Below are 40,639 nucleotides of genomic sequence, written 5' to 3' on the forward strand. Positions count from 1 at the left end.
GAAAAAGATCTCGAAGGCCATGCTCGACGGCCAGATCTGGCTGCCCGAGGTCGGCAAGTCCACGCACTACCACGCCTATTGGGTGCGCCCGTCCTGGGTCGCCGAGATGAAGAAGATGTACAAGACCGGCGTCCACACCTTCTATCGCCCGCGCGCCTGGGGCGACGGCAGCGAGGAACCGAGCTGGGGCACCCCCGCGCAGACCGCCGCGCTCTCCGCCGAGCTCACCCAGGAAGCCAAGAGCTCCGCCGAGATGGGCGCGACCGAGCGAAGGTAGGCGTTCTTTACCTCGCCCCGCTTGCGGGGAGAGGTCAGATTGCATCGAAGATGCAATCTGGGTGAGGGGGACTCTCCACGAGTCCAACTCTCACCTTCCCTGTGGAGGCTCCCCCTCACCCCAACCCTCTCCCCGCAAGCGGGGCGAGGGAGAAGACCCGCCTCACGCCTCGATATCCAGCGCGCAGTCGAAATTCGGCGCCGAATGCGTCAGCGCGCCGGCTGAAGCGTAGTCGACGCCGGTCGCCGCGATGGCTGCGATCGAGTCCAGGGTGACGCCGCCGGATGCCTCCAGCTTGAGGCGTCCCTCGTTGATCCCAACGGCCTCGCGCAGCGTCGCAATGTCCATGTTGTCGAGCAGCACGGCGTCGGCAAGGCCGGTGTCGAGCACCTCGCGCAACTGCGGAAGCGTGTCGACCTCGATCTCGATCTTGACGAGATGGCCGGCATGGGCGCGGGCGCGCTCCAGCACGGGACGGATGCCGCCGGCGACCGCGATGTGGTTATCCTTGATCAGGATCGCGTCGTCGAGACCAAAGCGGTGATTGAAGCCGCCGCCGCAGCGTACCGCGTATTTCTCCAACGCGCGCAGCCCGGGCGTGGTTTTTCGCGTGCAGCAGATCCGCATCCGGGTGCCCTCGGTGCGCGCAACATAGTCCGCCGTGAGCGTCGCAACGCCTGACAGGCGGCCGACGAAATTCAGCGCGGTCCGCTCCGCCGTGAGGATGGCGCGTGCCGGCCCCGAGATCGTCAGCACCTGCTGCCCGCGGGCGACGCGCGCGGCGTCGCGAACATGTGCGCGTACCTCGATGTCGGGCGAAAGCCTTTGCAGGGTGGCGAGCGCCAGCGGCAAGCCGGCGATCACGCCGGATTGCCGTGCGACCAGGATCGCTTGCGCCTTCGTTGCCTCGGGGATCGTCGCAAGCGAGGTGATGTCGCCGGCGCGGCCGAGATCCTCATCGAGCGCGCGGTGCACAGCCTCGTCGATCGCGAGCGGGGAGAGGAAGGCGTCGGGATAGAGCAGAGAGGTTGGGGTGATCATGGCAGACTCCGTCAGGCGATCATGGGTTGCGCGGTGCCCGGTGTCGGGCGTTCGGTCAGGCCATCTGCGATCTCGCGCACTGCTGCGAGCGTCGTCATCGTGCGTTGCGCGAGTGCGGGAAAGTCCGCGGAATGGTCGGAGCGGAAATGCGCGCCGCGGCTCTCGCACCGGTTCCAGGCCGACGCCGCCACGAGCAGGGCTGCCGTGGCCATGTTGCGCACCGCAATGCTCGTGGCTTCGCGTTCGAGCGCGGCGAAGCAGCGAACCGCGTCCGCAAGCCCGTCACCGTCGCGGATCACGCCGACATGCGTGCTCATCAGCAGCCGCAGCCGCTTCACGACCGCAGCATCCGGCGCCCCGCCCCGCAGCGTCGCCTCGTTCGCAAGGCGGGCGGGCGAGGGAATGGTGCGGCCGGCGATGTCGTCGGCGATGCGCGCGGCGTAGACCACGGCCTCCAGCAGCGAATTCGACGCAAGCCGGTTCGCGCCGTGCGCGCCGGTGGACGACACTTCGCCGCCGGCCCAGAGCCCTTCGATCGAGCTGCGGCCGCGATCGTCCACCGCGATGCCGCCCATGTGATAGTGCGACGCCGGTGCGATCGGGATGACCTGCGTGGCGGGATCGATGCCCGCGGCGATGCAGCTTGCATGGACGGTCGGGAATCTGTCGGCAAAACGTGCGCCGAGCGCCTGCCGCGCATCGAGGAAGGCGCCGCGCCCGGCCGAGATCTCCGCGAACACGCCGCGGGCCACGATGTCGCGCGGTGCAAGCTCGGCGAGCGGATGACGCGCCGCCATGAAACGCTCGCCGCGGCCGTTGATCAGTGTCGCGCCTTCGCCGCGCAAGGCTTCCGTGGCGAGCGGCGCGGGATCGCGGCCGACCATGATGGCGGTCGGGTGAAATTGCACGAACTCGGGATCTGCGATGGTCGCGCCGGCGCGTGCGGCGATCGCAAGGCCGGATCCGCCCGCCTCGCGCGGATTGGTGGTGACGGCATAGAGATGGCCGATGCCACCCGTGGCGAGCACCACGGTGCGCGCGGCGATGAGGACCGGGCGTGCTGCCGCGTCGCCAGCTTCGCGCAATTGAAGACCGGTGACGGCACCGTCCTCGGTCAACAGCGTCTCGGCGACGAAACCTTCGATCAGTCGGATCGAGGGCGTGCGCCGCACGGCATCGCTCAGCGCGGCGATGATGGCAGCGCCCGCGCCGTCGCCACGCACATGCACGATACGCCGCGCCGAGTGTGCGGCTTCGCGCCCGACTGCGAGCCTGCCTTCGAGATCGCGGTCGAACGGCACGCCATAGGCGAGAAGATCGTGAATCCGCGGTGCTGCCTCGCGCGCGATTTCCAATGCGACAGCCTGGTCGACTATGCCGCCGCCGACCGCGATCGTATCTGCGGCGTGCGCTTCCGGCGTATCGCCTTCACCCACGGCCGCGGCGATGCCGCCTTGCGCCCATGCGGACGACGCGCCCTGTCCGAGCGGCGCAGCCGAGATCAATGTCACGGGCCGCGGCGCGAGCTTGAGCGCGCAGAACAATCCGGCAAGGCCGCCGCCGACGATGACGACGTCGTCGGAGCGGGTGAGCGTGTTGATGTTGTTTGTCATGGCTTTATCTCAATTCTTTAAATTGATCATCCGCTCGACCGAGCGCCTTGCGCGGTCCGCAAGTGCGGGATCGATCGTCACTTCCTCGCGAAGCGTCAGCAGGCTCTCCAGAATGTTGGCGAGTGTGATGCGCTTCATGTGCGGGCAGATGTTGCAGGGACGCAGCATCTCGACATCGGGCAGCTCGGCGCGGACATTGTCGGCCATCGAGCATTCCGTGATCATCACCAGCCGACGCGGCCGCCGCTCACGCACCCAGTTGATCATGTGCGCGGTCGAGCCGGTGAAGTCGGCCTCGGCCAGCACGTCCGGCGGGCATTCGGGATGGGCGATGATCTGTACGGAGGGATCGGCCTCGCGGTAGCTGCGCAGCTCGGCGCCAGTGAAACGCTCGTGCACCTCGCAGGCGCCCTTCCAGGCAATGATCTTCACGTCGGTCTTCGAGGCCACGTAAGTGGCGAGATAGCGGTCGGGCAGGAAGATCACGCTGGGCGCTCTGAGGCTCTCGACCACCTGCACCGCGTTCGACGAGGTGCAGCAGATATCGACCTCGGCCTTCACCTCCGCGGAGGTGTTGACATAGGCAACGACAGGCACGCCGGGAAATCTGTCGCGGAGCAGGCGAACGTCAGCGCCAGTGATGCTGGCGGCGAGCGAGCAGCCGGCGCGTGTATCAGGGATCAGCACCGTCTTGTCCGGATTGAGCAGTTTCGAGGTCTCCGCCATGAAGTGCACGCCGCACTGGACGATGATGCCGGCCTTCACCCTGGTGGCTTCGACCGCGAGCTGGAGCGAATCACCGCCGATGTCGGCGACGCAGTGGAAGATCTCCGGCGCCTGGTAATTGTGCGCGAGGATCACCGCGCCCCGCGCTTGCTTCAGCTCGTTGATCGCCTTGATCGTCGGGGCCATCAGCGGCCATTCGATCGGCGGGATGACGTGTTTCACGCGCTCGTAAAGCGGCGCGGTGGCTCGCTCGACCTCGGGCGTCCATTCCAGCGAAGGCATCGGCAGGGCAGGTCCGGTTCGCGCCTGCCCGGGCCGTACCGGGGTGATGAGCTGGCCTGGGGGCCGGCTGGCAAAGTCGTCGGGGCCGTAAATTCCAGTTAGCGGCATCGAAGCCTCCCGTGCATGTTATACTCATTGTGAGCATATAAAGGGCCTGAGAAATCCGGCCGACAGGCCGGGGATCCATTCGATATGCTCGATATGAGCAAATAATAAATAGCACGTCGTGTTTGGAGCCGCCAGATCTCGCCGCACACATTTCCGTCAAGTCGGGCACTCGGCGCGTCGTCCGAGGCCGCGAGGAAATGCAATGCTCTGGCGCCAGCTCTTCGCGAAACGCAATCGTTTTTGGCTTGGGGTTTTCATGCAGATGCATTAAACGAGGCTCCCTCGCGGCTGCCATTTGCGAATCCGCGACGACGCACGAGGAACAGCATGTCGACACAGATGGGCGAGCTCGGTTCGGTCTCCCGTTCCTCCTCCTGGCGCACGCCGGCGATCATCATTCTCTGCGGCTGCGCGATCGGGATGCTCGGCTTCGGCCCGCGCTCGGCGCTGGGCTTCTTCGTGCAGCCGATGAGCCATGAATATGCCTGGGGCCGCGACGTGTTCGGCCTCGCGATCGCGTTTCAAAATTTGCTGTGGGGACTGGGCCAGCCGGTCGCCGGTGCGGTCGCCGATCGCTTCGGCTTGTTCCGGGTGATGTGCGTCGGCGCTCTGCTCTATGCCGGCGGCTTGCTCCTGATGCGCTATTCCTCGACGCCGCTGTCGCTCAACATCGGCGCTGGCGTCATGGTCGGCTTCGGTCTCGCCGGCTGCTCGTTCAATCTGGTGCTGTCGGCCTTTACCAAGCTCTTGCCGGCCGAGAAGCGCGGCCTTGCGCTCGGCGCCGGCACTGCGGCGGGATCGTTCGGGCAATTCCTGTTCGCACCGATTGGAGTGGCCCTGATCGACAATTTCGGCTGGCAGCAGGCGCTCACCGTGTTCGGCTTCCTGATGTTGTTGATCATCCCGCTGGCGCTGGCGCTCTCGACGCCGCCGGTCGCAAGCACCGCAAACGCGGCGCCTGCGGACCAGCAGACCTTCACCAAAGCGCTCGCGGAAGCCTTTGGCCATCGCTCCTACGTGCTGCTTGTGCTCGGCTTCTTCACCTGCGGCTTCCAGCTTGCCTTCATCACGGTGCATCTGCCGGCCTTCCTGGTCGATAACGGCATCTCCACGCAAATCGGTGGCTGGGTGATCGCGGCGATCGGACTGTTCAACATCATGGGATCGCTCAGCGTCGGTTATCTCCAGAACTCACTGCCCAAGCGCTACATCCTCTCGACCATCTATTTCACCCGCGCGCTTGCGACGCTTGCCTTCATCTCGTTCCCGATCACGCCGTTCTCGGCGATTGCGTTCGGCGCGGTCTCCGGCCTGACCTGGCTGTCGACCGTGCCGCCGACCTCGGCGCTGGTCGCGATCATGTTCGGCACGCGCTGGTTCGCCACCCTCTATGGCTTCGCCTTCGTCAGCCATCAGGTCGGCGGCTTCCTCGGCGTCTGGCTCGGCGGCATCGTATTCGAGCGGTTCGGTTCCTACACGCCGATCTGGTGGCTCTCGATCCTGTTCGGCGTGCTCTCGGCGATGATCAATCTTCCGATCGTGGAGAAACCGGTCCAGCGGGCGGTTGCGCAGCCTGCCTGATCGGCTAAACATCGCCTGAAACAAGTCAGGGAGTTTAGCTGTGGCCACTTTCAAGGCGATCCGGATCGACAAGGCGGACAAGGGCACCACCGCGCAGCTCACGCAGTTCGACGAAGCCGAGCTGATGGAGGGCGACGTCACCGTGCGCGTGGAATGGTCGACGTTGAACTACAAGGACGGCCTTGCGCTCACCGGCAAGGCGCCGGTGGTGCGCCGCTTCCCGATGATTGCCGGTATCGATTTCGCCGGCACGGTTGAGCAGTCCTCGCATCCGCAATGGAAGGCGGGCGACAAGGTCGTCTGCACCGGCTGGGGCATGGGCGAGACCCATCTCGGCGCCTATGCCGAGAAGGCGCGGGTGAAAGGCGAGTGGCTGGTCGCGCTTCCGCAGGGCCTGTCGGCGCGCGACGCCATGGCGATCGGCACCGCCGGCTTCACCGCGATGCTGTCCGTGCTGGCGCTGGAGAAGCACGGAGTGTCGCCGAACAGCGGTCCGGTCGTGGTGACGGGCGCGGCGGGCGGCGTCGGCTCGGTTGCGACCGCCGTGCTCTCGAAGCTCGGCTATCACGTCATCGCCTCCACGGGACGTGCGTCCGAAGCGGACTATCTGAAAGAGATCGGCGCGACTGAGGTGATCGACCGCAACGAACTGTCGGCGGCCGCCAAGCCCATCGCCAAGGAGCGCTGGGCGGGCGGCGTCGACAGCGTCGGCTCGACCACGCTCGCAAATCTGCTGTCGATGACGAAGTATGGCGGCGCGATCGCGGCCTGCGGCTTGGCCGCCGGCATGGACCTGCCGTCTTCCGTCGCACCCTTCATTTTGCGCGGGGTGTGCCTTCTCGGCATCGATTCCGTGATGTGCCCGATCGAGCCGCGGAAAGCCGCCTGGCAGCGCCTGGCATCCGATCTGGACCGGACGAAACTAGCTGAAATCACTCACGAAATTTCGCTTTCCGACGTTCCGGAGTGGGGCGCGAAAATCCTGGCCGGCCAGGTCCGCGGTCGCACCGTTGTAAAAATTGTCTAACGGCGTTCAGACTTTACCAACCATGCTGCTTCAATGTCGCCATGGTTAGTATGGTAAGCAGCGGGTAAAGAGATAAGGCATAGCCCGCTGCGGGGTTGGTTCGGAGTTGAGCATGCTTGCGCGTATTGTGTTGGGGGCGGTCACGGCGGTAGCGACGCTTGCGCCGGCCATTGCTGGAAGCATGAACGCCGATGAGGCGCGCCGCTTCGTCGCCGGGAAGGTGTTTGCTTTCACCTGTTTTGACGGCACCCGCGGCGCTGGCCGCATCATGGACGACCTCGGCGCCGCCGGGGCCGTGCAGTTCTCGGGTGCAGGTCCGGTGAAACATCTCCGCCTGCCGGGCAACACGCTTCAGATCCGCGGCCAGAACGTCTGCGCCTCCATCAAGGGCATTCCGTTCGAGCCCTGTTTCAACCTTGAAAAGACCGACGATCGCAGTTTCCGCGGCTCGGTATCGGGGATGGGCTTCGCCTATTGCGACTTCCATCACCAGGGCGGCAACCAGATGCTGATGGCGCGCGCCGTGGCGCGGCCACGCTCGCTGCGCACTTCGGAACACACGGGTTCGGTCGGCACGCCCAACACCGAAGTCGCCGCGCGTGTCGAGACCCCGCGTGTCGAGAGTAGCCGGCTCGAGCCGGTGAAGCCGCAAGCCAAATCGGAGCCCGCCAAGGACGACGCTCCACTGGAGCTTCGTCGCTCCACCCAGTGAGTTGGGTCGCGGGACAGCCCGCGCACTTTGTCGTTGAGAGCTGCCGTCAAACACGAAGCCGCCGCGCCGTAGTCATACGGACGGCGGCTTTCATGCGTTGGTAGCTGTTCGCACCCCAGTTTGCGTACGGCCGGGGGCGCGGCCCGATAAAAGGGTTCAACGATGTCGCTGTACTTCTTCCGTATCAGCACGGGCCGCTATTCCGGTGCTGCCGACCAGCCGTATGAGTTCGAGGATCGCGCTGCGGCCTGGACCGAGATGACCGAAGTCTGTGCCAATTTGCTCGGCGGCATCTCGCGCGGCCTGAAACAGGACGCCGAATGGCGCATGGAGCTGCTCGACGAGAACAAGGAGCCGGTGTTTCGGATCAGCCTGATCGGCGAGAGCCAGAAGGCCCTTGGTCGTACTGGTTAGAAATCGGGCATCCTACCGCCGCGTGTGGTTAACCTGTTAAGCGCGCGGACCGTGCCATTTTTCAAGGGATTTTCCGGTGAGTCCGGTATTTGTCCGGGGACGGTTGTTAACCGGATAACCACACCTGAAGCTCAGTTTTTAGGCAAGGGCGATCAACGCCGAGGGCGGCCGACAATGACTTGGCCGCGCAATCCCGGGAAACGCCCTCATGTCGAGACTCATCCAGAATCTGCAAATCGGTACCAAGCTCGCGCTCGCTTCGGTGTTCGGCGTTGTTCTCGTCGGCGCCATGATCGCGAGCCAGGTCATCGGCAACAACACCGTGCGTCATTCCAACCAAGGCGCGCTTGCGCAGCAGGAATTGGTGCGCGAGGCCACCGAAGCCAAGCTTGGGATACGCGGCATGCAGCTCGCTGTACGGGACATGCGTCTCGCCAACAATCAGGGTGACTTGCAAAAGGCGAGCGAGACTCTGCTGGAGCGGTCGAAAGCGCTGAACGGCGTCGTCGATTCCATGCTCAGATTGGCGCACTCACCGGAAAATCGCGCGCGGATGGAGAAGCTCAAGTTGACGTCCGCCGATTACCTGAAGGGCGCGCAGCAGAACGCCTCTGTTCGCAGCGAGGCCATTGCCGTTGCGGCCACGGACCCGGTCCGCGCCGCCAAGATTTCCGAGGAAGGCGCGCGCCACATCCGTGAGGTGACGCTGCCGCTCGCTACGCAGCTGGATAATTTGACCAGCGAGATTGCCGATTTCGCCAAGCACAAAGGCGACGAAGAAATCGCGGCCGCGGCACAGGAGATGGCCGCGAGCGAGCGTCTCGGCATGGTGGTCGGCGCGTGCGCCGTGCTCGTTCTCATTGGTTCGTGGCTGATGTCCTTCCTGACCATCGCGCGGCCGATCCGCGCGCTCACGGTTGCCATGGACAAGCTCGCTGGTGGTGACTTCTCTGTTGTCCTGCCGGGTCTCGGCCGCAAGGACGAGGTCGGCGGCGTCGCTGCGGCCGTCGAGAAATTCAAGGTCGTATCGGAGCAGAAGGCGCGCGGGGAAGCGGAAGCCAAGATGCGGCAGGAGCAGGTGGCGGCCGAGCAGCGCAAGGCCGATATGCGCAGGCTTGCCGATAGTTTCGAAGGCGCCGTCGGCGAGATCGTCGATACCGTCTCCTCGGCCGCGACGGAGCTCGAGGCTTCGGCCTCGACGTTGACTTCGACGGCGGAGCGGGCACAGGAACTGACGATAGTTGTGGCTGCGGCCTCCGAGGAGGCGTCGACCAACGTGCAGTCGGTTGCCTCCGCGACCGAAGAGCTGTCGTCCTCGATCACCGAGATCAGCCGCCAGGTGCAGGAATCGGCGCGGGTCGCGAGCGAGGCGGTGACCCAGGCCCGAACCACGACCGACCGTGTCGGCGAATTGTCCAAGGCGGCGGCTCGCATTGGCGACGTGGTCGAGCTGATCAACACCATCGCCGGCCAGACCAACCTGCTGGCGCTCAATGCCACCATCGAGGCCGCGCGCGCCGGCGAGGCCGGCCGCGGCTTTGCCGTCGTCGCCTCCGAAGTCAAGGCGCTTGCCGAGCAGACTGCGAAGGCGACCGGCGAGATCGGCCAGCAGATTTCCGGCATTCAGGCCGCGACGCAGGACTCGGTCAGCGCGATCAGCGCCATCAGCAACACCATCGAAAAGCTGTCCGAGATATCATCCACGATCGCTGCGGCCGTCGAAGAGCAGGGCGCGGCGACGCAGGAGATCTCGCGCAACGTGCAGCAGGCGGCCGAAGGTACCCATCAGGTCTCGTCCAACATCACCGACGTGCAGCGCGGTGCGGGCGAAACTGGATCGGCATCCTCGCAAGTGCTGGCAGCAGCGCAGTCGCTGTCCGGCGACAGCAACCGCCTCAAGCTCGAGGTCGGCAAGTTCCTCGATTCCGTGCGCGCCGCCTAAGAACCTCGTTCCAGACAGTTCGGAAGACGCCCTGCCTCCTTAGGCGGGGCGTTTTTGCATCCGATCGTCGCCGCGAACGTCTCGCGCATGCCTTCGGCGAACGTCGGCTGCAAAAGTAAACAGTGGCGACCTCAAGCTGAAATTTACAACTTGCTCGCGAAATTATCTCTTCCATTTCAATTATTTGGGCTGAAATCCCAGTATTTCTCCGGGCCCTCCCGTTAACCAGAATGCGAAGCTCGAGGACTAGATTCTCCGGCAAGGGCGATCAACGTCCATGCAGCCGGCAAGGACTTGGCTGCGTGTTTCCTTTGGGGGAAACGTAGCATGTTGAGCCCTGCTCATCATCAGCAGGTCCGAACTCAGGCCGTCAGCGCGTGGAGTCGGCTTGGAAATGTTCGGATCGGCACGATCTTGCCGATCATCATCTCTGCCCTGGTCTTGCTGGGGTTGGCCTCGGCTGGATTCATCGCCTATGAGGCCATCCTCAAGCGGCGAGAGTCCGAGGCATTCCTGAAGGTCAATGCAGTTGCCCATCTGCTGCTGCGCAGCGCAGGACATTGGGCCATTGAACGCGGGCTGACCAACGCCGTGCTGAAGTCTCCTGATGTCGTCAGCGCCGAGCGCCGTGCCGAAATCGCAAAGGCGCGCGCGACGGCCGACGAGGCCTTTCGCCAAGCCGTCCTCGATATCAGCGCGATTCCCGAAATGACAGCGGGGCAAAGACAAATTGCGGACGCCGCGGCGAAATTCGAGGCGCTGCGTCTCTTGCGTGAGAAAGCCGACGCGGGAATGTCGCGCCCGCGCGTCGAACGCGAGGCTGACCTCGTAGATGGCTTCGCGCCAACAATTACGGAGGTGATCGACGTCGCGAGCAACCGCTTGAGGCTGACGCTCGAGACGCTCACCAGCCCGCCTGTGGCAAGGCTGGCCCAGCTCATCGGCTTGCGACATCTGACAGCTCAGATGGCCGAGAATGCCGGAAGGGAGCGGGCCCTGCTCGCTGGGGTCGTCGGTGCGCGCGCGAAGCTCGGGATGGAGGGCTATGAGCGCCTTTCGGCGCTGCGGGCCAAGGTCGAACTCGCATGGGACACGGTATTGCCGGTGCGGCTGCGCGCGGACCTCGCCGTGCAGATCGGCGAGGCGATGACGGAGGTCGAGAAGTCCTATTTTGGAGCCTACGGTGAAACGCGGGCGCTTGTGCTCGCCGGTGGCGAAGCCGGGGACTACAAGATCACGGGACCCGAGTACTTCACGCGGGCCACCGCCGGCATCAATGCGGTGCTGAAGCTCGGTGAAGCCATCGGCGCGGCCGCTGACCGCGAAGCCACGATGCAGGCAGAAGGCAGCACTCGTAATTTCGCTTTCACGGTCGTGTTGCTCTGCGCCTCGGTGATGCTCGCTGGCCTCAGTTTCTGGATCACCTTTGGCCGGATCCTCAAGCCGCTTTCAGCCATTTCGGTTGCGATGGGTGGGCTCGCCAATGGCGACTTCACGACGGTCGTGCCAGGCACCCGCCGAGGTGACGAGGTCGGCGAGATGGCGCGGACCGTTGAAGTCTTCAAGCAAAACGGCCTCGAAGTCGAACGCATGCGCGGCGATCACGCTGCGGCCGAGCGGCGGGCAGCCGAGCAGCGCAAGGCGGAGATGCGGAAGCTGGCCGACGGCTTCGAAGCCGCGATCGGGGAGATCGTCAATACCGTGTCCTCGGCAGCGACCGAGCTCGAAGCCTCGGCGTCGACGCTCACATCGACCGCGGAGCGCGGGCAGCAGCTCACGACCATGGTTGCTGCGGCCTCCGAGGAGGCGTCCACCAACGTGCAGGCGGTGGCGTCGGCGACCGAGGAGCTGTCGTCTTCTATCACCGAGATCAGCAGGCAGGTGCAGGAATCGGCCCGCGTGGCCAACGAAGCTGTCGGCCAGGCGCGTGTCACCACCGAGCGTGTCAGCGAATTGTCCAGGGCGGCGACGCGGATCGGCGACGTGGTCGAGCTGATCAACACCATCGCAGGTCAGACCAATCTCCTGGCGCTCAACGCGACCATCGAGGCCGCGCGCGCCGGCGAAGCCGGTCGCGGCTTTGCGGTCGTCGCCTCCGAGGTCAAGGCACTCGCCGAACAGACCGCGAAGGCCACCGGCGAGATCGGGCAGCAGATCGCCAGCATCCAGACCGCGACCGAGCATTCGGTCGGCGCAATCAAGGACATCAGCGGCACTATCGAGAAGCTGTCGGAGATTTCCTCCACCATCGCGGCTGCCGTGGAAGAGCAGGGCGCGGCGACACAGGAAATCTCCCGCAACGTGCAGCAGGCGGCGGAAGGCACCCATCAGGTCTCGGCCAACATCACCGACGTGCAGCGCGGCGCGAGCGAGACCGGCTCGGCGTCGTCGCAGGTGCTGGCGGCGGCGCAGTCGCTGTCAGGCGACAGCAACCGCCTCAAGCTCGAGGTCGGCAACTTCCTCGATACCGTGCGCGCAGCGTGACGCGGCCGCCGTCATCGACCGACTGCAACCGCCGCGCGAAGACGCCCGGTGGCTCGCATGCGTTCGCAGCTGGATGCCGCGGTGCGAAGAGCCGCACGGTTAACCTTCCGGAAAACCGATTCAGTCATGATCTCCGCAATATTCCGGGTGCCGAGTCGCCCTCCTTGCATTGCGTATCCATCGTATTGGAGCACATCCCATGAGTGGCCCTTCCATTCGCCTCACCCATAAGGTCATGGCGATCGGACTGTTCGGATTGTTGGGTCTCGTCGCCTTCGGCGCGATCTATGAGATGGGCAGTCTCTCCCAGGACGCCTCGCGCGACGTTGCCAACCGGGCTCGCGCGATTGCGGATCTCGACAAGCAGCTCTCGATCGAGATGCTGGAGGCGCGCCGCAACGAGAAGAATTTTCAGCAGCGCCGCAACGAGAGCTACGCCAAGGCCCACGCGGAGTTGATCGGGCCGATCAATCGCGATTTCGAAGAAATCGAGCGTCTGATGGCGGCCGGCGGCATGAGCGCGCTGTCCGACCGGATGAAGCAGGCCCAGGACGACTTCAAGCGATACGCCTCGGACTTCGGCAAATTGGTGGCCGCGGAGACCCGGCTCGGCCTGAACGAGACGCTGGGCCTATCCGGCTCGCTCCGCGCCGCGGTGCACGACATCGAAGCCAAGCTCAAGGAGATCGACGATCCCAGGAGCACGAGCTGGATGCTGATGATGCGCCGGCATGAGAAGGACTTCATGCTGCGGCGCGATCCAAAATACATCGCCGAGATGAAGAAGGCCGCAGCCGAATTCTCCAAGGCGATAGAGGTCGTCGCAGTCCCTACGGCCGTGATGAACGACATCACAGCCAAGCTGCAGAAATACCAGTCCGAGTTCGCGTCCTGGGTGGAGACCGCGCAGCAAACTGCTGCCCTCGACGCCAGCATGATGAAAACCTTCCGTGGGTTGGAACCGGGCATGATCGAGGTGCGCAACACAGTCGAAGACCTCTACAGGAAAGCCGAAGCTGCAGAGGCTGCGACCCGCGATTCCGTGCGGCTGTGGATGGCCGTCGCCTTCGGCGTCACCGTCCTCGTGCTCGCCGCGGTCGGATTCCTTCTGGGACGTTCGATTTCGAAAGCGCTTGCAGGCATGGTCGGCGCGATGACGCGGCTAGCGCGCGGCGAGCTTTCGATTTCCGTTCCCGGCGTCGGGCGCAGAGACGAGATCGGCGAGATGGCCGGCGCCGTCGAGGTGTTCAGGACCAATATGGCGGAAGCCGAGCGGCTGCGCACCGAGCAGATCGAAGCCGATGCGCGCGGGCGCCAGCAGCGCAAGGCCGACATGCACCGGCTCGCCGATAATTTCGAAGGCGCGGTCGGCGAGATCATCGATACTGTTTCGTCGGCTGCAACCGAGCTCGAGGCGTCCTCGAACACGCTGACCCAGGCGGCCGAGCGCGGCAACGGGCTTGCCACCGTCGTGGCGGCCGCCTCCGAAGAGGCCTCCGCGAACGTGCAGTCGGTGTCTTCAGCGAGCGAGGAAATGACCTCCTCGATCTCCGAGATCAGCCGTCAGGTGCAGGAATCGGCGCGTGTTGCCGATGTCGCCGTCGAGCAGGCCCAGCGCACCAATGCGCGCGTCGCCGAGCTGACCAAGGCCGCCTCCCGCATTGGCGACGTGGTCGAGCTGATCAACACCATCGCCAGCCAGACCAATTTGCTGGCGCTCAACGCGACGATCGAGGCGGCGCGGGCGGGCGAAGCCGGCAAGGGCTTTGCCGTGGTCGCGACCGAAGTGAAGGCGCTCGCCGAGCAGACTGCGAAAGCGACCGGCGAGATCAGCCAGCACATCGGTGCGATCCAGAACGCGACGCAAGACTCAGCCGGTGCGATCAAGGAGATCGGCGACACCATCGCGCGGATGTCGGAGATCTCGTCGACCATCGCCGCCGCGGTCGAGGAACAGGGCGCCGCCACTCAGGAGATCTCCCGCAATATCCAGCACGCCGCGAATGGCACCTCCGAAGTCTCCGCGAACATCGGCCACGTCCAGCGCGGGGCAGGCGAAACCGGGGCTGCCTCGGCGCAGGTGCATTCGGCAGCGCAATCGCTCTCGCAGGAAAGCCACCGGCTGAAGAGCGAGGTCGCGCGCTTTCTGGAATCGGTGCGGGCGGCGTGACAGCCGCCGCGTCGGTCGCATGTTGCGGCGCAAGCGGGCCGGCTGCGCGTGGCAGCATGAGCTGGCTGTGAGCTGCAACAGACGGTTGCATGAGAAATAACGACTGTCGGAAGTGTCCCGTAACTTTACGTAGGTCCCTGTTAACGCCTGCTTGCGACTATGTGTGCAATCTCACGGGATAAGAACCAGCCAGCATTGTTGAACTGACCTCCGTCTCGCCACCGTCGTGGCGATTTGCGGCGCAGACAATTTGCGCGTTGCTAGGTAACATCGGGATTTGTCGTGATGTCGAAATTGTCCATCGTCTTCAAGCTTCTGGCCGTGCTGTCGGTCCTCGTCCTTTCGCTCGCCGGCGTCGGCGTGACGGCGATCGGCACCATGCAGAACATCAATTCCCATACGGTCGAGATCGCGGAGAGCTGGCTGCCCAGCGTGCGCGCGCTCGGCTCGCTTCGCGCCGACATCAACGAGCTGCGCGTCGCGCTGCGTCTGCATCTGATGCAGGACACCGTTGAGGGCAAGGACGCCGCCGAGAAGCGCCTCGCCTCGCTCCGGGCGCGTATCGACCAGACCCGCAAGGTTTATGAGCCGCTGATCACCTCCGCCGAGGAGCGCTCGCTCTATGGGCAATGGAGCACGGCGTGGGCCGAGTATCTGAACGGCGTGCAGGACGTGATGGCGCTGTCGCGCAAGGGCGTTGGGCGTTTCCCGGCCGACGCCAACGAGCTGCTGCAGACCAAGGTCGCGAAGATGGCGCAGGCCGCCGACCCCCTGCTTCAGAAGGGCATCGAGATGAACAATCGCGGCGCCGAGCTGGAGACCAAGCAGGCCGCCGACAGCTATGCCATGATCTTCCGCGTGCTGGTCGGCATCATCGTGCTTTCGGTCGTGATCGCGATCGGCGCCGCCTATTATCTCGTGCGCGACGTTTCCCGTGGCATTGCCTCGATCATCCGTCCGATGCAGTCGCTGGGCGAGGGCGACCTTTCGGCCGAGGTGCCGCATCGCGGCGAGAAGACCGAGATCGGCTCGATGGCGGATGCGCTGCAGATCTTCAAGGAGGCGCTGATCGCCAAGAAGGCCGCCGACGAGGCCGCTGCGCGCGACGCCGAAGCCAAGATCGAACGCGGCCGCCGCGTCGACGCCATCACCCGCAAATTCGAAGCCATGATCGGCGAGGTGGTCGGGACCGTGTCCTCGGCCTCGACCGAGCTCGAGGCCTCTGCCTCGACGCTGACCAACACCGCGCAGCGCGGACAGGAACTCGCGACCGTCGTCGCAGCCGCCTCCGAGGAAGCCTCGACCAACGTCCAGGCGGTGGCATCCGCTTCCGAGGAGCTGTCGTCCTCCATCACCGAGATCAGCCGCCGCGTGCAGGATTCGGCGCGGATGGCGGCGGAGGCCGTCGAGCAGGCGGCGCGGACCAACGATCGCGTCAACGCACTATCGCAGGCGGCGTCCCGCATCGGCGACGTCGTCGAGCTCATCAACACCATCGCAGGGCAGACCAATCTGCTGGCGCTGAACGCGACCATCGAGGCCGCGCGTGCCGGTGAAGCCGGCCGGGGCTTCGCGGTCGTCGCCTCCGAGGTCAAGGCGCTGGCGGAGCAGACCGCGAAAGCGACCGGTGAGATCGGGGCGCAGGTCTCGGGCATCCAGGCAGCGACGCAGGAATCAGTCAGTGCCATCCAGGAGATCGGCGGCACCATTGAGCGGCTGTCCGAGGTGGCTGCGGCCATTGCCGCCGCCGTCGAGGAGCAGGGCGCGGCCACGCAGGAAATCTCGCGTAACGTGCAGCAGGCCTCGGTCGGCACGCAGGAGGTCTCGTCGAACATCACCGACGTGCAGCGCGGTGCGATTGAGACCGGCGAGGCCTCGAACGAGGTGCTGTCGGCGGCGAAATCGCTGGCGACGGACAGCACCCGTCTCAAGGTCGAGGTCGCGCAATTCCTGGAATCGGTTCGCGCGGCCTGATCCTCAAATGCTCGTCTGCGGAGCCGGCGGCGGTGCGACCTGCCGCCGGAACAGGATACGCTGGTAGAGCCAGCCGATCGCGACCAGCACGATGCCGAGGCACATGAACGACAGCGCGCGGTAGACGCCCGTCAGCGTCGACATGTCGATGACGAAGGCCTTCAGGATCGTCAACGCGATCACGACGGCCGACGCCAGCCGCGCCCGCTCGGAATTGACGAGAATGCCGACGCCCAGCAGCACCACGCCGAAGCCGAGCCAGCCGATCGAATAGGTATATTGCTCGGCGCCCGTGGTCGCCCCGGCGGAGAGGATCGGGCCGTGATAGAAGCGGCGGATCTCCAGCGTGACATAGGCAAGCGCGAACAGCAGCGCGCCGCCCGCAATCGTGTTGGCGTAGGCCTTGCCGCGTTGGCCGGCCACGGCATAGGACAGCAGCAGCATCAGCACCGCCGGCAGCGCGTAGCCGAGCAGCAGCAGGTTGAACACGGCGCCGCCAACGTCAGTGCGCCACAGCAGCGGGTTCTCCAGGATCAAGAGGCCGAACACGCCGACGAGCCCGGCGATTGCCGTGAGCACGACCGCGCCGACATTGTGCACGATGCTGCGGCTGCGCTGCCGCAGACGCTCCAGCCCGATCGCCATGGCGAGCATGACGCAGACCTGCAGCGCGCATTCCAGCAGCGACGGTGCGTCCGTCATGTTGCCGCCGGTCGCAAAATGGCGGATCTCCATGAAAGCGAGGAGGGCGGTGAACAGGATCGCGGCGCTCTCGACCATGCGCAGAGGGGCGTCGTCGGCGCGGCGGCGCAGGAACAAGCTCGCCGCCCAGAACGATGCCGCCGGCAGGCCGTAGCCCCACAACAGCCAGTTGAAGATCGGCGTAGTGCCGACGGCGTCGCCGACGATGCGCGGATCATAGCCGATCCGGGCGGTGACGAGGCCTGCGAAGATCGCGGCCAGCCAGCGCAGGAACGGGATCGGCCGCTGCATCGAGATCCAGGCGGTGCCGAGCGACATCAGCGCCAGTGCGATCGTGAGCCAGCCCTTCTCCAGCGCAAACGTCAGCGCCAGCGCCAGCGCACCGAGCGTGCCGGTCGCGAACAAGGCCGTGGAGATCATGGCGCCCGGCCGGGACTCGCGGCGCGCAAGGGCTTCGGTGGCAGCGCCAAAGGCGGCGGCGAGCAGCACCGCGAGGATGGCGAACGGAATCGAGCGGTCGAGATGCGCGATCCGTGTGTAGAGCGCGACCAGGATCGCGATCGGCGTCGCGACACCGGCGACCGACCACACCACCGGAATGATCGCCGAGTTCGAACGGCCCTGCGCGAGGAAGCCCGCGATGCCGAAGCCGGCGGCGAAGATCGCCGCCATCACCAGATGCAGTGTCACCGCACTGTCGATCGCCGTCGGTGCGATGCCGGCGATGGGGCCGCCCGGCAGCACCAGCATGTCGGGATTGGCGCGCACCGCCCATTCGGCGAACACGACGAAGACGGTTGCGGCCGCCGCGCCGAGTGCGCCGGTGGCCGCCGGCGCGCGCCAGGCGACAAGCAGCGTCGCGCCGACCAGCAGCGCGAAAGCGATCAGCGCCAGGTCCGCATGCGCGCTCGACAGCACGATCAGCATCGCGCCGAACAGATAGGCACCGAGCGAGCCGGACGAGACCGGTTCGATCTCGCCGTCCTCGATCGTCGGGCCGAACATGAAGCCGCAGACCACGAGAAGAGCGGCAAGAACGAAGCCTGCGATCACATGGAAAGCGTGCGGTGCGACCTGCAAGTCGCTGGTATCTAGTCCCGGAAAGATCCAGAGCACGGCGAAGGCGATGGTGGTGACTGCAAGCCAGCGCCACAGCCGGATACGAGCGAGGCCGAAGCTCGCGGCGGTGACGATGGCGAGATAGATGTAGAGCGCCCAATAGTCCGGCTTGTCGCTGGAGACGAGGATCGGCGTCACGAACGCGCCGACCACGCCGAGGCCCGCGAGCGCGGGCCCGTGCAAGAGCGCCGCGGCCAGCGTGCCGAGCGCGACGAGGCCGAGCAGCACGAAGGCGGTCGCGGGCACGAGGAAGCCATAGAGCGCGTAAGCCGCGTAGATGGTCGCAAACGCCACCGCCGTGCCGGCCGCGGTGAGAATCGCGGGAATGTTGGCGATCGGCAGCGCGGCGATATTGGAGATGCCCTCTTTGCGGCGTGACCATTCGCCGGCCCCCAGCAGCGCCAGCGCGAAAACGCCGCCAAGGAACACGCGCACGCCGGGGCCGACGAGGCCGGCCTCGATCGAATAGCGCACCATGAAGAAGCCGCCGAGCGCGAGCGCAAGGCCGCCGATCCACACCACCCAGCGGGTGCCGAGCCGTTCCTCGAAGCCGGGCGCGGGTGCGGGCAGCGGCGGCGTCGCGTCGGCCCCGGTGTTCGCTGCGAGCGGTGGCGGTGAAACATCCTCGGTGATGAGCGGGGGCGGCGCTTCGGGCACCACTTCGGCTTGGGGCACAAGCGACGGCGGCGCTGCGGAAGTCGTCGCGGACGCTTCAGCCCACACATCTGCCGGGATCCGCGGCGGCTGCACGGGCCGTTGCGCGTGGAACGTCGCTTCGAGCGAGCTCAGCCGTCGTCGCAGCTCAGCCGCCTGGCTGGAGGCCTTGATCGCGATGATGAAAGCGATGACCGCAATGATCAGCGCGAAGACGTCAAACGGGCCGTCAGACATAAAGCCTCCAGGCAATCGGCGGGCAGGGGCCGATCACACATATCTCGGGTTAGCGCCGGGAGCGTACGCGCAAGCCCGGCGCGGGCCGCTCCTGGAGCACGTCGCGACGGAAGCGGTAGAGCGCCGCCGGACGTCCGCCCGTCTGTGTCGACATCACCCCGGTCGGTTCGACCAGGGCTTCCATTTCGACCAGGCGGCGGAAATTTTGTTTGTGCAGGTGTCGGCCGGAGATCGCCTCCACCGTATACTGCAATTCCGTGAGTGTGAACTCGGCGGGCAAAAGTTCAAAGACCACAGGACGATACTTCAGTTTGGCACGCAGCCGCGCGATCGCTGTCGCAAGAATCCGGCGGTGGTCGAAGCGCATGGATGTGCCGAGCGCGGGCAGTGCCTTGCGCGCTAATGCCGCAGGGCGACCGTCGCGCCGCGCTTCCTCGACCAGCCCGGCCTCGTACAGGAGCTCGTAGCGGTCGAGCACGCGCTCCTCGTCCCAGGACGCGCCGTCGAGACCGAAATAGAACCGCACCCGATCCTTGCGCGGCAATGCGCGCGTCGTCTCCGACGTCTCCTCTTCGGCCCACTCGGTCAATGCCGGGATGATGTCGCGCGCGACGATCGCGGGCGGGCCCTCGCGCCGGTCCTCCCAAGGCAGGAAGCGATACCATGGCGCGAAGCTCGCACTCGTGGCTGCGAGTTCGCCGCCGATGGCGCGCGTCAGTGCGAGATAGCCGATCGACACCATGTGCGCGCCGGTATCGCCGGCCTCGGCATGCCGGCCGCGATCGCCGAACGTGTAGAGCTGTTCGACATAGCCGAGCCGTAGCCCCGTCTGTTCCTCGACCCAGGCCCGCAGGCCGATCTCGAAAGTGCGATGGCTCGGCGCATCGAACGGGCCGAACGGCAGGCCCGCCAGTCCGTCACTGTCGCGCGCGGTGAGGATCAGCGGCTCGTGATCCTCGATCGCGACGATCGCGGCAGTCAGGCCGATCTCGATCGGCGTCAGCAGCTTTTCTCTCATGCGACGGCGGTCGCGTGAGTGATGAGATAGGTATGCCAATTGATTGACCCGGTCTCGCCGCGGGCTCGCTGTAACCTCTCCCGCTTGCGAGAGAGGTCGGCGCACAGCGCCGGGTGAGGGCTTTCTCCTCTAGGGGACTGTCCCGATGCGGCGATACCCTCTCCCCGCCCCTCTCCCGCAAGCGGGAGAGGGAGCGCACCTGTGCTGTGGTGCGCAATGATCATTCGAGCTCGATCACGAAGGGGCGGCCCTCGACCATCATCGCGCCCGGGCCCATCTCATCGAGCGCGCGCAGCATGCGGCCGTTGCGCCCCAGCGCACGGTCGGCGAGGCCGACGATGCGGCGGTTCGGCGAGGCGATCGGGGAAGCTGCCCGGATCTTCTTCGCGATCTCGGTCTCGTCGCGATCCGGATTGAGTGCGCACACGGCGGCAAAGGCGCTCGCGGTGGAGCGGCTGATGCCGGCATAGCAATGCACCACCAGCGGCGCGTCGCGATCCCAGCCGCGCACGAAGTTCAGCACCTGCTCGATATGCGTTTCCGATGGCGCGACGAAGCCGTCCATCTCCTCGGTGATGTCGTCCATCGACACCTTGAGATGGTTGGCCGGCAGCACCGACACCGGCCGCGCCACCTGCTCGACATTGGCCATCACGGTCAGCACGTGGCTGGCCTTGGTGAGGCGGACGGTTTCGGGAAGGGCGGCGAGGGAACAGACGTGGATCATGGCGGACCTTTTTCCGCAGATTATAGCGAGCGTTGGCGGGGTGGGCAAAGCGAAGCGTACCCACCACTTTCGTCTCATTGCGCAAAATTAGTGGGGGCGGCGCAAGGGCCCCATTGCCCGCCCTGCAGGACCTACGCAAACACGGCGCCAAACCGCTCCAGAAACTGCTTCTCGGCCCGGGCAGCCGTCCAGGGGGTGAGATAATCGCGCCGGACGCTGTCGGAGAGGCCGGGATCCTTGCCGAACAGGCGCCTAGCCTCGCTCTCGCTGAAGCCGGCGAGCGTCGTCGCCTCCAGATAGGCTGCGCCGCGATCGGCGGCCTTGATCGCCAGGGTGATCTCCTCCAGCAGTACCGGCGGCAGGCCAAAGCGGATGTGGATGGCGCCGAGCAGGCGTTTCTCGACCGCCTTGTAATGACCGTCGAGCACGGCCTTGAACGGTGAAATCATGTCGCCGATCACATATTCGGGCGCGTCATGCAGCAGCGCGGCAAGCCGCATGCGCTGATCCACGCGGGGGTTCTCGTGCCGCATTACGGTTTCGACCAGCAGCGTGTGCTGCGCGACCGAGAAGATGTGCGCGCCGATGGTCTGGCCGTTCCAGCGGGCGACACGCGCCAGCCCATGCGCGACGTCGGCGATCTCGATGTCAAGCGGTGAGGGATCGAGCAGATCGAGCCGCCGGCCCGACAGCATGCGCTGCCAGGCGCGGGTGTCGGCGCCGCGTTCGGTCTTCTTCGCGCTCATTTGGCCTTGAGGCGCGGTTTGCGCTGCGACTTGCCGCAGCTCGCGTGACAATGGCAGTCGACGAGATGATCGTTGACCATGCCGGTCGCCTCCATGAAGGCATACACGATCGTCGGGCCGACGAATTTGAAGCCGCGCGCGGACAGCTCCTTGGAGATCTGCATGGAGAGCGGCGTCGAGGCCGGCACGCTCGCGGTGGTCTTGAAATGATTGACCTTGGGCCTTCCGTCCATGAAGTCCCACAGGAATTTCGAGAAGCCGGGGCCCTTCTCCATGATGTCGAGATAGGATTTCGCGCTTGATATCGCGCCGTCGATCTTGGCCTTGTTGCGCACGATGCCGGCATCGTTCATCAGCGCGTGAACTTTCTTCTCGTTGTAGCGTGCGATCTTTTCCGGCTGGAAATCGTCGAAGGCTTTGCGAAAATTGTCGCGCTTGCGCAGGATGGTGATCCAGGACAGCCCGGCCTGGAAACCGTCGAGGATCAGCTTCTCATAGAGCGCGCGGTCGTCATATTCCGGCACGCCCCATTCAGTGTCGTGATAGGCGACGTAGAGCGGATCTTCGCCGGGCCAGGGGCAACGCGTCTTTCCGTCGGGATGCAGGCGGGGAGCACGGCTCATGCGATGGGTTGCTTCGTTGGAATGCGCACGACGTCTGGTTCTGCAAGCCTCACAGCGAGGCCACCGGCAGTCAGCGCCTGTCCTGCATCGAGCGCATCGGCGACGCGGTCGATGCGCACCAGCGCGATACCCTTGCCCTGCGCCGACGAGCCCATCGTGCCAACCGGCTTGTCGCCGGCGAGAATGCTGACGCCGGGCTCAGGCGAGGAGTCCTCGAGCAGCACCTTCACGCTGCGGGTGCGGGCGGTGCCGCGATGCTGCATGCGCGAGACGACCTCCTGGCCGACATAGCAGCCCTTGTCGAAATCGACGCCGGAAAGGCGATCCATGTTGGTCTCGTGCGGGAACGCATCGCTGTACGTGAAATCGAGCCCGCCGCGCGGCACGCCGAGCGCGATGCGGTGGGCCTCGTAGGCGGCGGCGCCGACCATCTCGGCGCCGATCAGATCGGACAGCTTCTGTTTGAGATCTTCAGGGATCAGGATGCGGGTACCGAGGTCTTCATTGCGCGGATCGGCAAAGGCGAGGTCGGGCTGGGCCGCGGGCTTGCCGTCCCAGGCCGCGAGCACGCCGAGATCCTCGGACAGGTTTTCCACCGTGACCTTGGCGCGCAGCTTGTAGAATTTCAGCTTGGTGGCGAGGCCGTCGGCAAGCGGCTTCGGGCAATCGATCAGGAACCCGCCGCCATGGCCGGCAGGCGCTTCCGTGATCAGGAAATCCACGATGATCTTGCCCTGCGGCGTCAGCAGCGCGCCGAATCGGCCCAGGCCCGGCTTCAGCTTGTCGACGTCGGTCGTGACGAGGCCATTGAGGAAGTTGCGCGCATCCTCGCCCGCGACCTTGATCACGCCCCGGTCCGGAAGAAACGCTGATTTCATACGAAAATCTCTTGCGACATGTTGCTCCGGAACGTAAGCCCGCAAGGCAAAAACGACAAGACCTCAAGCCCTGCGCTTGGGGACGAGAGAGGCCTTCAGCCATGACCCAGCGTTTCGACGTGATCCTCAAGGGCGGCACTGTCGTCAACCAGGACGGCGAGGGAGCCCGCGATATCGGCGTCGTCAACGGTCGCATTGCCGAGATCGGCGCGCTGTCGCAGGCTTCCGCCGCGGAAGTGATCGACTGCAAGGGCCTGCACATCCTGCCCGGCGTGATGGACACGCAGGTGCATTTCCGCGAGCCCGGGCTGGAGCAGAAGGAAGACCTCGAGACCGGCTCGCGCAGCGCCGTGATGGGCGGCGTCACCGCCGTGTTCGAGATGCCGAACACCTCGCCATTGACCGTGACCGAGGCCACCTTCACCGACAAGGTGAAGCGTGCCCATCACCGCATGCATTGCGACTTCGCCTTCTTCATCGGCGGCACCCGCGAGAATGTGCAGGATCTGCCGGTGCTGGAGCGTGCGCCCGGTTGCGCAGGCGTCAAGGTGTTCATCGGCTCCTCGACCGGCGCGCTCTTGGTGGAAGACGACGAAAGCCTGCGCCGCATCTTCCAGGTGATCCGCCGCCGCGCGGCGTTCCATGCCGAGGACGAATACCGTCTTAATGAACGCAAGCCGCTGCGCATCGAGGGCGACACGCGTTCGCACCCGGTGTGGCGCGACGAGACCGCGGCGCTGATGGCGACGCAGCGGCTGGTAAAGCTCGCGCACGAGACGGGCAAGCGCATCCATGTGCTGCACATCTCGACCAAGGAAGAGATCGAATTTTTGCGCGACCACAAGGATGTCGCCTCCTGCGAGGCGACGCCGCATCATCTCACGCTGGTCGCGCCCGAATGCTACGAGCGGCTCGGCACGCTGGCGCAGATGAACCCGCCGGTGCGCGGCGCCGATCATCGCGCCGGGATCTGGCGCGGCATCGAGCAGGGCATCATCGACGTGCTCGGCTCGGACCACGCCCCGCATACGCTTGAAGAGAAACAGAAGACCTATCCGGCCTCGCCCTCCGGTATGACCGGTGTGCAGACGCTGGTGCCGCTCATGCTTGACCACGTCAATGCCGGCCGGCTGTCGCTGGCAAGGTTCGTCGATCTCACCAGCGCCGGCCCCGCGCGCCTCTACAACATGGCCTGCAAGGGCCGCATCGCCGCCGGCTATGACGCGGATTTCACCGTCGTCGATCTCAAGCGCAGCGAGACCATCACCAACAAATGGGTCGCGTCCAAGGCCGGCTGGACCCCCTATGACGGCGTCCGCGTCACCGGCTGGCCCGTCGGCACTTTCATCCGCGGCCGCCGCGTGATGTGGCAGGGCGAGCTCGTGACCGCCGCGCAAGGTGAGCCGGTGCGGTTTCTGGAGACGTTGAAGGCGTAAGTAACTTGCGGTGAGGCAGCACGCGCGCGCTGCACACTCGATGTCGTCCCGGCGAAGGCCGGGACCCATACCGCGAGGTGTCTCGGTTGCGAAAGTCGCAGTACCGAACGACTAGCCTCCACATAATTTCTTCCCGGGGCTATGGGTCCCGGCCTTCGCCGGGACGACATTGGGGAGACATGGGAGCGCACAATGACCCAACCAACACCCCTCATCACCACCGAGCAACTCGCAGCCCAGCTCGGCGATCCCAACCTGCGCCTCTACGACTGCACGACCTACAACGAGCCGGTGCCGCCAGGCAGCGACGTGCCCTATCGCGCTGTGCCCGGCGACAAGACGTTCGAGGCGGGCCATATTCCGGGGGCCGATTTTCTCGACCTGCAAGGCGAGTTCTCCGACGCCTCTGCGCAGCAATTCTTCATGATGCCTGATGTGGCCCAGCTGGAGGCCGCCTTCGGCCGCCATGGCCTCGATGCATCCAAGTCGGTCGTGCTCTACAGCATCGGCACCATGATGTGGTCGACGCGGTTCTGGTGGATGCTGCGCTCGCTCGGCGTCGACGCGCGGGTGCTCGACGGAGGTCTCGACAAATGGAAGGAGGAGGGACGGCCGGTCCTAACAGGCGCCCCGAAGGGCTATCCGGTCACGACCTTCAAGGCGGCGCCGCGTGCGGGCTTCTTCGTCGACAAGAATGCGGTGAAGGCACGGCTCGGCGATCCCGCGACTGTTATCGTCAACGCGCTCGGCCCGCAATTTCATCGCGGCCTCGAGCCGAGCCGCTACGGCCGGCCCGGCCGCGTTCCCGGCAGCGTCAATGTTCCCGCGGCAATCCTCACCAATGCCGACAAGACGCTGACGACGCTCGCCGATGCCGAAGCCAAATTCGCCGCGGCAGGCGTCACCCGCGATAAGAAAGTGATCCTGTATTGCGGCGGCGGCATCTCGGCGACGATCGACCTGCTGTTGCTGACGCAGCTCGGATACGACAAGCTGACGCTGTACGATGCCTCGATGGGCGAGTGGGCGAGGGATCCGGCGCTCCCGATCGAGACGGATTAGGACATTCCCTGGTCCCTCCCCCAGGGGAGGGACAGAAAGTTGGGAACCTTTCCCTTGGGGCGGCATCCAATGTCCGGGAACGAAGCCAAACGAGCAGGTGACTGCCATGCCACGGACCGCAGCCGGCCTATCCGCCGGCGCCAAAACATCGGAAATCCGGACCTTGGAAGCCGAACTGGTCGAGCGGGCGCGGGGCCGTGATGAGGCCGCGTTGCGCGAGATCATGCAGGCCAATAACCGCAGGCTCTATCGTCTGGCGCGCGGAATTCTGCGCAGCGACAACGAAGCCGAGGATGTCGTTCAGGAAACCTATGTCCGCGCCTTCACCCATCTCGACGGCTTCCGCGGCGAGTCCGGGCTGTCGACCTGGCTGTCGCGCATCGCTATCAACGAGGCGCTTGGCCGGGCGCGAAGCACCAGGCCGCATGTCGAGCTCGGCTCGGTGCCTGAAGCGATGCTCGAGGCGCAAATCATCAAATTTCCCGCTTCTCCCGCAGGCGATCCGGAAAGGACCATGGCCCAACGTGAAATCCAGCGCGTCGTCGAGCGCGCCATCGATGAATTACCGGATGTCTTCCGCATGGTCTTCGTCGCACGCGTCATGGAAGGCCTGAACATCGAGGAGACCGCCGAGCTGCTCGGCGTCAAGCCCGAGACCGTGAAGACGCGGCTGCACCGTGCGCGGACCATGCTGCGCGAGAACGTCGAGAAGGAGATTGGTCCGGTGGTGATGGATGCGTTCCCGTTCGCCGGGTGGCTCTGCGAGCGGCTGACCGTGTCGGTGCTGAAGCGGCTCGGCATCGGCGGCTGAAGTTTTTCGGGAACGTTCGCGCGAGAATTCCATCCAACGCCTGTGAAGCAACGCGCCGGCAAAACGTCCGGCACCACAGGAGTGTCAAACCATGTTCGTTCGTTGGACCACGGCGATCGCCGCTGCAATTTTGTTGTCGAGCCCCGCGCTGCTGCAAGGTGCCAGAGCAGCCGACAAGCCGACCGATCCGCAGATCGCCCACATCGCCTACACCGCCGGCGTGATCGACATCAACGCAGCCAAGCAGGCGCAGAAGAAGGCCAAGAACAAGGACGTGAAGGCATTTGCCGAGGACATGCTGCGCGACCATGAGGCCGTCAACAAGCAGGCGCTCGCGCTGGTCAAGAAGCTGAACGTCACGCCTGAAGACAACGACACCAGCAAGGCGCTGTCAAAGCAGGCGAGCGATAAGCTCGCCGAACTCGACAAGCTAAATGGTGCTGCCTTCGACAAGGCCTATGTCGCGAACGAGGTCGCCTACCACAAGACAGTCAACGGCGCGCTGGAAACCCAGCTCATTCCATCCGCCAGCAATGCCGAGCTGAAGAGCCTGCTGCAGACCGGTCTGAAAATCTTCCAGGGGCATCAGCAGCATGCCGAGCATGTCGCGGCGGAGCTGAAATAGGGAGGCGATGATGCCGGGACGATTGTCTGCGATCGTGTCAGCGGTCCTGCTCGTGGCGTTGGCCGTCCCGGCGCATGCTGCGACCATCGAGATCACGATGGAGAATCTCGAAGTGTCGCCGAAAGACGCTTCGGCCAAGGTCGGCGACACCATTGAATGGATCAACAAGGACGTATTCGCCCACACCGCGACTGCTGGGAACGGCGATTTCGACGTCAACCTGCCTGCGAAAAAATCAGGGACGTTGGTTCTCAAGAAGGCAGGCACGGTCGATTATTACTGCCGCTATCATCCCAACATGAAAGCGACGCTCAAGATCGAGCCGTAACGGCTGGGGAGCGTATTCCCGGCGGCAGCGGAAACTGGCCCCGTCCGCGTGGCGGGGGCATTTTCGGCGAGGCTTACTGCCTGGAGAAAGACTTACTGTCTGGAAATGTCGACCGAGAATTCGCCGTTGCGGATGCGGCCGGGAAAGCCTTCGACGAACTTCGCCACCGCGTCCTCGCCATAGGTGCCGACGAGCTCGGCAAGGGCCGCGAACAGGCTCGCCTGCGCCAGGCAGTCGCCGTCGACGCCATCATGGCGCGCTTCGGCCCAGGCCTCGTTGAGATAGCTCAGTGCGGCCTGCTTCTGCTCGTGATCGGGCAGCGGCGCGCGTGCGGGGGCGTAGGACACTGGATGGCTCATGAAACTCGATCAGGGCTGGGGCGCGATCCACGGCGATGCGCTGTGCGAGAGGTGTAGCACGCGCGTTAACGACCGCTAGGCCACATCTTTAGGAACGGTTAACGGCTGTGTACAAAGTCGATGACAGGGTTCCCCGATGCCCAACCCTCATGGTGAGGAGCGTGCGAAGCACGCGTCTCGAACCATAGAGGCCGCACCGCAGCAGCAGGGCCTTCCATCCTTCGAGACGCGCGTTCCGCGCTCCTCAGAATGAGGAATTTACAAGTCTGGATGTGATTGGCGGTGGATCAGTTCGCGTAACGCGCCGTCAGATCGCGCGAGATCTTCGCGCCTTCCTCGATGTAGCGGCGGATCGCCACCGTCGCGGCTGGCGTGCAGCTCCGGTAGGTCTGCTGAAAACCGTTATAGCCGCGGTTGAAGCCGGCGATCATGCGGGTGCGGCGTTCGCCGGCGGGGGTTTCGGCATCGATCAGCGCCTGCATCTCGCTGCGCCATTTGTTGCCCTCGTTGGACCCGCAGATGCCGCGCAGATAGTGCAGCCCGCCGAGGATCTCCGCCAGCCGCTGCAAATCGCCGTCAAACGGCGCTGCCCCGTCCTGAGCCCTCGTGGGCACCGAGGAGCAGGCGAGAATCAGGGCAAAAATGGCCAGAAATCGCGTCGACATCGGCCGGGTGTATGCCTCCTCGGGGCGGCAGACGCAAGGCGGGGCCGTCAGGGGCCGATCAGCCGGTGGGCCGACTGGATGATCTCTTCCAGCCCGCCGGTCAGCTTGAGCTCGCCAAGGTCCGCCAGGGCCTCCGGGGCGATCCAGCGGTAGTCGTCGAGCTCGTCGTTGAGGACCGGCTCCCGGGCCACCCAGCGGGCAGCAAAGGACATGATCAAATAGTGGCCGGCGCCGGCCGCGGCCGGGAGCACTTCGCGCCAGCCCGCGAGGTCGATGATGTCGATATCGAGCCCGGTCTCCTCGTCGATCTCGCGCGCCAGCGCCTGGTGCAGCGATTCGCCGAACTCGACCCGGCCGCCCGGCAGCGAATAGAACCCCTTTGCCGGCGAACGTGCGCGACGGGTCAGAAGCACCTTGCCGTCACGAAAAATCGCGGCACTGACCGCGATCTGGGGACGGGTGGGCTGAACGATCGCAGCCATGACTTCACCTGCTCGGGCCTAGTTCGCCATGATGTTGTCGACGTCGGCTTCCGCGCCGCCATTGATGATGCCGCCGCAGGCCGCGATCAGCGGCTTGACCCACTGGGCGGCTTGCTCGGCGAGGCGCACGCGGGTCGTGTCCTTCTCGACCTCGCGCATGGCCGAACCGACCGCCGACAGGATCGAGGTCATGGTGTCGGTGAGATGGTCGAACTGGGCGCGCACGTTCGGCTCGGCCTTTTCATAGGCCTCGATCGCCAGATCCCGGGCCTTGAAATTCGAGGCCGTGAAATGCTCGGCATAGGACAGCGGCGACCAGGTCAGAAAATCTTCCGCGCATTCCGGCATGTCCGGCACCATTTCCAGCAGCATCACGGCTTCATTGAAATGGTTGAGATAGTCGGTGGCAAGCCCGGTCCGCGGGTTGATGTTGGCCACGCGCAGCCGCTCGGCCCAGGCCGCGGCCTCGGGCGCCGTCTGTCCATGCATTCGCGCCGGCTGGGAGACCGTTGAGCTCATCTGCCGCAGTGTTAACGTTCGGGGTTAAAAGGACCTGAACGGACCCTATATAGGCCCTCGAGGATGTGTGGACGCTTCGTCATAACTTCGACCCCCGCGGCTTTGCGGCAACTGTTCGGCTACATTGAGCAGCCGAACTTCCCGCCCCGGTTCAATGTGGCCCCGACACAACCGATTCCGGTCGTGCTGGCCGAGAACGGCGCGCGCCATTTTCGCCTGATGCGCTGGGGACTGCTGCCGGGCTGGGTCAAGGATCCCCGCGGGTTTACGCTCCTGATCAATGCGCGTTCCGAGACGGTGCTGGACAAGCCCGCCTTCAAACGCGCGATTCGCCGGCGCCGCGGCCTGATTCCGGCCGACGGCTATTACGAATGGAAGACGGAGGATGGCCGCAAGCAGCCCTTCTTCATCCATCGCGCCGACGGCGCGCCGCTCGGCTTTGCCGCATTGTTCGAGACCTGGGTCGGGCCGAACGGCGAGGAGCTCGACACGGTCGCGATCGTCACGGCGGCGGCGGGCGAGGATCTCGCCACGCTGCATGACCGCGTGCCCGTCACCATCAGCCCGCGCGATTTCGAGCGCTGGCTCGACAGCCGCAGCGATGACGTCGATGCCGTGTTGCCGCTGATGACCGCCCCGCGCATCGGCGAATTCGCCTGGCACCCGGTCTCCACCCGAGTCAACCGCGTCGTCAACGACGACGACCAGTTGCTGCTTCCGATCAGCGCGGAGGAGATGGAGGCGGAGGCGGTGAAGCCGAAGAAGGTGGTGCGGAAAGCGGCGGTTGGCTCGGCCGATGACGGGCAGGGGTCGTTGTTTTAGGCGGCTTCGCCCTTAAACGATCTCCCGCGCCCGCAGCGCCGCAATCTCGGCCGCGTCAAATCCCAGCTCGCCCAGTATCGCGTCCGTATCCGCACCGAGCTCCGGCGCCATGCGGTCGAGCCTGCCGCCGCCATGCGCGAGCTTGAAGCCGCTGCCGGCAAAGCGCAGGCGGCCATAGGGCGTATCGAGCTCCTGGATCGCGCCGCGCGCCTTGATCTGCGGATGGTCGATCACTTCCTCGACCTTCCAGATGCTGGCGCAGGGCGCGCCGGCATCTTCAAGGATGGTCTCCCATTCGCGCGCGGGCCTTGCCGCGAGCGCTTCCTCGATGATGGCGCGTAGCGCCGGCTCGTGCTCGTTGCGCGCGAACCAGTCGGCAAAGCGCGGATCGCTGAGCGTGTCCTCGCGGCCGAGCGCAGACATCAGCGCGCGATATTGCTTCTCGTTGTTGACGGCGAGCAGGATATGACCGTCGCCGCATTTGAACAAATTCGCCGTGGTCCTGCGGCTGACGGCCTGATTGCCCGACAGCTGCTGGCGATGGCCGGCAACCGACCAGTCCGCGATCTGTCCCGACAGGAACGCCATCGTCGCCTCCAGCATGGAGACGTCGATGAGCTGGCCCTTGCCGGTGCGATCGCGCTGGTACAGCGCGCTCGACACGCCAAAGGCAGCGGTCGCGCCCGACAGCACGTCGCACACGGCAAAGCCCGCACGCGTCGGGCCGGTTTCGGTATGACCCGTGATCGCCATGATGCCGGACAGCGCCTGCATCTTGCCGTCATAGCCGGGGCGCAGCCGGTCCGGACCGGTCTGGCCGAAACCGGACACCGCGCAGTAGATCAGCTTCGGATTGATCGCGGACAGCGCCTCGTAGCCGATGCCGAGCTTGTCCATCACGCCGGGGCGGAAATTTTCCATGACCACGTCGACCTGCGCGGCGAGCTTCTTCACGATCGCGATCGCATCGGGTTTTTGCAGATCGAGCGTCAGGCTGCGCTTGTTGCCGTTGATGGCCTGGAACGCTGGCGCCAGACCGCGGTCGGCCCATTCGCGCGAGAGCGGCGTGCGGCGCATGTCCTCGCCCTCGCGCCGCTCGACCTTGATGACGTCGGCGCCCAGGAGCGCGAGCTGGTAGCTCGCATAAGGCCCGGCCAGCACTTGCGTGAAGTCCAGGATCTTCACGCCCTCGAACGGTCGCGTCACGTCGCTCTCCCTTTTTGTTTTGGTTGTCGGAGGACGTCAGGCGGCGCGATTGCCGCGCGCGATCTCCTTCTGCTTGTCGAATTCGGCACGGCGGCGCGCCAGCTCTTCGGCTGAGAGCTGCGCGACGTTGTTGTAGTCGAGCTTCCAGGAGGCGTCCTCGCTCCAGCGCAGCGGCGACTGCATGGTGGTCTGCGGGCCGCTCGCGGTTTCCAGCAGTTTCAGCGCCAGCTCGAGCGTCTGCGCCTGCGAGGCGACGTCGTGCGGCTTGCCGGCGGAATTGCCGAGCGGGAAATCCGAGAACAGGAAGCGCGGCACGGCGGCGTGCTCGATGATGTCCTTGGCGCAACCCATGATCACGGTCGGAATGCCGTTCGCCTCGAGATGCCGCGCCACCAGCGCCGTGGTCTGGTGACAGACCGGGCAGTTCGGCACTAGTACCGCGACGTCGACCTTGTCGGCCAGACAGCGCGCCAGAATCTCCGGCGCGTCGGTGTCGAGAGTGACGCGATGGCTGCGGTTGGTCGGCGCGCCGAAGAAGCGCGGGGCCACCTCGCCGATGCGCTCCGCAGCGCTCGCCTTCAAAAGCTGCGGCAGCGGAAACCAGGTGCCGTTGTCGGTGGCCGTGGTGTGCTTGCGGTCGTAGCCGATATGCGAGATGCGAAGGTCGTGTGGCTTCGCCGTGTCGCCGTCATAGACCTGGTAGAATTTCGCGCCGCCATTATACGCCGCGCCCGGGCCCTGGTCGCCCTTGGTGGGGTCGTATGGTGCGGCCGTCGTGATGATGGTGACGCGCGACTGCGACAGCGGCTTCTTCAGCGGCTGGAACGGCGCCTCGGTGTAGTGCGCCCAGCGATACGCGGTGGTGTAGCCAATCGCGGCGTAATAGTCCCGCGTGCGCTGCATATAGGGCACGGGGGCGTCATAATCGGGCGCAAAACCGAATTCGTCGTCGCGCGAAGCGGACATGGGGCGCGTCTCCTGGTTCTTGTTGGCCACAGACTAGAGATAGTCGGGGGTGAGCTCAAGAGTAAGCAAGTTCACCGAAACACATGCAGCGCCACATGCTGCAGCAGCATGATGGCCTTGGCGTCGATGATGCGCCCGTCCGCGATCATCGCCAGCGCCTCGTCGATGCCGAGCTCCAGCACCTCGATGTCCTCGCCTTCATGTTCGAGGCCGCCGCCGTCGCTGACCCGCATCTCCGGCTCGTATTCGGCGACGAAGAAATGCAGCTTCTCGGTGATGGCGCCGGGGCTCATGAACGCCTCGAACACCTTGTGGACGTGGTGCAGGCGATAGCCGGTTTCCTCCTCGGCCTCGGCGCGGATGCGTATCTCGGGCGAGGCATCGTCCAGCACGCCGGCGGCCGCCTCGATCAGCAAATCGTCGTAGCCGCGAATGAACGCCGGCAGGCGGAATTGCTTCACCAGGATCACCGTACGGCGTGCCAGACTATACGGCAGCACGGCGGCGGCGTTATCGCGCTCATAGGTCTCGCGATGCTGCGTTTGCCATTCGCCATTGGCGCGCCGGTACTCGAACGTGGTGTTCTTCAGCGTGGTCCAGCCGTCCGAGAGCACGCGGACGTCCTTGATGCGGACGCGGTCGGAAATGGTCATGGCTCGATCTCAATTGCTTGGCGTTGTGGTGCGGCCGTCGAGCCACTTCTGGAACATCACCGAGGTCGATTCCTCGAAACCCAGCGACTGGTAGAACGCATTGGCTTGCTCATTACCGCGCCGGACCAGGAGCTGGAGTTTCAAAATTCCGGCTTGACGCAGCCAGTCTTCGGCCGCCGCCATGATGACGCGTCCGTAGCCACGCTTCTGGCTACCCGGATCGACGGCGACGTAATAGACCCAGCCGCGATGGCCGTCATGGCCGACCATCACGGTGGCGACGATGGCGCCGCCGTCGCGGCCGAGCAGGATCGTGGAATTGTCGCGTCGCCGCGCCAGCGCGATGTCGGCATGCGGATCGTTCCACGGCCGCGTCAGCCCGCAGCGCTGCCACAGCGCAACCACGGGCTCGACATCGGCCTCGGTGATCGTGTCGATCGAGAGCGCACTCACAGCACTTTGCCCGGGTTCATGATTCCAAGTGGATCGAGCATCGCCTTGAACTGTCGCATCAGCTCGATTGCAGTCTTGTCCTTCACATCGGGCAGCTCGTCGCGCTTGAGCACGCCGATACCGTGCTCCGCCGAGATCGAGCCGCCCATGCGCAGCACGATGGCGAACACGACCGCGTTCATCTCGTGCCAGCGCGCCAGATAATCCGCGGTGTTGGCGCCGATGGGCTGGCTGACATTGTAGTGCAGATTGCCGTCGCCGAGATGGCCGAACGGCACCGGCCGCGCGCCGGGGATCAGCTTGACCACGGCTTCATTGGCCTCGGCGATGAAGGCGGGCACGGTGGCCACCGGCACGGAAATATCGTGCTTGATCGAGCCGCCCTCCGGCTTCTGCGCCGACGACATCTCGTCGCGCAGCTTCCAGAATCCGGCGCGCTGCGTCAGATTGGCCGCGATCACCGCGTCGTCGACGATCTCGTCCTCCATGGCGCGGCCGAGGATGGTTTCCAGTGGCGTGCGGGCATCGTCGCCGGGTGACGATAATTCCATCAGCACGTACCAGGCATGCTTTTGCGCGAGCGGATCGCGCACATCGATGCCGTGGCGAATCGAGAAATCGACCGCCATCTCCGAGAGCAATTCAAAACTCGTGAGCGCATTGGCGGCCTCGCTTTGCGCGATCGCCAGCAGCTTCAGCGCGGCGTCCGGCGACTTCAACCCGACGAAGGCGGTCTCGATCGACCGCGGCTTCGGAAACAGCTTCAGCGTCGCCGCGGTGATGATGCCGAGCGTGCCTTCCGCGCCAATGAAAAGGTTGTGCAGATTGTAGCCGGTGTTGTCCTTCTTCAGCTTCGACAGCACGTTGAGCACGCGCCCGTCGGCCAGCACCACCTCAAGCCCCAGCGCCATCTCGCGCGCGACGCCATAGGCGAGCGCGGCCGTGCCGCCGGCATTGGTCGAGAGATTGCCGCCGATGGTGCAGCTCCCTTCCGCGCCGAGCGAGAGCGGAAACAGCCGGTCGAATTCCGCGGCCTTCTGCTGCGCGATCTGCAGCACGACGCCGGCCTCACAGGTCATGGTGTTCGACGCAGTATCGACCTCGCGGATCTTGTCCAGCCGCCGCAGCGACACCACCACCTCGCCATGGTGCGGGGTCTGGCCGCCGACGAGCCCGGTATTGCCGCCCTGCGGCACCAGTGCGATTTTGTGCTCGGAGGCGAGCTCGCAGATCGCGGCGACTTCGGCGGTCGAGCCCGGGCGCAGCACCAGCGGCGAGCGGCCGTGGAACAGATTGCGCTCCTCGGTGACATAGGCCTCGATGTCAGCCGCATCGGTGATGGCGTGCCTCTCGCCGACGATCTTGCGGAATTGTTCGATCAGCTCGGGCGCAAGCGGAGCGATGGCGGAATGATTGACGTTCATGGTGGTGTCTCTTCTCAAGCTTCTTACTCTTTGCGCATGATCTTGTCGGAAAACCGCGACACACTTTTCCGGATCATGCGCTATCTCGCGACCGCAGCCCGGCGCAGCCGGTCGTTGATCGCTTCGCCCAGATCTTGTTCAGGGATCGCCATCACCGCGATCGCCCGCGGCCCCCTGGCATCGAGGGCGCGAAGATAGCCGAACAGATTGGCGGCGGCTTCATCGAGATCGCCGCTGGGCGACAAATTCATGACCGCGGTGGCGGCCTCCAGACCAGACAGGCGCGCGGGGCCGAACGCCAGCAGCGCTTCGCCCGGCGCGACGTCCTGCGCATTGAGCCGCACATTGGCGCGCGGCGCATAATGCGAGGCCAGCATGCCCGGGGCCAGCGGCTGGCTGTCGTCGCTGTCGGGCTCCGCCGGCAGTCGCGCCAGCGGTGCGCCGAGCACGGCCTCGATCCGCTCGCGTGACAGCCCGCCGGGCCGCAGCAGCATCGGCGCCGCAAAGCAGCCGACGATGGTCGATTCGACGCCGACCGTAACGGGCCCGCCGTCGACGATCAGGTCGATCCGCCCTGCAAGGTCGCCCTCGACATGGGCTGCCAGCGTCGGCGAGACGTGGCCGGAAAGGTTGGCGGACGGCGCCACCACCGCCCCGCCGAAGGCGCGCAAGATCGCTTGCGCCACCGGATGGGCCGGAATGCGGATCGCGACCGTATCGAGGCCGGCGGTGGCAAGCTCGGCCACCGGGCAGTTTTCCGTCTTCGGCACTACCAGCGTCAGCGGCCCCGGCCAGAACGCCTCCGCGAGGCGCAAGGCGCAGGCGTCGAATCGCCCGATCCTTCGCGCGGCCACGAGGTCGGCGACATGCGCGATCAGCGGATTGAAGGCCGGCCGCCCCTTGGCGGCGTAAAGATGGGCGATCGCGCCGGCATTTCCGGCGTCCGCCCCGAGCCCGTAGACCGTCTCGGTCGGGAACGCGACCAGCCCGCCGGCGACCAATGTCCGGGCGGCAGCTTCCGCGCCGGCTTCGCCGGCCGGTAAAATCAGCGTTTCAAGACCCGTTTTCACAGAGATAAGATTCCTCAGCTCGGCCGCTTGCGGTGCGCCAAACCCGACGCTATAAGCCGGCCTCTTGTCGGAGTGTGGCTCAGCCCGGTAGAGCACTGCGTTCGGGACGCAGGGGTCGCAGGTTCGAATCCTGCCACTCCGACCATTCTTCCAAAAGTCGACGTTCTTCTAGAGGCTCGGCGGACCGGTCGCCGGGGCCTCGGAAGCGCCTTATTGCAACGATTTAGGGCGCGGGTCCACGGCCGATTTGGCCGGACAGAGGCGTGTGCCGCAGCGGCATGGCTTTCTTTTCGCCGGCATCCCTGATCCGGCGTTGCAGGGTAGGTCAGAGAATTACCGTCTCGCCGCGAGCGAGCCAATCAAAAGCATCGCCAGGCACGGCTCCCACGCGGCCCTCCTCTGACCCTTCCGCAATTGCCTCGAAACCGCCGGAGCTCATTAAGCGCTCGCGCTCGGGACGATCGGTTGCCATCCGGTCAGGCCGACGGTTAGATGAACCTGCACTCGATCGCAGCTTTCAAGCAGCGATCGGCCAATAACAAAAAACAGGGCAGGAAATCATGAACAAGAAAATCGTCGCGCTCGTTGCAGCTTTTACCTTCGCTGCTTGCGGATCGGCATGGGCCGCGTGGCCGGAAGACAAGCCAATCGAAGTCGTCGTCGGCTTTGCGCCCGGCGGCGGTACCGATGTGATGGCTCGCAAACTTCTTCCCTTTGTTGAGCGCGCGCTAGGCGGCAAGGCGAAGTTTGTCGTCCTGAACAAGCCTGGCGCTGGTGGAGAGATCGCGTTTGCAGCGATCGCGCGCGCGGCGCCCGACGCCTATTCGATCGGCGTCGTCAACGTGCCGGGCTACAACTTTCTGCCGATGACGCGCAAAACCCAATACACCACGGATGAAATCCGGCTGGTCGCACGGATCGTTGAAGATCCGAACGTGATGGTGGTTCCCGCGGACAGCAGATTCAAGAATCTGCCGGATGTCATTGCCGCACTTCGCAGCAAGCCGGGCTCGGTGACGTTCGGTCACAACGGTGCGGGCACGAACGGTCATTTGGCCATTCGGATGCTGGCAGCAGCCGCGAAGGTCGAGCCCAACGAAATCTCTTACAGAGGAACGGCCGCGCAGCGGACCGATCTATTGGGCGGGCATCTGGAAGTCGGGATGGTCACTCTCAGCGAGATTCCCGAATTGCATGGCACCAACAAGGGGCCACTTCGCGTCATCGCGATCCTGTCGAAGAAGCGCTTTCCGTCGCTGCCCGAAGTTCCGACAGCGGAGGAAGTGGGCTTTCCGATCACGACGACAGCAGAACGCGGCTTCGCGGTCCCGAAGGGCGTTCCGGACGACATCGTCAAGAAGCTGGAAGCCGGGATTGCCGAAGGCCTGCGCAATCCCGAATACCTGACGAATTCGCCCGGCGACGAGCCGGTGATCGCCTTCCTGACTGGCGCTGAGTGGCAGAAACGCCTCGACGGCATGTCTGAGGCGTTGCGTCCTTATGCTGAAGACATGCGCGCGAACGAGCAGAAGTAATCAACCCTGCTGTCGCCGGCGGTTGTCGCGGGCCTACCGCCGCGCCACCAGCACGCCAATCATAAACGCAATCATCAGCGCGGGCAGCGGCGCCTCGCGAACCATGCCGCGAACGACGTGTGTCCAATGTTGCTCCGGGACGAGGTTCGGAGACCTGATCTCCGGCGTTGGCGTGATGCCCCATTCCGACGCTAGCTCTGCGACCTCGCTCGATGCGAGCCGCACGCCATCGCGGACGCGGAAGATCGCTGCGTCGGATCGTTCGCCTGGTGCGAGCGCCATCAGCGTCGCGACGGCTGTGCGCAACGTCATCTCGCCGTAGCCTTGCAGCCTCACGGATTCCTCAGGATCGGACGTCATCGGAGATCCCTCACAGCGCCAAATGCCTTACAACGCGAAGTGGCGCGCGATGGTGAACGCCATCGTCGCGCACAGGACCAGCGTGGATACCGCGCCGGCCACGCCGCGCGCGAGATCGGCCCGCGTCAGGTGCCTGGTCATGATTTTGCTCCATGCTCGGCATGGCAATGGCGGGGAGGCGGCGTTGGTTCCTTGCGCGACGGGCGAACGCCGGCTATTTCCGCAGCAGCTCGCTCAGCGCCGCCGTCGCCTCGGCGCAGCGGATGTCGTCGATCTCGCGCGACAGGCTGAGCGCGCTCGATCTGAGCTCTTCGACTTTCCAGCTCTCCGGGTGCTGGGTCTCGAGTTGACCGAGCCGCTTGTTCAGATCGTCCAATCTGGTTTGCAATTGTTCGACGCTGGCGGCCCCATTCACCACCCAGACTCGTTGCGCACGCATCGTAGTTCCCCTGCTCGTCTCACGGCGTTGTGAGAGGGGTTCGTGGCCGCAATGGGAGTTTCTTTTGTCCGCCTTCAGACGGACGGGAACCGTTGCAGATCAGCAACGGGAGTTCCCTCGCGTCAGCGCGCGTCTGGAGCCCGGCCATCACCACATCAGGCGGCGCGCGGCCACTCGGTCGATTGCTTTTCAAGCCGGCTTTCGAGAATGGCGATGCTCACCCGGATATTGTCGCGCCGGGCCCGCAGGTTCTGCGCGAGCATGGGGTAGGCGACGTTCTGGGGATCGGAGATTCCGGCCTTCCGTTCTTCCTCCAGAATGTCGGCGTCGATCATTCGCATGCGCCAGCGCAGATCAGAGATCAATGCGTGGAGCTGTGTCGGCATGGTCGCTTCGAAACGGGACGTCGGGTGCATGATCGCCTCACGATGAGACAGACCCACTGCGGGTCTGAGGGATTTGACTCCCTCGCAGCAAGCGGAATGCCAGTGCACCGGCTGAGCGAGTTCCTCGCGCGATTGCTACGACGTTGCGCCGGAACGATTGCCACTCTTTCCCGTTGCTGCAGGGGCCTCGATGACGAGGCGATCGAGGGACCCATGCCGCTCATCCGCTATTTCGTTTTCACCGGCGGCGCTCTGCTCGCCCTCTTGTACCTTGCTGATTACTACCTGGCCGGTCCCGTGAGCGCCGCCGCCGAAACCGGGCCGGACCTCTCGATCGCCCGAATTCACTCTGCACAGACATGGCCGGAGAAGATCGTCTTCGACACCAACGTCCGACAGATTCCGTTGACCAAAACCGTGGCGTCAACGTCAGATGCGGCGGCGCCAGTCGCGCCGGACGGTACGCGCCAGGCATTTGCCATGGCGGCGCAGCCCGCCGCAGAGCCCAGGCAGGCCAAGGCGGCCGCTCCGAACAAGCGCGTCGCGGAGCGGCATCGTCGCCGCCAGCCGTCGCGCATGGCGGCGCGCAGTCAGTTCTTCAACGAGCCCGTCGCCGCAGAATGGTGAGTGGCGCCCTGTGATGGTGTTTTCGCGCGACGTGGATGCGGTCGATCACCATTCATCCTCGGCGCTCCCCGCGTGACGGTCGAACTGCCTCACGGTTGGGCACCGTGCCGGACAGCGAGGCTGTGCGCGCGACGCATCGCACGATAGTCTCTGCCGCGACCTGACCCGGGAAGCGGACGAGGGAAAGATTCGTGACGAGATTTGTGACGATCGCGGCCGGCCAGCTTGGCCCTATCGCGCGAACCGAGACCAGAACCGCGGTCGTGGCGCGCCTGATGGCCTTGATGCGCCAGGCGCACGCCAACGGCTGCGACCTGATCGTCTATCCCGAGCTCGCACTGACCACGTTCTTTCCGCGCTGGTATTTCGAGGATCAAGCCGAGATCGACAGCTTTTTCGAGCGCGAGATGCCGGGGCCGGAGACGAGAGGCCTGTTCGATCTCGCGCGCGAGATCGGCATCGGATTTTATCTTGGCTATGCCGAGCTGACGGTCGAGGCCGGAATTGTCAGGCGCTACAACACCTCCATCCTGGTCGAGAAGAGCGGCGCCATCGTCGCGAGATATCGCAAGGTTCATTTGCCCGGGCATGCCGAGCACGAGCCTTGGCGCGAATTCCAGCATCTGGAAAAGCGCTATTTCGAGCCCGGCGATGGTTTTGGCGTGACCGAGGCCTTTGGCGGCGTGATGGGGATGGCGATCTGCAACGATCGCCGCTGGAGCGAGACCTACCGGGTCATGGGGCTGCAGGGCGTCGAGATGGTGATGATCGGCTACAACACGCCGGTGCACAATCCGCCCGCGCCCGAGCATGACGATCTCTCGCTGTTCCACAATCATCTGGTGATGCAGGCCGGCGCCTATCAGAACGGCACCTTCGTGGTCGGCGTCGCCAAGGCCGGTGTCGAGGAGGGCGTCGACCACATCGGCGGAAGCTGCGTCATCGCGCCCTCCGGCGAGATCATCGCGCGATGCACGACCAAGGGCGACGAGATCGCACTGGCCCGCTGCGATCTCGATCTCTGCAACTCCTACAAGCGCACCACCTTCAATTTCGACGTTCACCGTCAGCCGCAGGCCTACCGGATGATCGTCGAACGGAAGGGCGTGACCCTGATGGCGGACGGAACGCCGGTGCGAACGACAGGGTGAGCTCCTGTAGCCCGGGTGAGCGAAGCGATACCCGGGACCGCTGCGAGAGTCCCGGATGTCGCTTCGCTCATCCGGGCTACAAGACCTTGCCGTCGGGCAAAACAGCCGGCGGGTGTCAATCCGCCGCCGCAAAAATATTCCACTTTACCGAAATTCGGTTTTGGCGTATGTGTCGCCCATCCCGGCTCATCCTTGAGGGGCGATC

40 protein-coding genes and 1 tRNA gene (1 of these 41 running past the window's edge) are annotated in these 40,639 nt (G+C 65.1%); 19 read left to right on the top strand and 22 right to left on the bottom strand.

What is annotated here, in order from left to right; translation table 11 throughout:
- A protein-coding gene (locus tag AC0L20_RS31520) for a cell wall hydrolase (protein WP_473294480.1) crosses the window boundary here: on the top strand, positions 1 to 277 show its 3' end. The gene continues 1,178 nt to the left of window position 1, outside the view; the window shows 277 of its 1,455 coding nt (coding positions 1,179–1,455); its start codon lies off the left edge, out of view; the stop codon is at positions 275 to 277.
- Between the two features lie 162 nt (positions 278 to 439).
- Here AC0L20_RS31520 and nadC read toward each other — a convergent pair whose 3' ends face one another.
- From nadC to nadA, 3 genes are read right to left on the bottom strand one after another with little or no spacing between them, the layout of a single operon-like run.
- On the bottom strand, positions 440 to 1,318 hold the full coding sequence (nadC, locus tag AC0L20_RS31525) for a carboxylating nicotinate-nucleotide diphosphorylase (RefSeq protein WP_473294481.1): 879 nt from the start codon (positions 1,316 to 1,318) through the stop codon (positions 440 to 442).
- A gap of 11 nt (positions 1,319 to 1,329) precedes the next feature.
- Positions 1,330 to 2,931 (bottom strand): L-aspartate oxidase, encoded by a 1,602-nt coding sequence (locus AC0L20_RS31530; RefSeq protein WP_473294482.1) that lies wholly within the window; start codon positions 2,929 to 2,931, stop codon positions 1,330 to 1,332.
- 9 nt (positions 2,932 to 2,940) lie between these two features.
- Positions 2,941 to 4,047 carry a quinolinate synthase NadA gene (gene nadA / locus AC0L20_RS31535; RefSeq protein WP_473294483.1) on the bottom strand — a complete coding sequence of 369 codons (1,107 nt, stop codon included), beginning with the start codon at positions 4,045 to 4,047 and terminating at the stop codon, positions 2,941 to 2,943.
- A gap of 327 nt (positions 4,048 to 4,374) precedes the next feature.
- On the opposite strand from nadA, the gene AC0L20_RS31540 reads away from it, so the two are divergent.
- From AC0L20_RS31540 to AC0L20_RS31575, 8 genes are all read left to right on the top strand, one after another.
- The gene (locus AC0L20_RS31540; RefSeq protein ID WP_473294484.1) at positions 4,375 to 5,628 is read left to right on the top strand and encodes an MFS transporter; all 1,254 of its coding nucleotides are present in this window, start codon (positions 4,375 to 4,377) and stop codon (positions 5,626 to 5,628) included.
- Between the two features lie 40 nt (positions 5,629 to 5,668).
- Positions 5,669 to 6,655 carry an acrylyl-CoA reductase (NADPH) gene (gene acuI / locus AC0L20_RS31545; protein WP_473294485.1) on the top strand — a complete coding sequence of 329 codons (987 nt, stop codon included), beginning with the start codon at positions 5,669 to 5,671 and terminating at the stop codon, positions 6,653 to 6,655.
- A gap of 112 nt (positions 6,656 to 6,767) precedes the next feature.
- The gene (locus AC0L20_RS31550) at positions 6,768 to 7,367 is read left to right on the top strand and encodes a hypothetical protein (RefSeq protein WP_473294486.1); all 600 of its coding nucleotides are present in this window, start codon (positions 6,768 to 6,770) and stop codon (positions 7,365 to 7,367) included.
- A 162-nt stretch (positions 7,368 to 7,529) separates the two neighbouring features.
- Positions 7,530 to 7,781: a DUF6894 family protein gene (locus AC0L20_RS31555; protein WP_007594936.1), complete on the top strand. Its 252-nt coding sequence runs from the start codon at positions 7,530 to 7,532 to the stop codon at positions 7,779 to 7,781.
- Between the two features lie 208 nt (positions 7,782 to 7,989).
- A complete protein-coding gene (locus AC0L20_RS31560) occupies positions 7,990 to 9,723 on the top strand; it encodes a methyl-accepting chemotaxis protein (protein WP_473294487.1) in 1,734 nt (577 codons plus the stop codon).
- Between the two features lie 327 nt (positions 9,724 to 10,050).
- The gene (locus tag AC0L20_RS31565) at positions 10,051 to 12,207 is read left to right on the top strand and encodes a methyl-accepting chemotaxis protein (protein WP_473294488.1); all 2,157 of its coding nucleotides are present in this window, start codon (positions 10,051 to 10,053) and stop codon (positions 12,205 to 12,207) included.
- Between the two features lie 199 nt (positions 12,208 to 12,406).
- Entirely contained in the window at positions 12,407 to 14,377 is a 1,971-nt protein-coding gene (locus AC0L20_RS31570; RefSeq protein ID WP_473294489.1) for a methyl-accepting chemotaxis protein, read from the top strand.
- A gap of 285 nt (positions 14,378 to 14,662) precedes the next feature.
- Entirely contained in the window at positions 14,663 to 16,351 is a 1,689-nt protein-coding gene (locus AC0L20_RS31575; RefSeq protein ID WP_473294490.1) for a methyl-accepting chemotaxis protein, read from the top strand.
- Between the two features lie 3 nt (positions 16,352 to 16,354).
- Here AC0L20_RS31575 and AC0L20_RS31580 read toward each other — a convergent pair whose 3' ends face one another.
- From AC0L20_RS31580 to ygfZ, 6 genes are all read right to left on the bottom strand, one after another.
- Positions 16,355 to 19,063: a DUF2339 domain-containing protein gene (locus AC0L20_RS31580; protein ID WP_473294491.1), complete on the bottom strand. Its 2,709-nt coding sequence runs from the start codon at positions 19,061 to 19,063 to the stop codon at positions 16,355 to 16,357.
- Between the two features lie 49 nt (positions 19,064 to 19,112).
- Positions 19,113 to 20,081, bottom strand: a complete 969-nt coding sequence (locus tag AC0L20_RS31585) for an NUDIX hydrolase (protein ID WP_473294492.1) — start codon at positions 20,079 to 20,081, stop codon at positions 19,113 to 19,115.
- Between the two features lie 220 nt (positions 20,082 to 20,301).
- Positions 20,302 to 20,808: a tyrosine phosphatase family protein gene (locus AC0L20_RS31590; protein WP_027568633.1), complete on the bottom strand. Its 507-nt coding sequence runs from the start codon at positions 20,806 to 20,808 to the stop codon at positions 20,302 to 20,304.
- Between the two features lie 131 nt (positions 20,809 to 20,939).
- On the bottom strand, positions 20,940 to 21,554 hold the full coding sequence (locus AC0L20_RS31595) for a YfbR-like 5'-deoxynucleotidase (RefSeq protein ID WP_473294493.1): 615 nt from the start codon (positions 21,552 to 21,554) through the stop codon (positions 20,940 to 20,942).
- Entirely contained in the window at positions 21,551 to 22,177 is a 627-nt protein-coding gene (locus AC0L20_RS31600) for a DNA-3-methyladenine glycosylase I (protein ID WP_473294494.1), read from the bottom strand. Before AC0L20_RS31600 ends, AC0L20_RS31595 begins: the two co-directional genes overlap by 4 nt.
- Positions 22,174 to 23,055: a CAF17-like 4Fe-4S cluster assembly/insertion protein YgfZ gene (gene ygfZ / locus AC0L20_RS31605; protein WP_473294495.1), complete on the bottom strand. Its 882-nt coding sequence runs from the start codon at positions 23,053 to 23,055 to the stop codon at positions 22,174 to 22,176. The genes AC0L20_RS31600 and ygfZ overlap by 4 nt, the downstream gene beginning before the upstream one ends.
- A 101-nt stretch (positions 23,056 to 23,156) precedes the next feature.
- Between ygfZ and AC0L20_RS31610 the strand changes: the two genes are divergently transcribed.
- The 5 genes from AC0L20_RS31610 to AC0L20_RS31630 all read left to right on the top strand — a co-directional run bounded on the left by AC0L20_RS31610 (position 23,157) and on the right by AC0L20_RS31630 (position 27,317).
- Entirely contained in the window at positions 23,157 to 24,491 is a 1,335-nt protein-coding gene (locus AC0L20_RS31610; RefSeq protein WP_473294496.1) for a dihydroorotase, read from the top strand.
- 192 nt (positions 24,492 to 24,683) lie between these two features.
- Positions 24,684 to 25,553, top strand: coding sequence for a sulfurtransferase (locus AC0L20_RS31615; RefSeq protein WP_473294497.1), 870 nt, complete (start codon positions 24,684 to 24,686; stop codon positions 25,551 to 25,553).
- 106 nt (positions 25,554 to 25,659) lie between these two features.
- Positions 25,660 to 26,364: an RNA polymerase sigma factor gene (locus AC0L20_RS31620; protein ID WP_473294498.1), complete on the top strand. Its 705-nt coding sequence runs from the start codon at positions 25,660 to 25,662 to the stop codon at positions 26,362 to 26,364.
- A 91-nt stretch (positions 26,365 to 26,455) separates the two neighbouring features.
- A complete protein-coding gene (locus tag AC0L20_RS31625) occupies positions 26,456 to 26,989 on the top strand; it encodes a DUF4142 domain-containing protein (protein ID WP_473294499.1) in 534 nt (177 codons plus the stop codon).
- A 10-nt stretch (positions 26,990 to 26,999) separates the two neighbouring features.
- Positions 27,000 to 27,317, top strand: a complete 318-nt coding sequence (locus AC0L20_RS31630; RefSeq protein ID WP_027568641.1) for a cupredoxin domain-containing protein — start codon at positions 27,000 to 27,002, stop codon at positions 27,315 to 27,317.
- Between the two features lie 92 nt (positions 27,318 to 27,409).
- Here AC0L20_RS31630 and AC0L20_RS31635 read toward each other — a convergent pair whose 3' ends face one another.
- The 4 genes from AC0L20_RS31635 to AC0L20_RS31650 all read right to left on the bottom strand — a co-directional run bounded on the left by AC0L20_RS31635 (position 27,410) and on the right by AC0L20_RS31650 (position 29,342).
- Positions 27,410 to 27,676 (bottom strand): hypothetical protein, encoded by a 267-nt coding sequence (locus AC0L20_RS31635; protein ID WP_007594892.1) that lies wholly within the window; start codon positions 27,674 to 27,676, stop codon positions 27,410 to 27,412.
- Positions 27,677 to 27,963: 287 nt separating this feature from the next.
- Positions 27,964 to 28,341, bottom strand: a complete 378-nt coding sequence (locus AC0L20_RS31640) for a TIGR02301 family protein (RefSeq protein ID WP_473294500.1) — start codon at positions 28,339 to 28,341, stop codon at positions 27,964 to 27,966.
- A 47-nt stretch (positions 28,342 to 28,388) separates the two neighbouring features.
- A complete protein-coding gene (locus AC0L20_RS31645) occupies positions 28,389 to 28,823 on the bottom strand; it encodes an NUDIX hydrolase (RefSeq protein ID WP_473294501.1) in 435 nt (144 codons plus the stop codon).
- Positions 28,824 to 28,841: 18 nt separating this feature from the next.
- A complete protein-coding gene (locus tag AC0L20_RS31650; protein ID WP_473294502.1) occupies positions 28,842 to 29,342 on the bottom strand; it encodes a hypothetical protein in 501 nt (166 codons plus the stop codon).
- 63 nt (positions 29,343 to 29,405) lie between these two features.
- On the opposite strand from AC0L20_RS31650, the gene AC0L20_RS31655 reads away from it, so the two are divergent.
- Positions 29,406 to 30,164 carry an SOS response-associated peptidase gene (locus AC0L20_RS31655; RefSeq protein ID WP_456765539.1) on the top strand — a complete coding sequence of 253 codons (759 nt, stop codon included), beginning with the start codon at positions 29,406 to 29,408 and terminating at the stop codon, positions 30,162 to 30,164.
- A gap of 12 nt (positions 30,165 to 30,176) precedes the next feature.
- Here AC0L20_RS31655 and AC0L20_RS31660 read toward each other — a convergent pair whose 3' ends face one another.
- From AC0L20_RS31660 to AC0L20_RS31685, 6 genes are all read right to left on the bottom strand, one after another.
- Positions 30,177 to 31,370, bottom strand: a complete 1,194-nt coding sequence (locus AC0L20_RS31660; RefSeq protein ID WP_456765538.1) for a CaiB/BaiF CoA transferase family protein — start codon at positions 31,368 to 31,370, stop codon at positions 30,177 to 30,179.
- Between the two features lie 36 nt (positions 31,371 to 31,406).
- Entirely contained in the window at positions 31,407 to 32,336 is a 930-nt protein-coding gene (locus AC0L20_RS31665; RefSeq protein WP_456765537.1) for a glycine reductase, read from the bottom strand.
- Between the two features lie 71 nt (positions 32,337 to 32,407).
- Positions 32,408 to 32,989, bottom strand: coding sequence for an NUDIX hydrolase (locus AC0L20_RS31670; RefSeq protein WP_456765536.1), 582 nt, complete (start codon positions 32,987 to 32,989; stop codon positions 32,408 to 32,410).
- 9 nt (positions 32,990 to 32,998) lie between these two features.
- Entirely contained in the window at positions 32,999 to 33,442 is a 444-nt protein-coding gene (locus tag AC0L20_RS31675; RefSeq protein WP_456765535.1) for a GNAT family acetyltransferase, read from the bottom strand.
- Positions 33,439 to 34,866 carry an FAD-binding oxidoreductase gene (locus AC0L20_RS31680; protein ID WP_456765534.1) on the bottom strand — a complete coding sequence of 476 codons (1,428 nt, stop codon included), beginning with the start codon at positions 34,864 to 34,866 and terminating at the stop codon, positions 33,439 to 33,441. The genes AC0L20_RS31675 and AC0L20_RS31680 overlap by 4 nt, the downstream gene beginning before the upstream one ends.
- A gap of 80 nt (positions 34,867 to 34,946) precedes the next feature.
- The gene (locus tag AC0L20_RS31685) at positions 34,947 to 35,936 is read right to left on the bottom strand and encodes an L-threonylcarbamoyladenylate synthase (RefSeq protein ID WP_456765533.1); all 990 of its coding nucleotides are present in this window, start codon (positions 35,934 to 35,936) and stop codon (positions 34,947 to 34,949) included.
- Between the two features lie 68 nt (positions 35,937 to 36,004).
- On the opposite strand from AC0L20_RS31685, the gene AC0L20_RS31690 reads away from it, so the two are divergent.
- Both AC0L20_RS31690 and AC0L20_RS31695 read left to right on the top strand, forming a co-directional pair.
- Positions 36,005 to 36,081: transfer RNA gene (locus tag AC0L20_RS31690), tRNA-Pro, on the top strand.
- Positions 36,082 to 36,496: 415 nt separating this feature from the next.
- Positions 36,497 to 37,471, top strand: coding sequence for a tripartite tricarboxylate transporter substrate binding protein (locus AC0L20_RS31695; RefSeq protein WP_247816830.1), 975 nt, complete (start codon positions 36,497 to 36,499; stop codon positions 37,469 to 37,471).
- Between the two features lie 33 nt (positions 37,472 to 37,504).
- On the opposite strand, the gene AC0L20_RS31700 is transcribed toward AC0L20_RS31695, so the two are convergent.
- The 3 genes from AC0L20_RS31700 to AC0L20_RS31710 all read right to left on the bottom strand — a co-directional run bounded on the left by AC0L20_RS31700 (position 37,505) and on the right by AC0L20_RS31710 (position 38,686).
- On the bottom strand, positions 37,505 to 37,831 hold the full coding sequence (locus tag AC0L20_RS31700; RefSeq protein WP_456765532.1) for a hypothetical protein: 327 nt from the start codon (positions 37,829 to 37,831) through the stop codon (positions 37,505 to 37,507).
- A gap of 214 nt (positions 37,832 to 38,045) precedes the next feature.
- Positions 38,046 to 38,270 carry a hypothetical protein gene (locus tag AC0L20_RS31705; protein ID WP_007594875.1) on the bottom strand — a complete coding sequence of 75 codons (225 nt, stop codon included), beginning with the start codon at positions 38,268 to 38,270 and terminating at the stop codon, positions 38,046 to 38,048.
- A gap of 155 nt (positions 38,271 to 38,425) precedes the next feature.
- Complete coding sequence (locus AC0L20_RS31710) at positions 38,426 to 38,686, bottom strand: hypothetical protein (protein WP_027516488.1); 261 nt, start codon at positions 38,684 to 38,686, stop codon at positions 38,426 to 38,428.
- Between the two features lie 183 nt (positions 38,687 to 38,869).
- On the opposite strand from AC0L20_RS31710, the gene AC0L20_RS31715 reads away from it, so the two are divergent.
- Together AC0L20_RS31715 and AC0L20_RS31720 are read left to right on the top strand one after the other, a co-directional pair.
- Positions 38,870 to 39,283 (top strand): hypothetical protein, encoded by a 414-nt coding sequence (locus tag AC0L20_RS31715; RefSeq protein WP_456765531.1) that lies wholly within the window; start codon positions 38,870 to 38,872, stop codon positions 39,281 to 39,283.
- Between the two features lie 191 nt (positions 39,284 to 39,474).
- On the top strand, positions 39,475 to 40,434 hold the full coding sequence (locus AC0L20_RS31720) for an N-carbamoyl-D-amino-acid hydrolase (RefSeq protein ID WP_473294503.1): 960 nt from the start codon (positions 39,475 to 39,477) through the stop codon (positions 40,432 to 40,434).
- The last annotated feature ends 205 nt before the right edge of the window (positions 40,435 to 40,639 follow it).

The organism is Bradyrhizobium sp. Kon58, assembly GCF_055807455.1.

Coding starts and splice junctions, on each gene's coding strand:
- AC0L20_RS31585 (WP_473294492.1), bottom strand. CDS start 20,081: ATGAGAGAAAAGCTGCTGACGCCGATCGAGATCGGCCTGACTGCCGCG.
- AC0L20_RS31635 (WP_007594892.1), bottom strand. CDS start 27,676: ATGAGCCATCCAGTGTCCTACGCCCCCGCACGCGCGCCGCTGCCCGAT.
- AC0L20_RS31540 (WP_473294484.1), top strand. CDS start 4,375: ATGTCGACACAGATGGGCGAGCTCGGTTCGGTCTCCCGTTCCTCCTCC.
- AC0L20_RS31645 (WP_473294501.1), bottom strand. CDS start 28,823: ATGGCTGCGATCGTTCAGCCCACCCGTCCCCAGATCGCGGTCAGTGCC.
- AC0L20_RS31695 (WP_247816830.1), top strand. CDS start 36,497: ATGAACAAGAAAATCGTCGCGCTCGTTGCAGCTTTTACCTTCGCTGCT.
- AC0L20_RS31555 (WP_007594936.1), top strand. CDS start 7,530: ATGTCGCTGTACTTCTTCCGTATCAGCACGGGCCGCTATTCCGGTGCT.
- AC0L20_RS31710 (WP_027516488.1), bottom strand. CDS start 38,686: ATGCACCCGACGTCCCGTTTCGAAGCGACCATGCCGACACAGCTCCAC.
- AC0L20_RS31570 (WP_473294489.1), top strand. CDS start 12,407: ATGAGTGGCCCTTCCATTCGCCTCACCCATAAGGTCATGGCGATCGGA.
- AC0L20_RS31620 (WP_473294498.1), top strand. CDS start 25,660: ATGCCACGGACCGCAGCCGGCCTATCCGCCGGCGCCAAAACATCGGAA.
- AC0L20_RS31700 (WP_456765532.1), bottom strand. CDS start 37,831: ATGACGTCCGATCCTGAGGAATCCGTGAGGCTGCAAGGCTACGGCGAG.
- AC0L20_RS31640 (WP_473294500.1), bottom strand. CDS start 28,341: ATGTCGACGCGATTTCTGGCCATTTTTGCCCTGATTCTCGCCTGCTCC.
- AC0L20_RS31630 (WP_027568641.1), top strand. CDS start 27,000: ATGCCGGGACGATTGTCTGCGATCGTGTCAGCGGTCCTGCTCGTGGCG.
- nadA (WP_473294483.1), bottom strand. CDS start 4,047: ATGCCGCTAACTGGAATTTACGGCCCCGACGACTTTGCCAGCCGGCCC.
- AC0L20_RS31560 (WP_473294487.1), top strand. CDS start 7,990: ATGTCGAGACTCATCCAGAATCTGCAAATCGGTACCAAGCTCGCGCTC.
- nadC (WP_473294481.1), bottom strand. CDS start 1,318: ATGATCACCCCAACCTCTCTGCTCTATCCCGACGCCTTCCTCTCCCCG.
- AC0L20_RS31715 (WP_456765531.1), top strand. CDS start 38,870: ATGCCGCTCATCCGCTATTTCGTTTTCACCGGCGGCGCTCTGCTCGCC.
- AC0L20_RS31615 (WP_473294497.1), top strand. CDS start 24,684: ATGACCCAACCAACACCCCTCATCACCACCGAGCAACTCGCAGCCCAG.
- AC0L20_RS31575 (WP_473294490.1), top strand. CDS start 14,663: ATGTCGAAATTGTCCATCGTCTTCAAGCTTCTGGCCGTGCTGTCGGTC.
- AC0L20_RS31595 (WP_473294493.1), bottom strand. CDS start 21,554: ATGAGCGCGAAGAAGACCGAACGCGGCGCCGACACCCGCGCCTGGCAG.
- AC0L20_RS31550 (WP_473294486.1), top strand. CDS start 6,768: ATGCTTGCGCGTATTGTGTTGGGGGCGGTCACGGCGGTAGCGACGCTT.
- AC0L20_RS31610 (WP_473294496.1), top strand. CDS start 23,157: ATGACCCAGCGTTTCGACGTGATCCTCAAGGGCGGCACTGTCGTCAAC.
- AC0L20_RS31530 (WP_473294482.1), bottom strand. CDS start 2,931: ATGACAAACAACATCAACACGCTCACCCGCTCCGACGACGTCGTCATC.
- AC0L20_RS31650 (WP_473294502.1), bottom strand. CDS start 29,342: ATGAGCTCAACGGTCTCCCAGCCGGCGCGAATGCATGGACAGACGGCG.
- AC0L20_RS31580 (WP_473294491.1), bottom strand. CDS start 19,063: ATGTCTGACGGCCCGTTTGACGTCTTCGCGCTGATCATTGCGGTCATC.
- AC0L20_RS31670 (WP_456765536.1), bottom strand. CDS start 32,989: ATGACCATTTCCGACCGCGTCCGCATCAAGGACGTCCGCGTGCTCTCG.
- AC0L20_RS31680 (WP_456765534.1), bottom strand. CDS start 34,866: ATGAACGTCAATCATTCCGCCATCGCTCCGCTTGCGCCCGAGCTGATC.
- AC0L20_RS31665 (WP_456765537.1), bottom strand. CDS start 32,336: ATGTCCGCTTCGCGCGACGACGAATTCGGTTTTGCGCCCGATTATGAC.
- AC0L20_RS31655 (WP_456765539.1), top strand. CDS start 29,406: ATGTGTGGACGCTTCGTCATAACTTCGACCCCCGCGGCTTTGCGGCAA.
- AC0L20_RS31590 (WP_027568633.1), bottom strand. CDS start 20,808: ATGATCCACGTCTGTTCCCTCGCCGCCCTTCCCGAAACCGTCCGCCTC.
- AC0L20_RS31705 (WP_007594875.1), bottom strand. CDS start 38,270: ATGCGTGCGCAACGAGTCTGGGTGGTGAATGGGGCCGCCAGCGTCGAA.
- ygfZ (WP_473294495.1), bottom strand. CDS start 23,055: ATGAAATCAGCGTTTCTTCCGGACCGGGGCGTGATCAAGGTCGCGGGC.
- AC0L20_RS31600 (WP_473294494.1), bottom strand. CDS start 22,177: ATGAGCCGTGCTCCCCGCCTGCATCCCGACGGAAAGACGCGTTGCCCC.
- AC0L20_RS31565 (WP_473294488.1), top strand. CDS start 10,051: ATGTTGAGCCCTGCTCATCATCAGCAGGTCCGAACTCAGGCCGTCAGC.
- AC0L20_RS31625 (WP_473294499.1), top strand. CDS start 26,456: ATGTTCGTTCGTTGGACCACGGCGATCGCCGCTGCAATTTTGTTGTCG.